Origin of the sequence: Kutzneria sp. NPDC051319, assembly GCF_040682195.1 — a bacterium.
GTDB lineage: Bacteria > Actinomycetota > Actinomycetes > Mycobacteriales > Pseudonocardiaceae > Kutzneria.
The window spans coordinates 226673-283268 of the sequence record NZ_JBFBAM010000003.1; the positions used below are offsets into that span (position 1 = coordinate 226673).

Sequence of the window (56596 nt, forward strand, 5' to 3'; positions counted from 1 at the left end):
CCAGCAGGGGCCGTTCGACACCCACAACGTCCTGGCCTTCCGCACCGACAACCCGGTCAACGGCATGGTCGCCGGCAAGACCACGATGGTCACGGACTCGTTCACCAACTACGCGGCGCCGTTCCTGGCCGCCACCTTCGCCGACATCACCCTCGCCCCGAGCGCCGTCGTGCAGCAGGACCCGAACGCCGAGGCGCAGCGCATGGTGGACAGCGACACCGTGGTGCTGGAGGTGGTCGAGCGAAACCTGGCGTCCGGCATCAGCCCGCTGACCCAGCCCTCGGTGCTCGACCCGATCCTCCAGCAGTTGGCCGCGCATCCCAAACGCTGAAAGGCCACTCGGTACAGTGCCCGACGTGCGTGCAGAGTCCCGACCGACCACCGTCGGCGCCATCGCCCTGTGGGGCAGCAGCGACCTACCGGGGCTCGGCGACCAGGTGGTGCCCCGGGTGCTGGAACGCGAGCTGCTGACGCGGCTGCCCGGCTGGCGCGTCACGCACTACGCCCCGCTCGGCTGGAGCCGGCCCTCGGTGTCGGACGGCGGCCTGATCGCGGAGCCGCTGGGCGAGCCCACGCCCGAGCGCCTGCGGCAGATCGACGACGCCGCGCACCTGAGCATCCTGTGCGCGACCTTCACCCGTGACACCAACCTGACCGCGCTGTACGGCACCGCGCGGGCCGAGGCGTTCTTCACCATGGACCGGCCCACCGTCACGACCAATCTCGCGGTGTTGGCCGACGGCCTGGTGCCGGCGGAAGTCCTCAACGCCCGGACGCTTCAGCTGCGCCAGCTCGGGGAGCTGCCCGAGGACGACTACGTCATCGGCCCGGACGGCATCGAGCTGCCGGCGGACGTGGTCTTCGAGGACAAGCTTGCGGCGATCGCCTCGGCGCGCAAGGTCGTCACCGAAGACCCGTACGTCGCCGCCGCGGCCGCCGCGCTGGGCACGGCCGTGACGGGCCCGATCATCGACGTCCGTGTGCTGGCCCGGGAAGCGCGGGCGCAGATCGACGCCTTCGCCGAGGCGGCCGAGCGGGCGCTGGTCGAGCGCGGCGGCGACCTCAAGCGGCGGATCGCCGACCTGGCCGCCGAAAACGCCGCACTGCGACACGCCCACGCCCGGCAGCGCCACCGCATGCTGCACGAGCGGCAGGTCCTCGTGGACAAGCTGATGGCGGCCGACGACTCCGAGGCCGTCGAGCGGCTGCGGGCCGAGCTGGAGCACGAGTGCCACCTGCACCGCGAGGCGCTGGCCCGCGCGGCCGAGGACCACCGCGAGCTGAACGCGTTGCGGCAGACCAAGTTGCTGCGCTGGTCGCAGCCGCTGCGTGAGACCTACGGGAAGATCAGGCGGGCATGAGGATCACGTTCGTCCTGGTCTCCTACGGGGGCCGCCAGCTGGTCGTGGACTGCCTGAAGAAGCTGGCCGAGCACACCCCGCAGCCGTACGAGGTGATCGTCGCGGACAGCGCGTCGCCCGACGGCACGGGCGAGTGGCTGGCCGCGAACCTCACCGGCGCGACCGTGCTGCGCATGGACCGCAACCTCGGCTTCGGCGCCGGCTGCAACCTGGCCGTGCGGCACGCCAAGACCGAACTGGTGTGCTTCCTCAACGCCGACGTCGAGGTCACCGAGGGCTGGCTGGAGCCGTTGCTGGAGGTGCTCGACGCGCGGCCGGAGATCGCCGCGGTCGCGCCCGTCATGCTCAACACCGACGGCACCGTGCAGGAAGCCGGCAGCGTCATCGGCGGCGACGGCTGGTGCCGGGCCTGGGACGGCCCCGAGCAGGAGATGTTCGCGCGCCAGGTGGACTACGCCTCGGCGGCCTGCCTGCTGATGCGCCGCAGCGCCTTCCACCAGGCCGGCGGCTTCAGCGCCGACTACGAGATCGCCTACTTCGAGGACGTCGACCTTCAGGTCCAGCTCAAGTCGCTGGGCTGGACGGTGTGGCTGGACCCGCGGTCGCGGGTGGTGCACGCCCGGCACGGCAGCAGCACCACCGACCGGGCCATGGAGCTGATGCGGCTCAACCACAAGGTGTTCACGCGCCGCTGGCCGCAGGAGCTGGCCGACCGGCCGGACGTCGTCGGCCTGGACGAGCCGGAGCGTGAGCACCACAAGTACTGGCTGCGTGACCGCAATGCCGGCTATCGGGTGCTGCTGATCGACGACCGCGTGCCGCAGGCCGACCGCGGCCGCGGCGACCCCCGCACGATGGCGGTCGTCGACGCGTGGCGGCTGGCCGACCCGAACGCCCGCGTCACCTTCTACGCGCACTCGCCCGAACGGGCCGAGGAGTACGCGCCGGCCTTGCAGGCCAAGGGGATCGAGGTCGTCTGGGGCGTCACCGACGCACGGCGCTGGTCGGCCGAGCGGGCCGGCCTGTACGACGTGGTCGTGGTGTTCCGGCCGCACAACTTCGCCCAGGCCGGCCTGACGATCTCCAAGTCGCAGCCGCAGGCGGTCAAGGTCTACGACTCCGAGGCGCTGTTCTACCGCCGCCCCGGCCAGTACTTCGAGACGGCGCTGACCTCGGCCGAGCGCCGACGCCTGGCGATCGAGGCGCGGCACCTGCGTGACCAGGAGGAACACGCCTTCAACTGGGCCGATGTGGCGGTCTGCGTGAGCGAGGAGGAGGCGCGCTGGGCCCGCGGCATCGCGCCCGACACCTCCGTGCACGTCGCCTGTTACCCGGCCAACCTGCCCGGCGACGTCCCCGGTCTCGACGGCCGGCAGGGGTTGGCGTTCTTCGGCGGCTTCGACAACACGCCGCGCACGCCCAACGAGTTCGCCGTGCTGGAGCTGGTCGACGACGTGCTGCCGGAGCTGTCGCGGCGGCATCCCGGCCTGCTGCTGCGGGTCATCGGCGCCGACCCGTCGCCGGCGGTGCGGGCGTTGGCGCGCAACGACATCGAGGTGCTGGGCAAGGTCCCGGACCCCGGTGTCTGGCTGTCCAAGGCCCGCCTGCACGTGGTGCCGATGCGTTACGGCGCCGGCGTGAAGATCAAGTTCGTCGACTCGATGGCCGCCGGCCTGCCGTTCGTCACCACGCCGGTCGGCGGCGAGGGCCTGCACCTGGGCTGGATGGCCCGGCACCTGGTCGGCGAGTCGCCGGCCGAGATCGTCGAGCTGTGCGACCGCATGCTCACCGACGACGTGCTGTGGACCGAGATCCAGCAGGCGCTGGTCGAGGTGTGCCGGACCAAGTTCTCCGCCGCGGCGTTCCGCGCCGAGATGGAGGGCGTGATCGTCGACTGCGGGGCGCTGCCGAGCGCGGTTGGTTAGTCGATGCTCGGCTGCGCCAGCGGCGGGATCTTCGCCCGTGACTTGCGCAGCGCGTGCCAGCGCAGCGCCGCGCTGAGCAGGAACCGTTCCGCGCCAGCCGTTTCCTCGCGGGAGCGGGCGGCCAGCTTCAGCAGCGGCGCGCGGCGGTGCTCGACCTCGCTCAGCTCGGTGAGCCGCTCGCGGTCCTCGGCCGTCATGCTGTCCACGCGCAGCAGCAGCGTCGAGGCGAACTGGGCGACCCGGCGCAGCTCGTACTCGGCCACGGCTTCCAGCTGATTTTCCTGCTCGGCGGTCAGCACCTCGTTGCGCCCCAACGCCAGCAGGGCCAGGCCGAGGCGACCGGGCAGGCCCTTGTCCAGCCGTTCCTGGCGATGGCCGGTCACGGCCTGCCCGTGCTGCCGGTACGAATACAGGGCACGGTCCACGAACGCCAGCTTGCTGTCGGCCAGCGCCGTCGCCGCGATCCACTGGTCATGGAACGCCGACGGCGTGCCCGGCGGGAACGGCAGCACCAGCTCGCGCAGCGTCCGGCCGTCCACCAGGCTCGACGCGCCGGTGACGGTGTTGAGCAGCAGCAACGCCTCCAGGTCCGTCCACTGGTTGCGGCGGTCCTGCCAGAACGAGCCGGCGACGACGGTGTCGTGCTCGTCCACCAGGCGCATGTCCGAGTAGGCGAGCCCGTGGTTCTCCAGCGCGGACAGCAGCGTGGCCAGCTTGTCCCGATCCCACACGTCGTCCTGGTCGGCCAGCGCGACCGCGTCGGCATCGGACGGCGCGGCGGCCAGCGCACGCTCGAAGTTGGCGTAGAAGCCGACGTTGTCCTCGTGCTCCACCAGCACGAACCGGTCGTCGCCGGTGATCAACCGGCGGATCACCGCCACCGACTCGGGGCCGGAGTTGTCGTCGCTGAGCACGCACACCCAGTTGTCATGGGTCTGGGCCCGGATCGAATCCAGTTGCGCGGCCAGAAAAGCCGGATCCGGCCGGTAGGTCGCCATGCACACCGCGACCTTCTGGCCCTTGCCGGGCCACGACACTGCCACCGGGTCCACAATGGACGGCACCAGCCGCAGCGGCGGAAGTTCGCGCCGCAGCAGGGTTCCGTCCACCAGCAGCACGCCGAGCACCAGCGGCTTGTCCACCGGCGCATCGATCCGCGTCAGCGACAGCCGGACCCGGAAGCCACAGCCCTCGGGCGTGCGGACGACCGAAGGCCCCAGCGCCGCAACAACATCCGGCCGCGCGTGGCCCAGGCTCGCCGCGTGCCAGGCGCCTTCGAACAGCACCCGGACGTCCTTCACCGCGATGCCGGCGTTGACCACCCAGCCGTCCAGGTCCACGACCTGTCCGCGGCCGACCGCGACCGGCTTCTCCGGCACGTTCACCAGGTAGTGCAGTTCCGCCTCGCGCTTCGGCCGCGCCGACTCACGCATGCGCGCCCCGAACACACCGGCCAGCGGACCCGACCGCCGCAGCACGGCATCGCCTTCGTCCCCGGCCCGCCCCAGCGCGATATCCCTTACGCCACGCGCAATCCGCGCCGACGGCCACAGATACCGGTGCGCCGCCCGCACGATCTTGGCGCCCTCCAGCGCATCCAGCCGCGCCCGCGTCTTCGCCAGCCGATCGGCCACGGCCGCCGCCTGCTGCTCCAGCTCCCCGGCCCGGGCCTGTGACCACTCGGCCTCCAGCGCCGCGTCCGCCAGCTCCGCGAACACCATGCCCAGCCGCCGGTCCAACCGCGCCGACTCGGCCCGCGCGACGGACAGCTCCTGCTGGGAGACACCGAGGCGGCCGGTCAGCTCCTCGGCGTGCGCCTGCTTGTCGTCCAGCGCCTGCCGGTGCCGGTCGAGATCGGCATTGACGTCGTCGAGGCCTTGCTCCAACGCCTTGATGTGGTTTTCGAGCGCCTGGCGGTGGTCGAGATCGGCGACGATCCGGTCGAGGCCGCCCTCGACCGCCCACAGCGGCGATCGCGGGGGTTGGCTCGCCCGCTCGTGCAGCGACCTGACCGTCGCCTCCGCCGGCGTGCCGGCCACCAGGCACTGGAGTTCGCCCTCGGCCTCGACCAGTTCCGTCCAGCGCTCGTCGGCGGCCGCCACGAGACCGACCAGATCGGCGAGGCCCCGCACGAGATCGCGGACGGTGGCCTCGTGGCCCCAGACGTGCGGCGAGCCGGTGTCGTAGAGATCGTTGGCCAGCTCCAGCAGCGACCGCAGCTGCGCGAGCTCCGCGTCCACGCCAGTGCCGGCCAGCCACTCGCGGTCGACGCGTCCGACGCTGCCGTCCGGCGCGAGGATCAAGTTGCCCGGGTGCACGTCCAGGTGATCCGGCGGCAGAACCGCCACATCGGCACGGCCCGGCAGATACGGATGCCGGTCGTCGTCCGCGGCCAGCGGTCGCGCCTCGGCCAGCACGGTTTGCTGCCACAGCAAGGCCAACCGGCGGAGTTCCGCCAGCTCGCCCGTGCGCATGGCATCGAGCATCACCGCGTCGAGCGGGCGGCCGGGCAGCCACGACTCGGTGGCGGCCTTCTGCTGCCGCAGCCAGTCACGCCGCACGCTGCCGGCGGTGTTCGACGTCAGCACAAGGTCGCGGCCGAGCGCCCGGGTGCGCCGCCACTCCGGCCGGCGGCCGGCGTTGACCAGCCAGGCCAGGCTCGGGTCCAGCAGTTCGTCCAGCGGTTCCTCGGACGCCGACGCCAGCACCAGGAACGACGGCGCGACCTCGATCCCGAAGCCCTCGGCCACCGCCGCACTGTGCAGCTCGCGGGCCGGCGAGACCATGAGGCCGCCGCCGAACGCGCCGCGCAGCGGGTCGCGAACCAGCTTCTCCACCAGCTCTTCGGCGTCCGGCCGATCGAACAACGCCGTGTTCAGCACGACACGCGGCAGCTTGTAGTCCGGGTACGGCAGCAGCCAGCGCTGAGCCGTCAGCCCCGCGTCGGCCAGCAGCGACGCCAGCTTCCGCCGGGTCCAGGTGCGAGCCTGCGGCTGACTGCCCGGGTAGTCGGCGATGCCCACCCAGGACTTGCTGTGGTGATCCTCCGGCCGGCCCAGCAGATAGCCGACACCGAGCCGGTTCTCGATGGCCAGCGCGACAACGCCCCGCTCGGACAGCGTCCGCCGGACGCCGTCGAGCAGCCGCTCCGGGCCGGCGCCGAAGCGGGTGCTGTACTCCAGCACGCCACACAACACGGCCAGATCCACGCCGCTGGTGGCCGCCAGCTGGCTCTCGATCTCGCCGCGCACGATCCGCACGTTCGGCAGGTCACGGCAGCGCTCCCGCGCCGCCGCCGCACGGTCCTCCGTGCCCTCGATGCCGAGCACGTCCAGGCCGGCTTCGCCGAGGGCACGGGTCAGCACGCCCGTGCCACAGCCCAGGTCCACCGCGCGCAGGTCCGGCCGCAGCCGCAGCGGCGCCAACAGGGCCAGCCGCTGCGGCGAGAAGTGGTAGGCCGTCTCCCAGGAGTCGACCTTGGCCGCCAGCTCCGTCGAACCCGCGCTGATGTCCTCGGCGGCCTTCAGCGCGAGCAGGACCTCGGACTCCGCGCCGTCGGCGTAGCCGACCTCGTCCGACATCACGGCGTCGGCGCGTACTTCTGCGTCTCGGTCTTGAGCAGGTCCCGGAACGCCTTCTCGGCGGCCGCCGCGTCGGGACCGTAGGCCTCGACCCGGACAATGTAGCCGTTGGTGATGTAGTGCGCGCGGAACGCCGTCTGGCCGTCCGGGCCGCTGGCCGGCAGGGTCCGGGCGGTGACGCCGGTCGGGATGCCGGTGGTCACCTGCTGGTACTTGGACTGGGCGTAGAAGTTGTCGATCGCGTTGAGGATCGCCTTCGGGTCGGCGCCGGTGCCGGCCTGGAACGCCCAGATGCCCTCGTGCATGGCGTCGTTCTGGGTCACCACGCCGGCCACCTGGATGGCGCCGTTCTGCTTGAGGATGGCGACTTCCTGCTCCGTCGGCGCGTGGTTGGTCACCGCGTCGGCGATGGAGTAGTTGACGTTGTAGACCTGCTTGCCCGGCACCTGGACGAACGGGCCCGTGGGCAGCGGCGGCGGGGCCGAGGTGGTGGTCGTCGGCTTCGCGCTGGTCGACGTCGTGGTGGTGGCGTCGGTCTTCGAGCCGGCCGTGAAGAAGTAGATGCCGGCCGCGAGGCCGAGCACCAGCACGATGGCCACCGAGATCGCGATGATCTTGCCGGTCTTGTTGCCGCGCTTGCCGCTGTCGAACACCTCGGGACCCTGCAGCGGCCAGCTGGCCTTGCCGAAGTCCGGCGGCAGCTCGTTGCTCCACGGCGCCGCGCCGTACTCCTGCGGCTGGCCGCCGCCCATGCTCGGCTGCTGGGGCATGGCCTGCCACGGCGGCGGGGTCTGCGGGCCCGGCACGAAGCCGCCGGCGTTGGGCACCACCTGGGTGCGCTCGGCGTGGTCACCGCCGGTGTTGCGCACCACCTGCGTGCGCTCCGCGTTGTCGCCGGCCGGCTGGTCGGTGATGGGCCGCAGCACCTGGGTGCTCTCCGACGGCGTCTCCGGCGGCGTCTGGCTCTGCTGCTGGTTGGACGGCGGCTGCCAGCGGAACGGCTGGCCGAACGGGCTGCTCTGCGGCTGCTGAGGCTCGGCCGGCTGCTGGGGCTGACCGCCCGGCGGCGTCTGCGGCGGCTGACCCTGGGCCACGCCGAGCAGCTGGTCGCGGCGTAGACGGTAATCCTCTGGAGTCACCCGGCCCTGGGCCAGCTCGCTGTCGAGCTGTTGCAGCTCCTCTTGCCAGGACATCCCCAAACCTCCGGATCACGTCTCGCGTCTGGGGGCCATTGTGCCGAAGGCCCCGCGGCCGCCGTACTCGACTGGGTCGTTGAGAGATCGGGTTGTGACCCGGCCTCCGTGCTCACTGCTTCGGGGCCACCGGCAGGCGGTACGCTTTGCCCCCGGCCATGGCCACGACCTGCGGGTTCGTCGCGTTCGCCGCGGCGACGGCGTGCCAGCCGGCGCCGGTGGCGGTGGTGTGCGTCGCCGCGGCGACGTCCGGCCGCGGCAGGCCGACGTAACCGCCGCCGACCACATTGTTCTGGTCGTCCACGACCAGCACACAGTCGGGACTCCTGCCGTCCACCACGGCCCACCCGGACAACATGGTGTCGCCGACCACCTTGCCCGACTCCACGTAGCCGCCGCTGGTCCCGTTGGGCGTGAGCAGCGGCGCGGCGGAGACGTCCAGCTTGGCACCGAGTTCGGGGCCGCCGCAGCCGAGGGTGAAGTCGCTGGTGAACGGGTACGCGCCGAGGCCCTTGGCCGCCGGCAGGATGCTGTCCTTCACGCGCAGCGACGCCATCGTGTTCTTGGCGTCCAGCCGCATCGCGACCGCCAGCACCGTCTGACCCGGGTACTGGTTGCGCACGTTGGTGGCCTGCGCGCTGCCCAGGGTGAAGGTGACCAGCCCGATCGTCACCGCGATGACAACGGCCGGCGCCACGGCGAGCTGGCGCCACAGGAGCACAGCCATCGCCAGCACGGCGCTGGCGGCGAGGCCGCTGATCATCGCGTACCGGCCGGACTCGCCGACGCTGTCGGCGACGCCGGCTCGGGACAGGCCGACCATGATCGCCACCAGCACGATGTGCACGGACAGGCCGGTCCAGCCGGCGTTGTCCGACGACTCGACGTCCGGGCCGGGCTCCGGCGACCGACGAACCCGGGACGACGCCACCAACACGACCGCTACCACCAGCGCGATCAGGCTGATCACGCCGAAGAGCACAGCCAGCTCGGGGGTCTGGGTGGACCAGAGCACGCCGAGCACGCCGGATGTCACCGCGAGTAGCCGGTCGAGGGCGAAGGTCGCCGTCGGGATGGAGGAGGTGTTCGGCAGTGTGGTGTAGGCGATCGCCGCGCCGACCACACCGAGGACCGCGATCACGATGGGCGCGATGACCTGCCACCGCCGGTCGCCGCGCAGCCAGGCGATCAGCGCCAGCGCCACCCACACCGGGAAGGCCGCGCCGTGACCGAAGCACGCGATGACGCCGAGGATCAGCGCCGGCACGGTCCGGCCGCGGTGGGCCAGCGCGATCGCCACAATGGCCGGGGCCAGGCCCGACAGCCAGTGCGTGCCGCTCATGCCCTCGCCGAAGTTCTCCAGGTTGCCCGGCGAGAAGACGAGGAAGGCGAAGCCCGCGACCAGGGCCGCGCGCACCGCCGCGCCCAGCCGGCGCGGCAGCATGGACGCCATGGCCGCGACCACGACCAGGCTGAGGACCACGACCAGCAGGCCGAGCGCCTGGTTGGAGCCGCCGAGGAACTTCGCGTCCAGCCAGAACAGCGTGCCGGCGATGACCACCGGGTGCCCGTTGTAGAGCACGAACAGGCCGGCCAGGTGGAACTGGCCGCTCGGATAGCTGGCCAGGCCGAGCACCGACCAGTAGTCGAGGAAGTTGAGCCCGGGCGAGCGCAGCACCTCGACGATCATCGAGACCACCGGCACGGCGGCCAGCACGGCCAGCAGCGCGACCGGCCAGTTCCAGCGCGAACGGGCAGGCTCGTCTGACAGGTCGCCCGACAACCGCGGGATTTCTGTGGTGGTCATCCGAGCTCCGGTTCCCCTCGCCGGCTCAGCTCACCGGCGCCTTCGTCAACAGTGCGGCCACGGCCTCGTTCAGCGCCTTGGCGACGGCGGCCTCGTCGACCGGCTGCGCCTGCGCGACGGCCACCATCACCGCGTTCAGCCCGGAAGCGTAGATGGCGCGGTACTGGACCTGGTCGCCGGTAACCAGCTTGACCACCTTCACCTGGCCGGGCAGGCCGCTGGCGTCGACCGGGTGCAGTCCGCCGAGGTCCTGGTACTCCAGCAGGTCGGAGCTGGTTTTCTTGGCCGCGGCGGTGCTGTCGGTGACGAAGGCGAACTCGACGTAGTTGAGCTTGCCGTCGGCCGATCCGGTAAAGGTGACCTGGCTCACCTTGTCGGCCTGGAGGAAGTCGCCCTCGCGGGCGTCGAACAGGCCGCGGTTCTGGCCCTCGAAGACGGACAGCTCAGCGCGGTCGAGGCGGGCGGAGCCGGGCAGCGGGGGCAGGTCCTCGAGGTGCAGGGCCTTGGGCACGGGCGGCGGGGAGGCGGCCTCGATCTGCGGGCGGACCCCGAACCACCAGCCGCCGGCCAGCAGCAGGACGAGCACCACGACGATCACGACGAGCAGCGCGGCCCGGGACTTCTTCTGGGTCGCACGGGTCGTGAAGACGTCCTCGTCCGTGGGCGGGCGGGGAGCGTACTGGGGCGCGGGGGCCTGCTGGTCGCCGAGCGGCTGGTACATCGGCAGCTCGGTCACGGCGGACCACGGCGGCACCACGGCGTTGCCGGGCGGCGGGGTCTGCGCGGACGGCATGGGCTGGATCGCCGGACCGCGGCCGAACTGGCCGGACGGCGGCGGGGACTGCGGCGTCATGGACTGATAGGGCTGGCCGGCCGGGAAGGGCTGAGCCGGTGTCATCGGCGGCGCCTGCTGCGGAATCGGTCGGCTGGGCGGCTGCTGCTGGGGAATCGGCTGGCTCGGGGGATCCTGCCGGGGGATCGGCTGGCTCGTCGGCTGCTGGACCTGCGGTTGGGCCTGCGGCTGCTGCTCAGGCTGCGGCGCCGGCGGCTGGACGGTCTGAGTCGGCGTTTCGGCCGGTGCGGGGCGCTGGGGCGCGACCTGTCCGGCCGGCGGGAAGCCGCCCGACGCCGCCGCCAGCAGGTTGTCGCGCCGACGCCGGTATTCGGCGGGCGTGATGCCCTTGTCCGCCAGCTCGGCATCGAGTGCGCGCAGTTCCTCCTGCCAGGTCACGATCATCCTCCGTGGTCCGCGGCATGTGTCCGGCCTTGCTACCAGGAGTGTCCGCTCGTCACAACATAGTGAACGGAACGACCCCGACCCGCCTTTCGGCCGTCACGCCTTGAACACAAATCCGGCGGGTCGGATCGTTAGCCGTGGATAGGGTCGTGTCATGACCACGCTGACCGTGCATCTGCCGGAGGAACTGGACGTCGAACTGCGCGCCGCGGCCAAGGCGGCCGGGTCGACGGAGGCGGAATTCGCGGCATCGGCGATCGCGGAAGCGCTGGACGCGAGGCGGCACGCGGAGGTCATGGCGCTGGCCGAGCGGGTGCTGGTCCGGGACGAGGCGATCGTGTATCGGCTGGGCACGGCATGACCAGGTACCTGACGACGGCGGATCTGACGGCGATCGCGCACGCCACGATGGGCGGCAAGGCGCTGATCCGGGACGCCGGCCTGATCGACTCGGCGGCGGCCCGGCCGATGACGACGATGTTCGGCGCCGAGGCGTATCCGGATCTGCACGAGAAGGCGGCCGCGCTGATGCATTCGGTGCTGCGCAATCATCCGCTCATCGACGGCAACAAACGACTCGCGTGGGTCGGGGCCCGGGTGTTCCTGGCGTTGAACGGGTTCGATTTCGAGCCGGACGAGGAGGCGGCGGTCGAATTCGTGCTGGCGGCCGCTTCCGGCGAATCGGACGATGTGGATACGGTGGCGGCGACGCTGCGGGAATGGTCGCGACGCGCCGCGTGACCGGGGGATCACCGGCTGCACCTAGGGGTGAGAACCCTTGCCCCGATTGCGGCCCCTTGTGCCCGAAACGGCAGGGGTGGAACGGGCCGGTCGGCGGCTAAGGTCCGTTCGTGCCTGGAATGGTTCCGTTCACCGACAACGTCCGCGATCTCTCGAATACCGAGGGATACCAGTTCGAGTTCCACTGTGAGCGCTGTGGCAACGGCTATCGCTCCGCGTTCCTGCGGGACAAGGTGGAAATGGGCCGCGGCCTGCTGCGCGTGGTCGGGTCGCTGTTCGGCGGGGCCGCTGAGGACATCAGCCGCTCCGCCGAGCAGTGGCGCTACGACCGGGCCACCAACTCGCCGGCCAAGGACCGGGCGATGACCGCCGCGGTCCAGGAGATCAGCCCGAGCTTCTCGCAGTGCCGCGGCTGTTCGGACTGGATGTGCAAGCAGCAGTGCTGGAACGACGAGGTCGGCCAGTGCCTGCGCTGCTCGCCGTCGGTGGCCGAGGAGGTGGCCCGCGCCCAGTCGGCGGCGCAGCGCGACCAGATCTGGGAGAAGGCCCGGGAGAAGGACTGGACCGCGGACGTCGACGTGGCCACCCGCGCCAAGCTGAACTGCCCGAGCTGCGGGACGAAGGTCGACGGCGGCAAGTTCTGCTCGGCCTGCGGCTCGTCGCTGGCCGTCCCAGTGAGGTGCGGCGGCTGCGGTTCGACGGCCAACAAGGTGGGCGCGGTGTTCTGCTCGGGCTGCGGCGGCAAGCTGTAGCGACGGTCCCTTTCGGGTCGAGCGGCGGCGCGAGCGGACCAGGCCGGTCGACGCGCGGGCCCTTGCCGGTCCGCTGATGGCAGACTGGATTTTGTGGCCATCCTTGGCCTGCAAGTTCTTCCGGCGTGAAGGGATCAGGACACTCGATGCCGCAACTGACCGCGAACGGGATCTCGTTGGAGTACGACACGTTCGGCGACCCCGCGAACCCCGCCCTGCTGCTGGTGATGGGCCTCGGCGCGCAGATGATCGCCTGGGACGTGCGACTGTGCCAGCTGTTGGTGGACAAGGGTTTCCACGTCATCCGGTTCGACAACCGGGACTGCGGCCTTTCGCAGTCCTTCGACGGCGCGCCGTTCGACGTGGCCGCGGCGATGGCGGGCGACCCGTCGACGGCGCCGTACCGCTTGTGGGACATGGCCGACGACGCCGCGGCGCTGCTGACCGAGCTGGGCATCGACCGGGCGCACGTGGTCGGCGCGTCGATGGGCGGCATGATCGTCCAGGAGCTGCTGATCAAGCACGGCGACCGGCTGCTGTCGGCCTGCTCGATCATGTCCACCACCGGTGACCCGGCGGTCGGCCACTCCACGCCGGAGGCGACGGCCGCGCTGCAGGCCCCTCCGCCGCAGACCGCCGCGGAGGCGGGCGAGGCCGCGGTCCGGGCCAGCAAGGTCATCGGCTCGACCGGTATCGCGGTCGACGTGGACACCATCCGCGCCGGCGGCGAGGCCGCGTTCGCGCGGGCCCGCAATCCGCTGGGCTTCGTGCGCCAGCTGGCCGCGATCATGGCGTCCGGCGACCGCACCGAGGGCCTGCGCTCGGTGAAGGTGCCGACGCTGGTCATCCACGGCGAGGTCGACACGCTGCTCAACGTCTCCGGTGGCAAGGCCACCGCGGCGGCGATCCCGGACTCGCGGCTGCTGCTCATCCCCGGCATGGGCCACGACCTGCCCAAGGCGATCTGGCCGCAGGTCGTGGACGCGATCGCCGACAACGCCGCTCGCGCCGTCTGATCTGACTCGGCCGGCGGCGCTGCGCCGCCGGCCGACCTCCACAACCAGCGTTTTCGCCCGGCATGCCACCGGTTTTGGTCTAGACCTTGACACGGAAAATGTGGTCTAGTCCACTTTCGGGCACCGCGGATCGCACCCTGTGGAGGCACGCATGACCCGCAGATCCCTGCTTCACGCTTTAGCCGGTCTCACCGCAACCGCCCTGGTCGCGCTGGCCATCGTGGCCCAGCCCGCGACCGGCGCCACCGCCAACCTGGCGGCCGATCCCGGCTTCGAGTCCGGGTTGTCCGGCTGGACCTGCTCGGCCGCCGCCGCGGTCGCCTCGCCCACCCACTCCGGCTCCGGGGCCGCCGCCGGCACACCCGCCGGCCAGAACTTCGCCCAGTGCAGCCAGCAGATCAGCGTGCAGCCGAACTCCCAGTACACGCTGACCGCCTGGGTCCAGGGCAGCTACGTCTACCTCGGCGCCACCGGCACCGGCACGACCGATCCGCAGACGTGGACCTCCAGCTCCGGCTGGCAGCAGCTGTCCACGTCGTTCACCACCGGCGCGTCCACCACCACCGTCACGATCTACGTGCACGGCTGGTACGGGCAGCCCACCTACTACCTGGACGACGTGGCGTTGACCGGCCCCGCCGGCAACCAGCCGCCGCCCACCACCACAACGACGACGACCACTACAACAACAACCACCACGACCGGGCCGACCACGCCCCCGCCGTCGGGCCTGCCGACCCACGCCCTCGTCGGCTACCTGCACTCCAGCTTCGCCAACGGCTCCGGCTACGAGCCGATCGCCAGCGTGCCGGCCGCGTGGACCGTGATCGACCTGGCCTTCGCCGACTCCGCCGGCAACGGCAACGTCGTGTTCAACCGCTGCTCGGCCAGCGAGTGCGCGGGCGTGGAGAGCGACGCCGACTTCCTGGCCGGCATCAAGGCCCAGCAGGCCAAGGGCAAGAAGGTGGTCATCTCCATCGGCGGCGCCGCCGGCGAGGTGAAGCTGACCTCGGCCGCCCAGGCGACCAACTTCGTCACCTCGGTCAGCGCCATCATCGACCGCTGGGGCCTGGACGGCGTCGACATCGACTTCGAGAACCAGTCCCTGTCCCTGCAGGCCGGCGACTCGGACTTCCGCAGCCCGACCACCCCGGTCGTGGTTTACCTGATCTCCGCGCTCAAGCAGCTGAAGGCCCGCTACGGCGCGAAGTTCGTGCTGACGATGGCCCCCGAGACCTTCTTCGTGCAGCTGGGCTACCAGTTCTACGGCCCCGGCCCCAACAACGCCCAGGACCCGCGGGCCGGCGCCTTCCTGCCCGTCATCTACGCGCTGCGGGACTCGCTGACGCTGCTCACCGTCCAGGACTACAACTCCGGGCCGATCATGGGCCTGGACAACCAGTACCACCAGATGGGCGGGGCCGATTTCCACATCGCCATGACCGACATGCTGCTGACCGGTTTCCCGGTGGCCGGCAACACCTCGCGGATGTTCCCGGCGCTGAGCCCCGGCCAGGTCGCCATCGGCGTGCCGGCCAACCAGAACGCCGGCAACGGCTGGATTCCCACCGGCACCCTCGACCAGGCCCTGGACTGCCTGACCAAGGGCTCCAACTGCGGCGGCTACGCCGTGCACGGCCGCCATCCCGATCTTCGCGGCCTGATGACCTGGTCCATCAACTGGGATAAGTTCAACAACTGGGAGTTCGCCACCAACTTCACCTCGTACTTCGGCGGCTGACGGCACCCTCCAGGGGTGGGCCGCGGCGCCGGCCCACCCCTGGAGGCCGTGATCAGCAGAATGAAGGGCGAGCTGCTCGCCGAGGGCTGGATCCTCGCCCAGAACGCCAAGGCCTTCGTGGAGGTGGCCAGCACGTTCGCCGGTCAGCAGCTGGAGGACGGCGACTGGCGCAACGTCGACCTGGGCCTGATGACGTCCGACTCGACCGCCAGGGACGGCTGGTTCGAGTTCCCCCTTGAGGGCGACTCCGACGTCACCATCGCCTTCGCCACCAGCCCCGGCACCGAGGTCCTCTCCGTCCGCGTCTGGGGCTCCGGCTTCAGCGACCTGGCCATCCGCTTCGAAACCGCCTTCATGATCTTCGGCATGTACCGAATAGAAGTCTGAAGACAGAAAAGAACTGAGTGCACGGGGCGAACGCCGAGACCTGAGCGGGAGAAGGCCAGGAGACGGAGGCCCTCCGCCAACACCCCGCCACCGTGTTCGCCCCCAGCACCACCTGAGTCAGTCCGTGGGGGGCTTGGGGGGCTCGGCCCCCCAAAACAACGGCGAGGGGCGTATATCCGCGCTTTCTGCGGATATACGCCCCTCAGACCCGAGCGGACGACGAGACTCGAACTCGCGACCCTCACCTTGGCAAGGTGATGCGCTACCAACTGCGCTACGTCCGCAACGCCGTGCTGCGCACAGCATATCCCATGGGTGGGAGGGGTTTTCAAGCGGGGTGGTCCGCTACCCCCAGCAGCCGGTCGACCTCGGCTAACTTGTCGGCGGGCAGGCGCCACTCCCAGAGCGGGCGGACCTGGGCCATGACCTCGGTGGGCAGCCGGCGGGCGACGTCGTGGCGGAGGTCCCAGTCGTCGAAGACGTGTTCGTAGAAGCTGACGACGGCGGCGTTGGACAGGAAGCGGCCGGGCTGTTCGAAGCACCAGCGGGCGAAGCCGTACGACCTCGCCAGCAGCTCCTCGTCGCCGGCGCGGTGGGCCTCGAGGGCGAGTTGCAGCACCTCGAACAGGAAGACGTGGCAGGACCAGGAGTCGCGTTCGAGGTAGGGACGCAGTTCGGGGAACCGCGCCGACGCTTCTCCACGCCATTCCACCACGGGTGAAGGCTACTGGAGTCCGGCGGCCGCGTGGACCGGGCCGTGACCAGCTGACGCCGAGCCGTGACCGGTCCGACACCAGGCGTTATTACGGCTGGCTGAGGCCAATCGGCGGTATCGACGGCGGTCGGCGACCTTGTAAGAACGACTCAGGTTGTCCTGATCCTGTTACGTTTGGTTACACCTGTTCGTGGGATTATCGTCACCCACTCGGTGGCGTCGGCTGGGGAGGGGGCGGGGATGGCAGAGTTCAGCCGCCCGATGTCGGCGGGCGCCGATGACGACCAAGCCCTGCTCGACAGACTTCGTGCCGGTGACGACAGCGCCTTCGGCCAGCTGTTCTCGCGGCACGCGGACGCCGTCCGCCGGTTCGCGATGCAGCAGGTGCGGGACGCGGCGGAGGCGGACGACCTCACCGCGGAGGCCTTCTTCCGGGTGTTGCAGGCGGTGCGCCGCGGCAATGGGCCGACCGACCACGTGCGGACCTACCTGCTGACGGTGGCCCGCCGGGTGTCGTGGGAGTGGAGCGCCCGCCGCCGTGACGTGCCGGTGGAGGACGCGGAGTTGGACCGCCGGGCGGAGCCGTACGCGGACAACTCGTCGCGGCTGGCCGAGAGCACGCTGATCACGCAGGCGTTCACCAGCCTGCCGGAGCGCTGGCGGACGGTCCTGTGGCAGGTCGAGGTGGAAGGCGAGCGGCCGGCGGTGGTCGCGCCGCATTTCGGCCTGAGCGCCAACGCCACCGCGGCACTGGCCCGACGCGCCCGTGACGGCCTGCGTGCGGCCTACCTCCAGGCCCACCTGACCCAGGATCTCGGCGCGACGGCCTGCCAGTCCGTGCGGGAGAAGCTCGGCGGCTACACCGCGGGCACCGTGAAGGGCCTCGAAGGCCGCCGGATCAAGGCGCACCTGCGCGGCTGTGCCCAGTGCAAGACGTTGCAGGGCGAGCTGCGCGAGGTGTGCTCCGCGCTGCGTGCGCACGCCGGCCTGCTGGTGCCGACGGTCGGCCTCGGCGCGACAGCGGCGCTCGCCGCCCACGCCGCTACGGGGAGCGGTTTCGGCGCGGCTCTGGCCGGCAAGGGCGCCTTGCTGGCGACCCGCGTCAAACTCGCGCTGACGGCCAGCTCCGTTGCCGCCGTCGGCGTCTTCGGCATCGCCATCGGCCCGTGGCTGTCGCACGTGCACGAGGCGCTGCCCAACCCCAGCGACCACCAGATCGTCTCGACCTACTGCGCGCCGTCGCCGGGCCAGCCGAGCGCCGCCAACGGCCAGAGCGGCACGGCGCCCATCCCGACCAGCACCTTCGCCAGCGGCCAGCCCGCAGGCGGCAAGTTCCAGGCGGCCGAGGGCGCGAAGACGGCGTTCTTCGGCAAGCGGCCCGACCACAACGGGGTCGGCCAGCTGGCGCCGCCGTCGCAGACCGGCGCCCCCGACCCGACCGAGGCCGGCGCCACGTCGACCGCGCCAGTCGACACCAGCGGCCGCGTGCTGGACGACCCGGTGGCCAGCAGCACCGAAGACGGGCCGACGATCGCGCTGCAGAGCTCGACCCCGTCCGACCCCAGCGCGCCGATCAAGACCTCGCCGTCCACCACCACGGCGCCGAAGAAGCCGCCGCAGTCCTCGGGTCCGGTCACGCCGACCACCACCACGACCAAACCCGCCGTGACCAGCGCCCCGGCCGACACCGCGACCGGTCCGACCACGTCGCGAAAGCCCCGCTGAGCGGGGACGGTTCCGAACCGTCACAATTGCCGGGTGCACAGGTTCACCCGCCGGGTCCAGTCCCGCCGCGATACCGTGAACAGACGCTTCGGTGACCGGTTCGCGATCGCGAGGAGGCGGTGATGACGCGGTTGGTGCGTGGCGCCGACGGCAGGATGTGGACCGTGCGGGGTCGCATGTCGTGGGCGAACATGGATGGCGCCGACGACTTCGAGCACGACGTGGCCGGCGGCCACGGGCCAGGCATCGGCATGATCTCGATCCTGGTCATCCTCACCATCGTGCTGCTGGTCTGGCGGCCGACGGGTGTGGTCGTGCCGGGGTGGCTGATCCTCGCGCTGGTGCTGCTGTTCCTGTTCTTCCCGGCCCGGTGGGCGCTGCGTCGCCCGTGGACGATCGTCGCCGAGACACCGGGTGACCTGGACGAACACCCGCCGGAGCGCTGGGTCGGCACCGTGCGCGGCGTGTTCAACGTGCGCCAGGAGACCAGCAAGGTCGCGCGTAACATCGAGGTGTACTCCCTGCCCAACGTGGACGGGCCGCTGCAACCAGTGGACTAGCACTTGCCTGAACTGCCGGAGGTCGAAGCGCTCGCGCACCACCTGCGCGAGCACGCTGTCGGCCGCACGGTGGCGCGGGTCGACGTGGCGTCTCTGTCGGTGCTCAAGACCGCCAGCCCGCCCTGGACCGACCTGCACGGCCGCGAGGTCACCGGCGCGGGTCGGCACGGCAAGCACCTGGACCTGGACTGTGACGGGCTGCACCTGATCGTGCACCTGGCCCGCGCCGGCTGGCTGCGCTGGGCCAACACGTTGTCCGCCGCCCCGCCCAAGCCCGGCAAGGGGCCGCTGGCCCTGCGTGTGCACCTCGGACCGCCGGGACAGGGGCCGGGCTTCGATCTCACGGAGGCCGGCACCAAGAAGGGCCTGGCCGTGTGGATCGTCAAGGATCCGGCCGAGGTGCCCAGCATCGCCCGCCTCGGCCCGGACGCGCTGTCGCTGGACCGCGACACGCTCGCCGCCCTGTTCAAGGGCCGCACCGAGCGGTTGAAGACGGCCCTGACCGACCAGACCCTGCTGGCCGGCGTGGGCAACGCCTACTCCGACGAGATCATGCACACCGCGCAGCTCTCGCCGTACGCCACCGCCGGCAAGCTCGACGCCAACGCCCTGGACCGCCTGCACGCCGCGTTGCACAGCGTGCTCACCGACGCCGTCACCCGCTCCGTCGGGCAGGGCTCGGCCACCCTGAAGGGCGAGAAGCGCTCCGGCCTGCGGGTCCACGCCCGCACCGGCCTGCCCTGCCCGGTCTGCGGCGACACCGTCCGCGAGGTCTCCTTCGCCGACAAGTCGTTCCAGTACTGCCCGACCTGCCAGACCGGCGGCAAGCCCCTGGCCGACCGCCGGTTGTCGAGGCTGATCAAGTAGCGGCGATGATCACGTGCAGGGTGCGCGGACCGTGCACGCCTTCCACCCGGTCCAGCTCGATGTCGCTGGTCGCGGAGGGTCCGCTGATGAAGGTCAGCGGCCGTGTCGGCTCCAGCCGGGCCAGCGCCTCGGGCACGATGCCGACGATCTGGTCGGTCCGCACCACGCACAGGTGATAGTCCGGCACGAGGGTCAGCGCCCGCCGGCCCTGGGCCTCGCCACCGTCCAGAACGAGGGTGCCGGTCTCGGCGATGGCCACCGCGCAGCCGGTCAGGACACCGTCGGCGCTGTCCAATTGATCGATCGACAGTGACGGTGAGTCGATGAGCCATTCCGCCCCGTCAACCCGCCAGCTCGACGGCAGGTCGACAGGTCCGACCATTCGCGCCGCGCCCCGGGCCGCCAGCAACGAAGCGATTTTCGCCGGCACGTCGGCCGACGCCACCCGGTGCACCTCGGCGCGGTAGTCGGCGATCCGCTCGGCCGCCAGTTCCACCAGGTCGCCGAGGGGCCGGCTCACGTCGTAGTCGCGGGGGATCGCCTCGACCGAGGGCCGGTCCGCCAGGGCGCGGCGGATGCGGCCGAGAACCACCGCACGAGTGTCAGCCACGGTTTTTCCTCCACCACGTCCGGAACGACTCGGCCGGCGGCGTCGGCACGTCACGGGCGGACGTCCACTTCGAGCCGGGCCACGGCAGGCTGGTGATCCGCCCGGACGGTGCCAGGTGCCGGGCCAGCGAACCGACCTTCTGGGCGTTCTCGTACCGGCGCGCGTCGTTGAAGATCCAGCCCAGGGCGGCCATGCCGACCGACTCCGGGGTGCGGCCCTTGGCCTCGACGGCCTCGGCCCGCAGGTGCACCAGCACCTCGGGGATGTTGATCCGCACCGGGCACACCTCGTAGCAGGCGCCGCACAGCGAGGACGCGTACGGCAGCGACGCCGCCTGCTTGTCGTGCATGTCGTTGACCAGCTGCGGCGACAGGATCGCGCCGATCGGCCCGGGATACACCGAGCCGTAGGCCTGCCCGCCGGTCCGCTCGTACACCGGGCAGACGTTGAGGCAGGCCGAGCACCGGATGCAGCGCAGCGCCTGCCGCCCGACCCGGTCGGCCAGCGCGTCGGTGCGGCCGTTGTCCAGCAGCACCAGGTGGAACTGCTGCGGGCCGTCGCCGGGCGTCACGCCGGTCCAGACCGAGGTGTACGGGTTCATCCGCTCCGCGGTCGAGGACCGGGGCAGCAGCTGCAGGAACACCTCGAGGTCCTGCCAGGTCGGCACCAGTTTCTCGATGCCCATCACGGTGATCAGCACTTCCGGCAGGGTCAGGCACATCCGCCCGTTGCCCTCGGACTCCACCACCACGATCGAGCCGGTGTCGGCGACGCCGAAGTTCGCCCCCGACACGGCCACGCGGGCCGACAGGAACTTGCGCCGCAGGTGCCGCCGGGCGGCCTCGGCCAGGTCGCGCGGCTCGTCGGAGACGGGCTTCTCGGCCATCTCCCGCTGGAAGATCTCCTTGATCTCCGAACGGTTCCGATGAATGGCCGGCACCAGGATGTGCGACGGCCGGTCCTTGCCCAGCTGGACGATCAGCTCGGCGAGGTCGGTCTCCACGGCCCGGATGCCGCCGGCCTCCAGTGCCTCGTTGAGCCCGATCTCGGCGGTGGCCATGGACTTGACCTTGACCACCTCGTCGGTGCCGGCCTCGCGGGCCAGCCGCAGCACGATTTCGTTGGCCTCACGGGCATCCCTCGCCCAGTGCACGATCCCGCCGCGGGCCGTGACGGCGGCCTCGATCCGTTCCAGATAAGTGTCCAAATTGGACAGAACGTCGTCCTTGATCGCCTCGCCGGCCCGCCGAAGCTGTTCCCAGTCGGGCAGTTCGGCCACGGCCTTGGCGCGCTTGTCCCGGATGGTGTGGGTGGCCTTGCGCAGGTTGCGGCGCAGCTGGGTGTCGGCCAGCGCGGCCTTCGCGGCCTTGGGGAAAACCGGGCTGCCCAGCCAGGTCACGGGGTTGCTGCCCACGGCTCCTCCTCGGTGCTGGCCAGGATTTCCGCCAGGTGGACGGTCCGCACGCCGGTGCGCAGCCGGGACAGGCCGCCGCCGATGTGCATCAGGCACGAGTTGTCGCCGGCGCACAGCACTTCGGCGCCGGTGTTGAGCACGCAGCGCATCTTGTCGCCGAGCATGGCCGTCGAGGTGTCGGCGTTCTTCACGGCGAAGGTGCCGCCGAAGCCGCAGCACGTTTCCGCCTCCGGCAGTTCCACCAGGTCCAGGCCCCGCACGGAGCGCAGCAGCTGCAGCGGCTTGTCCCCGACGCCCAGCATCCGCAGCGAGTGGCAGGTGGGGTGATAGGTCACTCGATGTGGGAAGTAGGCGCCGACATCCGTCACGCCGAGCACGTCGACGAGGAATTCCGACAACTCGTACGTGCGGGCGAAGGCATCGGATGACCCGTGCAGCTCGGGATGGATCTCCCGCACCATGCCGCCGCACGACCCGGACGGCGCCACGATCGCGTCGTAGCCGGCGAACACGCCGGCGTACTTCGACGCCAGCGAGCGCGCCTCTTCGCGGTAGCCGGTGTTGTAGTGCATCTGGCCGCAACAGGTTTGGTCCATCGGGAAGTCGACGTCGCAGCCGAGTCGCTCCAGCAGCCGGACCACCGCGCGGGCCGTCGACGGATAGAACGTGTCGGTCAGGCAGGTGGCGAACAGGCCTACACGTGGAGCTGGCACGCGACCACCCTGCCTGGTGATTCATCGGATGTCTACTCGTCGCTGCCGGTAGTGGACCGTTCACCGATACACCCGGCCGTCAGCCTGACGAGAGCTTGCCCATCGGCCCTGTTCGGCGGAGCATTGCGGGGTGGTCGAGCTCCTGACCGAGCAAACAGTGCTCGGCATCATCGCGACGCTCGCCGTGCTCGGGCTGTTCGTTCTGCTGTGCCGGGCGCGTCGGGTCAGCACGTCGGTCGACGAAGCCGTCGCCGACGCGCTGCACCGCATGTCCAAGGCCGCGCCGGACCTGCGGGACGGGCTGACCCCCGACGCCGCCGACAAGGCGTGCAAGAACCTGGTCGAGCTGCTCAAGTGTGTCGCGGTCGGCATGACCGACGAGCGGGGCGCGCTGCTGTCCTGGGACGGCGACGCCAACGAGCACTACGTCGACCTCCAGGACGCGATCGTCAAGGCGATCAGCGGCGAGCGCAAGGAGTTCGTCGAGCACGACGAGCTGGAGTGCGTCGACAAGGGCAACTGCAAGATGCGCCAGGCGGTGATCGTGCCGCTGATCGTGGAGTCCCGGACCCGCGGCGCGCTGATCATCGTGGGCGGCGTCGGCAGCAAGCGGCTCTACCGGATGTCCCAGGAGGTGGCCCGCTTCGTCTGCACCGAGCTTGAGCTGGGCGAGCTCCAGGAGTCCCGGCAGCGGCTGGCCCAGGCCGAGGTCAAGGCCCTGCGCGCGCAGATCTCCCCGCACTTCGTCTACAACGCCCTCAACGCCATCAGCTCGCTGGTGCGGACCGACCCGGAGCACGCCCGCGAGCTGCTCCAGGAGTTCGCCGAGTTCACCCGCTACTCCTTCCGGGCCAACGGGCTGTTCACCACGCTGGCCGAGGAGCTGCGCAACATCGACCGGTACCTGACCATCCAGCGGGCCCGCTACAACGAGCGGCTGTCCGTGCGGCTGCGCATCTCGCCCGAGGTGCTCAACGTGGTCGTGCCGTTCCTGGTGCTCCAGCCGCTGGTCGAGAACGCCGTGCAGCACGGCCTGGCCAACAAGCCCGGCGGCGGCACCGTCACCATCATCGCCCAGGACAACGGCAGCGAGGCGCTGATCAGCGTCGAGGACGACGGCGTCGGCATGGACGCCGACCTGCTGCTAGACGACCTCAAGGACGCCCACAAGTCCGGCGCCCACGTCGGCATCGGCAACATCAACAACCGCATGCGCACGGTGTTCGGCGAGGACTACGCGCTCATGGTCGAGACGGCCCCCGACGCCGGCATGAAGGTCACCATGCGGGTGCCCAAGTTCAGCCCCGGCGTGCGGCCGGTGCTGGCCGTGGTGCCGGACGACGGCGCCGACGACGGCCCCGGCCCGGACGACCGGCGGGTCCGACTGAGCCCGGTTCGCTGACGGCGCACAGCCGCCCGTTGAACACTGTTCACGCGTAGGGTCTCCGACCATGAACGTCCCGGAGAAGCTGGCCGACAAGCTGGCCGCCAGGTTGCCCATTCTCGGCGATCGGGTCGACCGGTCGCCGGTGGTCGCCGTGGTGCGGCTGCACGGCGTGATCACGCCGACCCCGCAGCCATTGGGCCGGGGCGCGATCAATCTCAACGCCATCGAGCCGGCGCTGGCCAAGGCGTTCGCCCACGACCGGCTGCAGGCGGTCGCACTGGCGATCAACTCCCCGGGCGGCTCGCCCACCCAGTCCGCGCTGGTCGGCGAGCGGATCCGGGAGCTGGCGGCCAAGAAGAAGGTGCCGGTGCTGGCCTTCTGCGAGGACGTGGCCGCCTCCGGTGGCTACTGGCTGGCCTGTGCCGCCGACGAGATCTACGCCCACCGCACCTCCATGGTCGGCTCCATCGGCGTCATCACCGCCGGCTTCGGCCTGACCGGCCTGCTGGAGCGCTTCGGCGTGGAGCGCCGGGTCTACACCGCCGGCGAGCACAAGCACCGGCTCGACCCGTTCAGCCCGGTCAAGGACGAGGACATCGCCTGGCTCAAGGGGCTGCAGGGCGAGCTGCACACCGAGTTCACCGATTGGGTGAAACAGCGCCGCGGCGACAAGCTGGCCGACAACCCGGAGCTGTTCACCGGCGAGGTCTGGACCGGGGCCAAGGCGCTGGAGCTGGGCCTGGTCGACGGGCTGGGCTCGCTGCGGGAGGTCGTGGCCAAGAAGTTCCCCGGCGCGGAGATCGCGGTGGCCGAGGCCCGCAAGCCGCTGCTGGCCCGGCTGGGCATCGCCGGCGGGAGCTCGGTGTTCGGCGGCGCCGGGGAGAAGGTGCTGGCCGCGATCGAGGCCGTTGAGCAGCGCGCCACCTGGTCCCGCTTCGGGCTCTGAACCGCTTCCGCGGCCCGCCACGTAGATCAGCCTGCGTGGTCAGGGCCGGCCTTGCGACGGGGCCGGCTTCACCCCGATCGAACGGTGGTCGAAGATGGACACAACCACCGGTCGATCGGCAAGATTGCGCGGCACAGTGAGCATTCAGGACACCACGCCAGGTCTCCTCGTGTTGGCCGTCGATGACGAGGCCCACGGGCTCGACGAGCTGACCTACCTGCTCGGCCAGAATTCGCAGGTCCGCAGGGTGATCGGGGCGTACGACGCGGCGGAGGCGCTGCGCGTCATCCGCGGCGCGGACCCCGAGACCAAGCAGCGGCTGGACCGCGGCCTGTGCCCCGTCGACGCCGTGTTCGCCGACATCTCCATGCCCGGCCTGTCCGGGCTGGAGCTGGCCCAGGTCATCAACGCGTTCCGGGACAAGCCGCAGCTGGTTTTTGTCACCGGGCTGTCCGAGGAGGCCGTCACCGCCTTCGAGCTCGGCGCGCTGGACTACATCGTGAAGCCGCCGCAGCAGGCCCGGGTGGACATGGCCATCGACCGGGTGGCCAAGTTCCGGCTGCTGACCGCGGCCCCGCCGACCCCGGTCGGCGGCGTGGTCGAGCAAGCCGGCGACGACGAGGTGATCCCGGTCGAGCTGGCCGGCACCACCAAACTGGTGCCCCGCTCCACCGTGCGGTACGTGGAGGCCCAGGGCGACTACGCCCGGCTGCACACCGCGGAGGGCAGCCACCTGGTCCGCATCCCGCTGGCCCAGCTGGAGGAGCGCTGGGCCGACGCCGGCTTCATCCGCATCCACCGGTCCTTCCTGGTGTCGCTGCCGCTGGTCACCGAGCTGCGCATGGGCTCGTCCGGCTACACCGTGGTGGTCGGCGCCGGCTCCGACGAGAAGGAGCTGCCGGTCAGCCGCCGGCACACCCGTGAGCTCAAGGACCGGCTGGTCCGCCAGCCCAAGCACGGCTGGGGCGCCGGCACATGACGGGCGACCGGGAGCCCGCCAAGCCCTCGACCGAGCTGGTGCCGGTCGAGCCGGCGCAGCCGCAACGCAAGCCGCCGCGACGCAAGAAGGTCGTGCTGGCCGAGGCCAAGGGCTCACGCACGGTCGCCCGCACCATCGTCGAGCTGGAGGAGCAGACCAGCGTCGGCGAGCACCTGGTGCGCAGCCTGGTGTGGGCCCAGTTCCGCACCTCGTTCTGGATGGCGATCCTGCTCATCTTCACCATCGCCAGCCTGCCGCTGCTGTTTTTCCTGTTCCCGTCCTTCGGCGACCTGACGATCTTCGGCATCCGGCTGCCGTGGGTGCTGCTCGGCGCGCTGCCGTATCCGCTGCTCTACGGCCTGGGTGTCTGGTACGTGCGGCGCGCGGAACGGCACGAGCGCGACTTCGTGAGCATGGTCGACCACTGACATGGGGATCAACGCGCTGGCGTGCGTGAGCATCGCGATCATCGTGATCGGCACGTTCTACCTGGGCTATCACGGCTCCCGCACGGCCAACACCACCCGCGACTTCCTGGTCGCCCGGCGGCGGGTCTCGGCCCACCAGAACGCGGCCGCCATCGCCGGCGAGTTCCTGTCCGCGGCGTCGTTCATCGGCATCGTCGGCCTCGTCCTCAAGAACGGGCCCGACGAGCTCTGGTATGCCATCGGCTTCACCGCCGGCTACCTCGCGCTGCTGCTGTTCGTGGCCGCCCCGCTGCGCCGCTCCGGGGCCTACACGCTGCCCGACTTCGTCGAGGCCCGGCTCGGCTCCCGCGGGCTGCGCGGCGTGGCCGCCGTGATCACCGTGGCCATCGGCTACATCTACCTGATCCCGCAGCTCCAGGGGGCCGGCCTCACGCTGAACAGCGTGCTGCCGTGGGCCCCGGACTGGCTGGGCATCGTGGTCGTGGCCGTCGTGGTCGTGATCAACGTGCTCAGCGGCGGCATGCGGGCCATCACCCTGGTCCAGGCGTTCCAGTACTGGGTGAAGCTGTTCGCGATCAGCGTGCCGGCCTTCGTGCTGTGCATCGTGTTCGCCGGCAGCGGGCCGCCGGACGGGCAGCAGAGCCTGGCCGCCGACGGGCCGCCGATGTTCACCAAGGACACCACCGTGACCCTGGAGCAGCCGGTCCGGCTGCGCGTGGAGCACCCGCTGCGGCTGCCCGAGGTGCACGGCTGGGTCAACGGGCAGCGGGTCGACGGCTCGGCCGTGTGGGGCGTGAGCCAGCAGAACATCGGGGCCAAGACGCAGCTGTCGTTCAGCGCCGGCAGCGCCGTGCCGATGGTCGACGGCGCCGTGCAGAGCAACGCCGACTGGCTGCGGCCGCAGTCCGGCGGGCTGCCCGAGCTGTTCGACAGCTACTCGCTGATCTTCGCCACGTTCCTCGGCATCCTCGGCCTGCCGCACGTGCTGGCCCGCTTCTACACCAACCCCGACGGCCGCTCGGCCCGCCGCACCACGCTGCACGTGCTGCTGCTGCTCGGCATGTTCTACCTGTTCCCGGCGTTACTGGGCGCGCTGTCCCGCATCTACGAGCCGCAGCTGCTGGTCACCGGCAAGACCGACGCGGCGGTGCTGCTGCTGCCGCAGGCGATGCTGCCCGGCATCCTCGGCCAGGTGCTGGGCGCGATCGTCGCCGCCGGCGCCTTCGCCGCGTTCATGTCCACCTCGTCCGGGCTGCTGGTCAGCCTGGCCGGCGTGGTCTCCACCGACGTCTCCCGCGGCCGCGTCCGGGACTTCCGCTGGTCGACCGTGCTGGTCGTGCTCGCGCCGCTGGTCGGGGCGCTGCTGCTGCACAACAACGACGTGTCGCTGGGCGTGGGCATGGCGTTGGCGATGGCCGCGTCCACCTTCTGCCCGGTGCTCATGCTCGGCATCTGGTGGCGGGGCCTGACCTGGGTCGGCGCCGGCGTCGGCATGGTGCTCGGCGGCAGCCTGGTCGCGCTGGCGCTGATCGGCAACATCGTCAGCGGCTACACCGGCAACTGGGCGCCGGCCGTGCTCCAGCAGCCCGCGCTGATCACCGTGCCGGTCGCCTTCATTACCATGATCATCGTCAGCAAGGCCACCCACCGGCGGCGGCCCGAGGACGTCAACCGGATCATGCTGCGGCTGCACGCCCCCGACCCGCTCGGCTTCACCCGCGACCGGGACGTGCTGCGGTTCGGCGAGGGGCAGACCGACGGCCGGCACCGTCGGCTGGCCATCCGACCGCGGCTGCGGTCACGGCGGTCGTCCTCCACGGCCTGACATCGGTGCGCAACCCATTCGGGGGACAAGACGTCCACCCAGATGTGGCACTGCGCGACGACGGCTTCGCCGACTTCTTCACCAGCCGCTTCGACGGCGCGCGGCGGATGGCGCACGCGCTGTGCGGCAACTGGCTGGAGGCCGAGGAGATCGCCCAGACCGCGTTCGTGAGCATGTACGGGCGCTGGAACAAGGTCCGCATCGAGAGCGCCGACGCCTACCTCCACACCGTGCTGACCAGGGCCTTCCTCGACACCAAGCGGCGCGGCCGCAAGCGTGAGCAGGTGATGGCCGACCCGCCGGAGGTTGTGGTCGAGCAGAACACCTCCAGCGTCGAGGACCGGCCGTCGCTGCTCAAAGCCCTCCAGGAGGTGCCGGCGCGGCAGCGGGCCGTGCTCGTGCTGCGGTTCGTCGAGGACCTGTCCGTGGAGGAGGTCGCCGACGCTCTCGGCTGCACCACCGGCACGGTCAAGAGCCAGACCTCCCGCGGTCTGACCACCCTGCGCAAGGCGTACGGTGCCGTGACCGGCTTGCTTCAGGCGGCGAGGTGATCAGCGTGGACACCGAAGACGAGGAGCTGCTGGCCCTGCTGCGCGCCGAGGTCTCCGAGCAGCTGCCGCCGCCCGTGCACACCGCCCTGGACGACGTCGTGCGGCGTGGCCGCCGTCGGCTGCGGGCCCGGCGCCTCGGGGCCACCCTCGGCGTTGTCGCCGTGGTCGCCGGCGTCGGCATCACGGCCTCCGTGCTGCGTTCCAGCCTGTCCGGTGGCATGCCGGCCAACCAGCTGGCCGCCGCGTCGACGTCGAGCGGTTCGCCGACGACCACGTTGTCGGGCTGGGTGTCCACCGCGCACTCGAACAGCAAGGACTGCTCCAACGTGCTCAGCGTGCCCGGCGAGCCCAAGGCCGACCCGGTCAGCGCGGACAAGCTCAGCGACACGCTGCTCAGGGCGTTGATGAAGATCGCGTCGCCCGGCACCAGGCTGAAGATCACCCGGAGCACCGCCGCCGAGAAGCCGTCCAGCGGCGACGGGCTGCTGGCCAGCACCTGGGCCGACGTCATCGACGCCGGTGGCGGCGGCAGCGTGTACGTCGAGGCGCGTGGCTACACCGGCACGGCGACGCAGGCCGCCGACAGCGAGCAGTTCGTCAACGGCGGCTGCACCGCGCCGCTGCGCCGGACCCTGTCCGACGGCACCGTCATGCAGCTCTATGCCGAGACGAAGTACGACCCCGGACACCCGTCGCAGGCGCTGCGGGTCTACACCCCGGCGCACCGGCTGTACGTGATCACCGCCGAGGGCTTCTCCAGCGCCGACTGGACCAAGGTCCCCGGCGAGCCCGGCACCCTGGCCGTGCCCGACGGCGCCGGCCGGCACTCCCTGCCGCTGAGCGAAACCCAGCTCACCGCCATCGGGGAAGCCATCGCCGGCACCGGCTGAGGTGGGGGTTCACGCCTGCCCCACCCCGCCGCGTGGCAGCATTCGGAGCATGATGCCGCAGGAGGTGCCGACCACATCGGTCGACCAGGTGCCCGTCGAAGCCGTGCTGCTCGATGTCCGTGAGGACGACGAGTGGGCCGCCGGGCACGCGCCGCAGGCCATCCACATCCCCCTCGGCGAGCTGGCCGAGCGCATCGGCGAGGTCCCCCAGGACAGCGGCGAGGTGTACGTGGTGTGCCGCATGGGCGGCCGCTCCGCCCGGGCCACCATGTACCTCAACCAGAGCGGCTGGGACGCCGTCAACGTCGCCGGCGGCATGCAGGTGTGGCACCAGCAGGGCTTCCCGCTGGTCGCCGCCGAGGGCGTCGTTCCCGAGGTGATCTGAGCATGGCCGGGCGGTGGCAGTGGGTGGCGACCCCGCCACCGCAGTCCGGCGCGTCGCGGTCCGTGCCCCGGCGGCCCCTGCCCTACACCGGGCCGCCCTCGTACCCCGTGCCGCCCCGGTGGGGGTTTCCCCAGCTCAGCTGGCGTTGGCCGGTGGCCTTCGGCCGCAAGGCCAGGCCCAAGCCCCTCGACCAGCTGCGGATGCTCTCGCGCAACCTCGTCGCCACGCTGTGGATCACCACCGCTGCCCTCGGTGTCGCCGTTGTCGGCGAGGGCTGGCGCTACGTGCTGCTGATCCTCAGCCGCAGCGGTGCGCTGTCCCGCACCGTCGTGGCCTTCTCCGACGCCCTCGTCGTCACTGCGGGGGTCGTCTCCGGCCTCGCCGCCCTGGCCTCGCTGACCCTCGGCGTCCTGTGGGTACTGCGCGCCCGTGACGTCGCCGCCGAGGTCTCCGGCCAGCGCCCCGCCCGCTCCCTGCGCGACGTCCTCATCGGCCTTCTCGTGCCGGTGCTCAACATGGCCGTCGCCGGCTCCATCCTCGCCGAGCTGGAGCACGCCGCCGCTCGCAAGCCCGCCGCCGAGCGCCCGCGTCCCTCCCGCCTCCTGCTCATGTGGTGGGCCGCCTGGGCCGTCGGCGAGCTCCTGTTCGTCCTCGTCTGGCTCGTCACCCTCTTCGGCTCCAGCGTCCAGTCCCTGGCCAACGGCGTCGAACTCCACCTCCTCGCCGACCTGGTCGCCGGCTTCGTCGCCGCCACCGGTGCGCTGTTCGTCAGCCGCGTCACCCAGCTCCTGGAGCCCATCGACCCGGCCACCGTGCACCGCCTGCGCCTGGTCAAGGTCACCGACGCCCCCGAGCCGCCGCTGCGCACCTTCCGCGCCGCCGGCACCCCGCGCTAGGCTTCGAGGTTGTGCCCGGCCCCAAAGCGGGTACCGGTGAACTCGGGTGTTGTAGCGAACGCAGCCCCACTGAAATCGACCTGCCCAACAAAAACTGCATCGTCAAATTTCGACTCGTCGTGAAATTTGGTTCCTTGAAAGCTGGTCCTTGCCAGTGCTCCCATCTTTGAAAAGACTGCCCAGCTATTGAATGTCGTGTCATGAAAGCTTGCATCCTTCTGGAACAGCATCCCGTCGAAGTTTGCCTGCATTTTGAATGTGCAATTGTAGATCGAACAGAGCTCGCTGTGCGTGCTGCCGATGAATGCGGCAAAAGAGTTGAATGTGCTATGGCCGAAGCTGACCGCCTCGTGGCAGTGGGCGTCTAGTATTGAGAAGGCTCCCTTTACAGTGTTCTCGTGAAACCAGAGTCTGTCGCCAAACTGCGCTCCGCTGGCGTCGAGTGAAGCGAAGGTTGAACCGTAGAAATGTGCTTGCCGGTAGAAGGTGGCCTTGGTGAGGTTCAAATCTCCGATCTTGGCGTAGATTAGTTCGAAGTTGATCAGGACTGCGCGTGAAAGATTCAGATCTACCGGGCCCCAATAGTCTGGCCCTGATGTACGAGTGTGATCTTGGATGAGTCGCTGGGCGGTCAGTCGCACCTCGCGTTCTTCGAACGACCGCCACTCGCGGTCGGGGTTTCTGCGCGGAGTCATCCGAGAGGGGTGAAGCTTGCCTTTTCGGATATCGAACTGCGGGCGAGCGTTGCGGAGGATCTCATCTCTGCCCATTGCAGAATCCTCGGTAGGGATAGTGAAGGGCATCCGAAGGTATGCGCACGCGACGTTCACCACGGTCTGGCGCAGCTCCTCGTTGTCTCGCGCCAAGCGCTCCAGCGCGTACAAGGCTCCGAGTCTTACCGGAGCCTTTTCCGAGCCCAACTGTTCAACAGCCTTGGTGTACTGCTCGGTGACTGCCCTGCGTTTGGCATCGGCTTCTGTTGCGGCGGCAACACGTTCCTGATGCTGTTGGGTCTTCTTTGCGACATCCTCGTTGTGGGCCAGCGTGCGGTCAGCGGTCTGCTGCCTCAGTACTGCGAGGTACAATGCAAACGCGCCGCCGCCGGCAACGGCCACGCTGGCAGCGATGTGCGCCAGGTCCAACTGCGCAGCTGACAGGTCCTTACCGATCAGGTTGTCGCCGCGGAGCCATAGCCACAAGACCAGCCCAACACTGACAGTGGTGGCGACCACCCCGACCAATACGTACAGCACCCTCCGAGCGGACAGTCGGACCGGAAGGCGCTCGGCATCGGGCGGCATGCTCGTCATGGGGAGGTTCTACCTCCGCCCGGCGGATCACACGGTCAGGCTCAGCGAACTGAGGCCGCGGATGACGAACTCCGCACGGCGCTCGGGTTGGGCAGCGAGCTGGAGGCCGGGCAGGCGGCGGGCGAGGGCCTCCAACGTCGCCGAGACCTCGATGCGGGCCAGAGGTGCGCCGACGCAGTAGTGGATGCCGGCCCCGAAGCCCAGGTGGGGGTTGGGCGAGCGGCCGATGTCGAGGACGTCGGGCTGGGCGAAGACGAGGGGATCCCGCGCGGCGGAGCCGAGCAGGGCGGCGATCTTGTCGCCGGGACGGAGGGTGAGACCGGCGACCTCGACCTCGGCGGTGGCGGTTCTCTCGAAGAGCTGGAGCGGCGAGTCGTAGCGGATGAGCTCCTCGACGGCCGTGGGGAGCAGGCCGGGATCAGCCACGAGCCGCTGCCACTGGTCGCGGTGCTGCATGAGGGCGAAGACGCCGTTGCCGATGACGTTGACGGTGGCCTCGTGCCCGGCCATGAGCAGCAGCACCGCGGTGGCGACGAGCTCGTCCTCGGTGAGCTTGGCCCCGTCGGCGTCGGTCTCGGCGACCAGGTCGCTGACCAGGTCGGTGCCGGGAGTCTTGCGGCGCAGGGCGATGAGCTCCCGCAGGTACGAGACGAACTCGCCGGCGGCGTCCTCGGCCTGCGCCCGCTGGGTGTCGGGCAGACCGAACTCGTACATCTTGACAATGGTGTTGGACCAGGGCTGCAGCAGCGCCCGGTCGGAGCCGGGCACGCCGAGAAGCTCGGCGATGACCTCGACCGGCAACGGGGCGGCGACGAGTTCGAGCAGGTCGGCGTGGCCGTCGGCGTCGATGCGCGCGGCGACGTCGTCGACCAGCCGGGTGGCCAGCTCGCCGACCCAGGGCCGCAGCCGCTCGATGTGGCCGCGGCCGAAGGCGGTGGAGATCAGCCGCCGCAGCCGGGTGTGGGTGGGCGGCTCGTTCTCCAACAGCGAGTTGCGATGCAGCAGGTTGAACGCGGCGAAGGCGTCCACCGGCTTGGCGTCCGACCAGATGCGGCCGAGGCCGCGGTGGCGGAGCACGGCGGCGGACGCGGCGTGCGAGAGGGTGACGGGCAGCCCGAAGTCGGCGTGCTGGTGCACCTCGCCCTCGGCGCGCATCCGCGCGAACACGGGGTACGGATCCGCGATGAACGCCGGGTCCTTCGGGTCGAACGTCGTCATGGTGACCGACGGTAATTCGCTCACCCATCCGTGGTCCAGCGTTGGCCCGGTCACCCGCAGTTCACCCGAATACCTCAGAATGCGCGCGTGAGACCCGAGATCGTGGCGCACCGGGGCGCCTCAGAGCACCGCGCCGAACACACGAGAGCGGCCTACGAGCTAGCCCTCCACCAGGGCGCGGACGGCCTCGAATGCGATATTCGCCTGACCAGGGACGGCCACCTGGTGTGCGTGCACGACCGCAAGGTCGACCGCACGTCCACGGGCCGGGGCGTGGTGAGCACGCTGACCCTGGACCGGCTCAATCAGCTGGATTTCGGCCAGTGGCACCACGAGCTGCCCGAGTCGGCCGACGACCTCATCCATGAGCCGCTCGCCCAACCCTCGGCCGAGCAGCACGAACGCGGCCTGCTCACGCTTGAGGACCTGCTCGGGCTGCTGAAGGACACGCCGCGGCCGGTGAAGCTGTTCGTCGAGACCAAGCACCCGGTCCGCTACACGGGGCTGGTCGAGGCGAAGCTGATCGCCCAGCTGCGCCGGCACGGCCTGAGCGCGCCGGCCAGCAAGGAGGAGTCACGCGTGGTCGTGATGTCCTTCTCGCGCCTGGCTGTCCGCCGCGTCCGCCAGCACGCGCCCCAGCTGCCGACCGTGCTGCTGCTCGACCGGCTCCCGACGACCATGCGCAGCGGGGAGATGCCCGACTGGGCCGATATCACCGGTCCGGGCATCCACCTGCTGCGTGAGCACCCGGACTACGTCGCCCGCTGCGCCGAGCAGGGCCGCGACACGTACTGCTGGACGGTCGACGAACCGGCCGACATCGACCTGTGCCGACGCGCCGGCGTGCGCTACCTCGCCACCAACGCCCCCGCGCACACCCGTCGCCATCTGGACTCCGGGCCGTCGGCTACGGTCGGCCAAGCCCTACCCGGGGAGTGACCCGGGCCCCACTCCGAGGAGGAAACCGTGTCCAGGCGGACGGCTGTCAAGCGCGCGGCGAAGACAACGGCCACGGCCGACGGGATCAACCCGCGGCAGTCCTGTCCGTGTGGCTCGGGCAAGCGGTACAAGGCCTGCCACGGCCTGGCCGGCGGCGCGGCCGACGTCATGGTGGCGCGCCCGTTCGAGGGCCTGGCCGCGGAGCCGGAGCTGATCGCCCTGCGCGAGTTCGTGCCGTCCGCGACCGCGCCGCTCACGTTGGCCGAGCCGCACGAGCGCAGCGTCACGCTGGCCACCGTGCTGCCGATGGCCGCCGCCGCGCTCGTCCGCTCCGACGGCACGGCGTTCGTCGGCCTCCAGGTGCAGACCCGCTCCGGCGACCTGTCCCGCGACCTGGCCCGGGCCATCCGCTGGGCGCTGACCGCCGCGCCGGGCGACGCGCTGCCGGTGGTCGGCGTGGACGACGGCGAGGAGCCGGGCCGTCTCCAGGACGTGCTCAAGGCCGACGAGCCGCTCCAGCCGACGCTGCACGAGGACTTCGCCTGGTGGCTGCCGGAGGACACGCAGCCGACCGGCGACGTCGCGCTCTCCCTTGAGCGGGCCAACGCCGCGATCATGCCCAGCGCCCGGCTGACCGGCGACGGCCTCAACGCCGCGTACTGGGTGGACGCCGGCGACAAGGCGCACCTGCGCTGGGTGCGGCCGGAGCCGGAGGAGCAGCTGCTCAAGGCCATGGCCCGGCTGGCCGCCCGCGACGAGCTGCACCTCGGCGAGAACTCCCGTTACGCCGGCTCGTTCCGTGCGCACGGCCTTCTGGTGCCGGTCTGGGACCTCGACGCCGAGCTGCACGTGCGCGAGTGGGAGCCGGGCGCGGAGGCCCTCGGCAGCCGCCTCAAGGAGGCGCTGGCTGTGGACAGCCCGCTGACCGACGCCGAGCGGCGGGCGCTCGACGGTCTGCGTGGACGCCAGGTCACGCTGCGCTGAAACCCTTTGCCCACAGCGGCGGCCGGTTGTCCACAGCGGATAACGGCTGTCCACAGGAGGATGTGGATAACTCGTGATCTTGCACATCTGCTCGCGCGACGAGTGGGACGCGGCCGAGCAGGAGGGCGCGCTGGCGCCCGCTTCGCTGGACGAGGTCGGCTTTGTGCACTGCTCCGACTTCGGCACCGCGCACCTGCCGGCCAACGCGCTGTTCGCCGGCCGTGACGACATGCTGCTGCTGGTCATCGACCCGGCGGCGCTGGACGCCCCGGTGCGCTGGGAGGCCGGCGTGCCGCCGCACCCGGCCGGAATCTGGTTCCCGCACGTCTACGGGCCGATCAACGTCGGCGCGGTGGTGGCGGCGGTGGCGTTCCTGCCAACGGCCGAAGGCTTCCGCCTGCCCAGGGAGTTGGCTGAATTGTAACCTTTCAACGCCGCAACCTCAGCCCGTCTCACACGACCTTCTAACAGTTGGTCACAGGGGAGGGGATCAGGAAGTGAGCGCACCACTGAGTGTCTTGGGGGCGGAGAGCAGCGGCACGTGGACGGTCGTCCCGGCGCAGCGAGAGGCTCGGTCCACCGCCACGGCGGTCGACACCGACTTCGCCGAGTTCGTCCGCACCGCGCTGCCCGGCCTGCTCAGATACGGGCACGCCCTGACCGGGAACCCGCACGACGCGGCCGACCTGGTGCAGACCGTGCTGGAGAAGGTCGGGTCGCGCTGGCTCGGCCGCCGGGCCTTCTGCGACGAGCCGCTGGCCTACGTGCGCAAGGCGATGGCCAACGCGCACGTCAGCATCTGGCGGCGGACCCGCCGCGAGAACCTGATGGCCGAACTGCCCGACAACGCGTTCGAGCAGTTCGACCGTCTCGACAACGAGCCGCTGTGGCAGGCTCTGCGAGGGTTGCCGCCGAGGCAACGCGCCGTCATCGTTCTGCGTTACTACGAGGGGCTGTCCGAGGCGGAGATCGCCGCGACGCTCAGCATCAGCAAGGGGACGGTGAAGAGCCAGGCGAGCAAGGCGTTGGTCACGCTGCGATCGAGCCTGGAGGGGGTGAGGTGACCGGTGGACATCGACGACGAGCTGCGCAAGCTCTTCGCCGACGATCGCCTGGACGTGCCCGCGCGGCCGGAGGCCGAACGCGTCGTCGTCACGGGGGCGCGGCGGATACGCCGTCGCCGGGCCGGGGTGGTCTTCGGCGGCGGGATGCTGTCGGTGGCGACGGTGCTGGTCGCCGGCACCGCCTTCGGCGTCAGCGGTGACGCGCCGCCGAGCACGCCGCTGGCGGCCGCCGAGAGCTCCGGGCTGACCACGACGACGCCGGCGCCCACCACGACCACGACCACCATCGAGCGCACCATCACCGTCGCGCCGCCGCCGGTCACCACCGAGGCGCAGAAGCCCGCGCCGACATCGTCGACGCCGACGACAACCACCACGACGCCGACCAAGGCCAAGCCGCCGGCCAGCCCGCTGGCCTTCGGTCCCACCACGGTCGGGCAGCTGCGACTGGGCATGACCGTCGACGAGGCGGAGGCCACCGGGCTGATCCAGCCCAACGCCCAGCCCGTGGACTCGGCCGGCTGCAAGGGCTACGACTGGTCCGGCCAGGCGGCCGCGCCCGCGTACTACTCGCTGCTGTTCTCGCCCAAGTTCGGCCTGGTCCGCATCGGCGGGCGGGCCGACGCCGAGACGCCCGAGGGCATCTACGATGGCTCCTCCGAGGAGGACGTCCGCGCGGTGTACCCGGACCAGGCCAAGCCGCACATGGGCCGCAACGAATGGGTCACCCCGGTGCCCGGCAACCCGAGCGCGAACTACTGGCTGGTGCTCAGCAAGCACGTCGTCACCGACGTGCGGCTGGAGCTGGCCACGCAGGACTGCTACCAGTAGCGCCGGATTCCCGGCGCGTCAGATCGCGCCGCCGGCCACCCTCGGGGCGGTCGGGTCGGCGCCCTCGACGCCCACGCTCTCCCGGCTGAGGAAGTCCTCGATGTGGAAGACGTTGGTGCCGGCGCGGTCCACCGTGTGCAGCAGGGTCGACATGGAGGAGATCTCCTCGACCTGCTCCTTGAGGAACCACTGCATGAACTGCTCGCCGATGTAGTCGCCCTCGTCGCGGGCGGCGCGGGCCAGCGTGGTGATCTCCTCGGTGACCGTGCGCTCCTGCTGCAGGGCCAGCTCGACCGGCTCGCGCACGTTCTCGAAGTCGTTGCGGACCTCGCCGATGCCGGGGATGGCCACGCGCACGTCGTTGTCCAGCAGGTACTGGACGATCATCATCGCGTGATTGCGCTCTTCGAGCGACTGGCGGTAGAAGTGCGCGGCCAGCCGGGGCAGGTCCTGGTCGTCGTACCAGACGGCGATCGCCACGTACTGCTGGGCGGCCGTGAACTCGTTGCGGATCTGCGCCTTGAGCAGCTCATGGAACTTGGTCGCGGTGTTCGGGGACATGTCAAGAACGGTACCTCGAACGGCGCAGCCCACATCCCTCGCCGAGCCAGTTGTCCCCCGCCCTGGTGAGCCCCTGTGGACAACCTGGGGATAGCTGTGGACAACCTGGTGACAGCCGGTGGACAGCCCGGGGAACACAAACGTGTCCAAATCGTGAAAACCCCGGTGAACAGCGCATTCAAGCGCTCATCCACCGGGGCCCTTGTGTACGGAGTTCGCCCCGGTGCCCTGTGGACAACTAGGCGTGGGCGGCCGCGTTCACCCGGTCGAACAGCGTCAGCGCGCCCAGCGGCCGCCCGGTCAGCCCGTTCAGCTCCGGGTGCAGCCGGTCCACCAGCGCCGCCGGCAGCGCCAGCACGTCCGGCCGCACCGTCACGATCCTCGGCAGGCCCAGCACCACGTCGTCCCACTCCACGTCCTGCGAGCCGCCCGACCGGTCCACCACGAAGCCCACCGTGTTGGCCGCGTCCTCGTTGAACAGCTCCACGATGCCCGTCACCAGTTGGTGCTGTTCCACCGTGGACAGGCCGTCCAGGTCGAACTCCTGCGCCACCACGTCCTCGCTCACCCGGCGGAACCGGCAGTACAGGGCCGTCTCCTCGTCCAGCCAGTACTCCACGTCCACCGCCGCACACTCGCTCAGCGCCAGCCGCTCCAGCAGCCCCGCCCGCTGCGCCGCCGGATCGGACAGCGTCAGCCCCAGTGACTCGATCCTGGCGACGGTCCGGTCGGCCCGAGCGGTCGACCAGCCGTTCTCGTACCAGTGGATGAAACCGCTCACCCGATGGCTCCTCGTTCTCTCGGCTGCCGTGCCGCCATGTCTACCCCGTCACCCCACCGAGGGTTCACCGTGGGGCGGCCCAGCCACTACGGTGGATCAAGAAGCCGGACGGTCCGCGGACGCGTCTGGAAGTGGACCCGGGTATCCCGTGTTGTCGTGGGCGCCCGGGTTTCGCGTCCCAGTCACCTGATCGAGGTGGCAATCGAGCTCGGTCCAGTTGATACACTGTCTGTGGAGCCAGCGGCCTTAGGGCACGTTTGGAAGTGAGCCCGGGAAGCCTGCCGGAGGTGGGATCCCGGGTTTCGCGTTATCCGGGGTCGGTGATCACGTCGATCGCGTGCGCGGCGTTGAGTGTCAACCAAGGCTCGGGCTGGTCGTGGAGCACAGCAGTGGTGTAGCTGCTGGCCACGAAATCGGCTAGCCACAGCAGTTCGTCATGATGCTTGAGGACGTGCGTGACTCGCATGTCCGATGTGACCTGTCTGGACTTGATCAGGTGGTCACGAGTGCGCCGGTCGTGTTTGTCGCCGCCGCTGCGCGATTCGACGACAGCGTGATTCACCGCCTCGGTGTGCTGGAGACGCGGTAGCAGCCACCCGAGCAGCCGCCTACGCATCCGCTCCTGCTCGGTGTTGGTGGTCTCGTCAGTGACCAGCAGGGCTCCGGTGAATGGCAGGTCGGCCAGTCTCTCCGAAATCTCCAAGCGCCGCTTGGGGCTCTCGTCATAGAAGTGCAGGTGATCCTCATTCGGCATGAGCAGCTCCCGGAGACGCTGCCGAAGTGCGGCGTGGTGCGACTGCTCGGTGAGGACTGCGGCGATGCCGTACAGGCGGCGGCCGCTGGGTAGTCGGCCGCCGCTCTCGTCGATGTGTGCGTAGATCTCCACCTGGGTCCCTTTGCTGGTCAACCAGCCAGCGTAGCGGGGAGGAATCGCCAGCACGTTCGAGTGAAAGTGCTCAAGGTGGGGGAAACTCTTACACGGATTAGCTCTTAATAGGAGGTATGTTGGCGGGGTGATGGCGGACGAGCTGATGGCCACGGTGATGGGGCTGAAGCGGGTGGTGCGGCGGCGGCTGCAGGCCGGGCAGCCGGGGCCGAGGCTGCGGGGGGCGCACACGGAGCTGCTGAGGGTGGTGCGCAGGACGCCGGGGATAGGGGTGGCGGCGGCGGCCAAGGAGCTGCACCTGGCCGGCAACACGGTGAGCACGCTGGTGAATCAGCTGATCGACAAGGAGCTGCTGCGCCGGGAGACGGATCCGGACGACCGGCGGGCGGCGAAGCTGCATCTGACGCCGGCGGCGGTGAAGCGGCAGGACGCGTGGCGTGAAGAGCGCACGAAGCTGGTGGAGGGGGCGCTCGCGGGGTTGACGGAGGACGAGGTGGCGACGATCGGGAATGCCCTGCCGGCGCTGCGAAAGCTACTGGCCGAGCTGGGCGGGGAAGGGACGGCGGTATGACGGAGCTGGCGGTCAGCTGCACGGATGTCCGGCACGCCTTCGGGAACACGGTGGCGGTGGACGGGGTGGACCTGGACGTCCGGGCGGGCGAGGTGTTCGGGCTGCTGGGGCCGAACGGCGCCGGCAAGACGACGACGATCCGGATGATCACCACCCTGCTGCCCTCGCCGGCCGGGCGGATCACGGTGTTCGGGCGGGACGTGGCCCACGGCACGATGGCGGTGCGCCGGCTGATCGGTTATGTGCCGCAACAGCTTTCGGCCGACGCCACGCTGACCGGCCGGGAGAACGTGGCGCTGTTCGCGCGGCTGTTCGACGTGCCACGAAGGGAACGACAGTCCACAGTGGATGATGCGCTGGATGCGGTCGGGCTGCTGGACGTGGCGCAGCGGCAGGCCGGCACGTACTCGGGTGGCATGATCCGACGGCTGGAGCTGGCCCAGGCGCTGGTCAGCGCGCCGAGGCTGCTGGTGCTGGACGAGCCGACGATCGGCCTGGACCCGATTGCCCGCGCCGGTGTGTGGGAGCGGATCCAGCAGGTGCGGGACGAGACCGGCATGACGGTGCTGGTGACCACCCACTACATGGCCGAAGCGGACGAGTTCTGCGACCGGATCGCCCTGATGCACAAGGGAAAGCTCACGGACATGGGCACGCCGGCCGAGCTGCGCGCGGCGCTGGGCCCGGACGCGACGCTGGACGACGTGTTCCGCGCCAGCACCGGCGGCGACCTGGATGGCGACGCGGCCAAGGGAATGCGGGAGATCAGGTCGACCAGGCGCACCGCCCGCCGACTCGGATAGCGAAGGGCGCCAGGTCCGGGCCGGCTGCGGCCCGGGCTGATCGGCCGGGCGCGGTGACCGGGATAGCGAAGGGCGCCAGGTCCGGGGCCGGGGCGGGGTGACTGGGATGGCGGATCGCGCGGCTGAAGGCGATGGGCCCGGGCCGATGCGCGGGTAGCCGCCAAGTTCGGAAGTGGCTTGGCTGAAGGAGGTCGGGATGGCAATGCCCACGGTGGCGGCGGGACCGGCGTTGCCGGTGGTGCTGGTTCGGCGTATCGGCACGATGTGCCTGGTGGAGCTGCAGAAGCTGCGGCACGATCGGACGGAGCTGATCACCAGGGCGATCCAGCCGGCGCTGTGGCTGCTGATCTTCGGCGAGACGTTCACGCGGCTGCGGGTGATCCCGACCGGGAACCTGCCCTACCTGGACTATCTGGCGCCGGGGATCCTGGCGCAGTCGGCGCTGTTCGTGTCGATCTTCTACGGCATCCAGATCATCTGGGAGCGGGACGCCGGGGTGCTGTCGAAGCTGATGGTGACCCCGACGCCGAGGGCGGCGCTGATCGCGGGCAAGGCGTTCGCGGCGGGGATCAGGGCGATCGCGCAGGCGGTGGTGGTCCTGGTGCTGTCGGCGGTCCTCGGCGTGACGCTGACGGTGAATCCCCTGAAGCTGCTGGGGGTTCTGGTCGTGGTGGTGCTGGGCTCGGCCTTCTTCTGCTGCCTGTCGATCACGATCGCGGGCATCGTGATGAGCCGGGAGAGGCTGATGGGCATCGGCCAGGCGATCACGATGCCGCTGTTCTTCGCCTCGAACGCCCTGTATCCGGTGGACCTGATGCCGGGCTGGCTCCAGGTGCTCAACCACGTGAACCCGCTGAGCTACGAGGTGGACGCGCTGAGAGGACTGCTGCTGGGGACGTCGGCGAACCTGGCGCTGGACTTCGGGGTGCTGGTGGCGACGGCCGTCCTGGGCATCACGGTGGCGTCGGCCCTGTTGCCCCGGCTCGCACGCTGAACACGCGCCGGGGCAACAACGTCAGGCCCGGCCGCCCTGAATGGGACGGGTGCGCTGGCCCAGCGCGCCGCCGCCGTACGGGTAGTCGATGGGGACCTCGCTGGCGGTGTTGAGCCGGTCCATCTCCTTCTCGGTGAGGACGAGGTCGGCGGCGGCGAGGTTGTCGGCGAACTGCTCGTGGGTGCGGGCGCCGATGATCACGGAGCTGACCTGGGGCCGGCCCTTGACCCAGGCCAGGGCGACCTGGGCGGCGGTGGCCTCGCGCTCGGCGGCGATGGCCTGCACGGTCTCGATCACGTCCCAGGTCCGCTGGTCGGCGGTCCGGGGCGTGAAGAAGTGGCCGATGCCGGTGTCGGCCAGCCGGGTGTCGGCCGGCGCCTCGACGCCCCGCTGGTACTTGCCGGTGAGCAGCCCGCCGGCCAACGGCGACCACGGCAGCAGACCGAGGTCGGTGGAGGCACAGGCCGGCACGATTTCCCACTCGATCTCGCGGCTGAGCAGGCTGTACTGCGGCTGCAACGTGATCGGCCGGACGAAGCCGCGGGCCACGGCGGTGTCGACGGCCTTCTGCACCTGCCAGCCGAGGAAGTTGGACAGGCCGTAGTAGCGGATCTTGCCGGCCCGTACGGCGCTGTCCAGGAACTCCAAGGTCTCGGCGATCGGCGTCTGCGGATCCCAGGCGTGCACCTGGTACAGGTCGATGGCGTCGACGCCGAGCCGGCGCAGCGACGCGGTCAGCGCGAGGTCGAGGTGCCGGCGGGACAGGCCGACGGCGTTGGGGTCGCCCTCCGCGGTCGGGAATCGGCCCTTGGTGGCGAGCACGATCGAATCGGTGACCTCGTTGGGCCGGGACGCCAGCCACTTGCCGACGATGGTCTCGGACAGACCGCCGACGTAGACGTCCGCGGTGTCGAGCAGTGTGCCGCCAGCGGCCGCGAACGCGTCCAGCTGCGCGTACGCGGCGTCCTCGTCGGTGGCGGCGCCGAAGGTCATGGTGCCGAGCGCGAGCGCGGACACCGCGCAGCCGCTACCGCCGAGCTTTCGATACTCCACAATGGACTCCCAGGGCGTTGAATGGCTTGCTGTTCCATTCTCTCCCTGGAGTTACTCCATTTGCTTGGTTATTACAGCGCGTCCCGCAGCACGGGACAGGACATGCAGCGCGGGCCGCCGCGGCCGGAGCCCAGCTCGGAGCCGCTGATCCGCAGCACCTCGATGCCGGCGTCCTCAAGCCGCGCATTGGTTTCCACATTCCGCTCGTACGCGACGACAACGCCCGGCGCGACGGCCAGCGTGTTGTTGCCGTCGTCCCACTGCTCACGCTCGGCGGTCACGGCGTCGAGGCCGGTGTCGATCACGCGCAGGCGGTCGATGCCCATCGCGGCGGCGGCCGCGGTCAGGAACGGCGACGGACCGTCGACGCTGACGCCGCCGGCGCCGTCGGGCCGCAGCGTGAAGGCGGACAGCGAGTCGCGGATCGCCGGGTACATCACCACGGCGTCCCGGTCGACCATGGTGCACACGGTGTCCAGGTGCATGGTGGCGCGCTCCTGGGCGATCGGCACGGCCAGCACGGTGTGTGCGAGGCCGTCCAGGAACACAGAGCGGGCGAACGACTCGGCCCCGGCCGGCGTGGTGCGCTCGCCGACGCCGATGGCCAGCACGCCCTCGGCCAGCAGCAGCACGTCGCCGCCTTCCAACGGCGCCGAGTGCGCGCCGTAGGCACGGGAGGTCTTGGCGAACCGTGGGTGGTACGCGTAGATGAGGTCGGTGATCGACGACTCGCGGCGGCGGGCCGGCATCACCAGCGAGGACACGGCGACCCGGTCGGCGACCCAGGCCGAGGAGTCGCGCGTGAACAGCAGGTTGGGCAGCGGCGCGATGGCGAAGTCGTGCGGCAGGTGCATGTGCCGGACCAGCGACCCGCCCTCGGACGCCGGCAGCTCCTCGAACGTCATGCCGGCCATGAGCACGGTGGCCAGGTCGGACGGCGCCAGTGTGGACAGGTGCGATCGCAGCACGTCGGCCAGGTCGATGCCGAGCTGGCGCTCGTCGACGGCGGCGTAGATGCCGGCGGCGCGGGCCCGCTGGTCCTCCAGCGAGGTCCGCAGCAAGTCGGCCAGCAGCAGCACCTCGACGCCGCGGCCGCGCAGCGTGCCGGCGAAGGCGTCGTGCTCCTCCTGGGCCCGGCCGACCCAGGGGATGCCGTCGAACAGCAACTGGTCGTTGTTGCGCGGGGTCAGCCGCTTCAGTTCCAGGCCGGGCCGGTGCAGCAGCACCGTGCGCAGCGGCCCGACCTCGCTGTCGACCCTGGGCGAGAGCTCCGTGGCAGAACTGCTGTCTGAGGTCACGGCCACGAGGGTAACCACGCCACAGTGGATTTGTCGCCCCTCAAGCGGATATTTCGGCGATTTCAGAAACAGAATGACCATCAGAGCAACTGTTCGTTAAACAAAAGCGCCGTTCGAGCATAGATCTGTTGTTGTCACAATCCGGGGATGACGCCCTTCAGCAGCGCGTAGCCGACGAAGGAGAAGACGTCGAGGATGGTGTGGGCGATCACCAGTGCCCACAGGCGGTTGAACCGCTGCCACACCCGGCCGAACACCAGCCCGAGCACGATGTTGCCGAGGAAGCCGCCGAAGCCCTGGTACAGGTGGTATGACCCGCGCAGCACGGCCGCGGTGACCAGCGAGGTGTTCTCGCCCCAGCCGAACCGCCGCAGCCGGGTGATCAGGTAGCCGACGACCAGCGACTCCTCGGCCCACGCGTTGCCGAAGGCCGACAGGATCAGCACCGGCACCCGCCACCAGGTGTCGCTGAGCGCCGACGGCACCACGTTCAGGTTGATGCCGATCGCCCTGGTCAGGAAGTAGAAGCCGAGCCCGGGGATGCCGATCAGGGCGGCCAGTCCGCAGCCGGCCAGCAGATCCCGGCCCGGCCGCGTGCGGTCCAGGCCGACCAGCCTCGGCCCGATGCCGGCCCGCCACAGCAGGTACGCGCCGAGCGCTCCCCAGGCCAGCAGCTGCAGGATCCCGGCCAGCTGCGCCAGCAGGTCGAGCAGGTCGATGTTGGCCTGCTTCACGTTCAGCGCCACGCTCTGCTTGTTCAGCGGCGTGGTCTGGAGCAGGGAGTTGAGCAGCGAGATCAGGCTGCGCAGCCCGGACAGCCCCAGCGTCGCGCTGAAGACGATCAGCAGCTCCCAGGTGTAGCCGCGCCGCTGCACCGGATCGGTGATCGCGTCCGTCACCCGCGCCGGGTCCAACCAGCTGCGCACAGTGCTCGCCATGGAGGCGGACGCTACCTGTTACCCCCGCTGGCCTGCGTCAAGAACGGGCAGCCCATCAACCTGCGCAGCTCACCGGACAGCTCCTTGGCCGTGGTGACCGGGTGGGCGAAGGCGATCCGGACGTCGTGGTCGGCCTCGACGGCCTCGACCCGCAGCCGCAGGCCGAGCCGGTCCAGCCCGAGCGGGCGGACGTGGCCGCCGCGCAGGTGCTCCGGCAGGTGCCGGCTGAGCAGCTCGACGACATCCCGGTGGGACAACTCCAGGTGCCGCAGCCACTGGTCCTCTTGCAGGCAGAACGGGTCGGGCTCGGCCTCGCCGAACTCGCTCGGCCGCACGGAGCTGGTGCCTTCGGCGTCGGCTACGACCATGGAGGCCGGCGTCAGCCGCAGCACGGTGGCGCCGTGACCGGCGTCGAGCAGGCGCGGGTCGGGCTTGGCCTCGGAGACCTCCAGCACCGCCGACCGGGCCTGCTCGCCCTCCAGCGCCCGTAGCCAGCCGGTGATCCAGAGCAGCCCACGCACCGGCTCCCGCAGCGGCACCGGGGCGGTGTCGGCCAGTTCGAGCATGCCGGTCAGCTCGCCGCGCGGGGCCTGCATGGCCAGCGCGACCAGCGGATCGTTGTCAGGGAACAGGAGCGTGGCGACCCCGTTCGCATGCACATGGTGCAGCAGCGGCACCGTCCGGGACGCCGAGGCCGACGCCTCGTCGGCACCGGGCAGCACGGCGGCCCGACCCCCGCGCGCGGCGATCGTCCTCGCCCGTTCCGCCGCGGTGGGCGCCGGCGGCCGATACGTGGCCTGGCTCATCGCTCACCTCCAAGTTAGGTCACCCTAACCTCTGGCGGCCGGTCTTGGGAAGCGCACGTTCGTGTGCTCCTGACCAGGTCATCTGCCGACCGCCATGCCCGCGTCCTCTGCCCAGGCTGCCACGTCGTCCCGCCGCAGCGCAGCCGCCAGCAGGTCAGGGAACCGGTCCGGCGTACACGCGAAGGCCGGCGCGCCCAGCTCGGACAACCGCGCCGCCAGCTCATGGTCGTAGGCCGGGGCGCCGCTGTCGGACAGCGCCAGCAGCACCACGACGGTCACCCCGCTGGCCACCAGCTCCCGTACCCGGCGCAGCAGCTCGCCGGCCACGCCGCCCTCGAACAGGTCGCTGATCAGCACCATCACCGAGTCGGCCGGCCGCTTGATCAGCGACTGGCCGTAGGCCACCGCCCGGTTGATGTCGGTGCCGCCGCCCAGCTGCGTGGAGAACAGCACGTCGACCGGGTCGTCCAGGGTCTCGGTCAGGTCCACGACCTCGGTGTCGAACACGACGAGCTTGGTGTCGACGGCCCGGATCGAGGCCAGGACGGCGCCGAACACGGCGGAGTAGACGACCGACTCGGCCATCGAGCCCGACTGGTCGACCAGGAGCACCACGTCTCGCAGCGACGCCGTGCGCGACCGCCGCTGCCGGCCGATCAGGTCGCCGACGACCACCGTCTTCTGCGCCGGCTGGTAGTTCTTCAGGTTGGCCCGGATGGTGGTGGCCCAGTCCACATCGGACAGACGGGGCCGACGGGTCCGCCTGGACCGGTCGATCGCGCCGTGCACGGCGGCCAGCAGGCGATCGGCCAGCTGGCGCTCGACGTCCTCGACGACCTTGCGCACCACCGCCCGCGCGGTTTCTCGGGTACGGGCCGGAATGGCCTTGGACAGCGAGACCAGGGTGCCCACGAGCCGCACGTCCGGCTCCACTGTGGACAGTAGTTCCGGTTCGAGCAGCAGCTTGTTCAGGCCCAGCCGCTCCACGGCGTCACGCTGCATCACCTGCACGACCGAGGTCGGGAAGTAGGTCCGGACGTCGCCGAGCCAGCGGTGCAGCACGGGATTGCTGTTGCCCAGGCCGGCGGACCGCTTGCCGTCGGCACCCTCGCCGCCGCCACCGTAGAGCGCGGTCAGCGCACCGTCGCGACGGCCGTCGTCCTCGCCCAGGCCGCCCATCTCGCCGGCCGCGGCGCCCAACAGCAGCCGCCAGCGCCGTTGCCGTTCCTCGGTCATGCCGACGCTCCGATCAGATCGCGGACGTGGGCGGCCAGGCGCACGGCCCGGTCCTCGTCCCAGTCCCCGGTGGGCATGGTCACGGCCTTGCTGCCACCGGCCATCACCCGGTCGCCAAGGGTGCGGCGCTCGGCCGAGCTGAACTCGCCGACCGCGCGGCGCAACAGCGGCACCGCGTCGGCGAAGGCCTCTGAGGACAAGGCCGTGAGCCAGGTGTCGATGAGCGCGAACAGTCGGTCGTCCGCGGCCAGCAGGGCGGCCGAGCCGCGGAGGAAGCCCGCCACGAAAGCGGTCGCGCCCGCTGTGGCTGTCACCGCCCGATGCAGCCGCGCGGCCACGGAGTCGGTGTCCAGGTCGCCAGATTCCCACAGTAGGCGGGTGGCTCGCCCGGCCGGCAGGCCATGCGCGTCGGGCAGTCCGACCAGCCGGATCAGCGCGTCCCGCCACGCCGCCCGGTGATCGTCGTCGGCGGCCAGGCCGGCGGCGTCCTGGGCGGCGTCGAGCGCGGCCACCAACTGGTCGGCGGTGTCGTCGTCCACGTTGCGACAGGCCAACGGCAGGCCGACCGCGCCACGGGCGAGCAGGCCGTGCAGCGCCGACCGCAGCAACTCGGGATCGGTGCCACGGACGGAGCCATACCGAACCGTGCTGGCCAGCGACGGCAGCGCCGACAACAGCTCGGCGGCGTCGGTCGCGGCGGCGGCGCAGCGGTCGAGCGCCCGGCGGGCGGCGACCAAGGCGGCCGGCGACTCGCAGAACACGGACTGCTCCAGCACCGCGGCGGCCTTGGCCACACGGTCCGCGTCCTCGGCCCGCTGCCGCAGCACCTGCTCGGAGGCGGCCTCGACGGTGGTGCCGTGCCGGGCGGCGGCCGCGATGGCCACCGCCATGCTCGGATCCCACCGCACCCGCCACGCCTCGGCGAACGAGCCCGTGCTGTTGGTGTGGTCGTGCTCGCCCCACGGCACGTCCAGCACGGCCAGCCGCCGCAACAGCTTGGAGCGCTCGCGGTCCATGTCCTTGCGGAGGTCGAGCCGGTACTGCTTCTCGGTCGCCGCGGCCGGCAACCGCAGCCGTCGTTGCAGGCGTTCGAGGTCCGCGGCCAGCGGCGAGCGCGGCACGCCCTCGCCGACCATGCCCAGTTCCTCGCCGACCACCAGCTTCTCGTGCACGAGCCGCAGCGGCGTGTCGTCTCCGCCGCACAGCACGGCCAGCGTCGCCTCGCTGACCTCGGCCAGCCCCGGCGACGGCCGTCCCCGCATGGCCGCCAGCGCATCGGCCAGCCGCACCGCCTCCACCGCGCTGGCCGTGGAGGCCGGCAGGTCCTCCGCGCGGAGAACCTGGCAGGCGCGGGCGAACCAGCGCGGAACGGCGTCACCGGCGGCCGCGGTCTCCCACAGGTGCGCGTACCAACCGGGCGAGGCGATGCCGGCGCCGTAACCGGCGGCGTTGGCCAGCCGGCCGTGGCTCCACGGCACCCACGTGCCGCTGATCTTCTTGCGCGGCAAGCCCTTGAGCAGCGCGGCATCGGCGTTCGCCGCGGGAAGGTCAAGGAGGGCCGGCACATGCCAGGCGCCGCAGACGACCACGATCGGGCCCTCGACGTCCTTCAAGCCCTTGCGCAGCGCCTGCCGCATCGCCGCCTCGCGCCGCAAGGTGCGCTGACCGACGTGGTCGGCGAACTCGTCGCGCAGCGCGGTCATCGCCTCGGTGACGGCCTGGGCCAGGCCGATCGGATCGGCCGCCGCGTGGTGCTCGACGACGTCCTCCCACCAGCGCTCCGGGTCGTCGAAGCCGGCCGCCTCGGCCAGCAGCCCCAACGGGTCGATGGCCACCCGGTCCGGCTCGTCGTCCTCACCCAGCGTCGCCGAGGCGGCCAGGTCGAAGAACCGCAGCGGCACCGAGTTCTCGTCGGCCCAGCGCAGCGCCTGCCACTCCGGCGAGAAGCCGGCGAACGGCCAGAACGCGGCCGTCGCCGGATCGGCCTCGTCGTGCAGCAGCAACGCCACCGGCGGCGTCAACCCGCTCACGTGCGCGACCAGGCCGTCGGCCTCCGGAGGCCCCTCCACCAGCACCAGCGCCGGCTCGACGGCCGCCAGCGCGGCGGCCACCATCCGCGCCGATCCCGGCCCGTGGTGGCGGATGCCGAGCAGCGTGACGCGATCCGGGAGCTTGGGCATCAGGCGTAACCGGCGAGGTCGTGGTCCTGGCAGGCGCGGTACAGGTCGCGCCACTCCGGCCGCTCCTTCACCACTGCCTCCAGGTACTCCTGCCAGGCGGCGGTGTCCGACACCCGGTCCTTCACCACGGCCCCGAGCAGTCCCGCCGCCAGCTCGTCGGCGCCGAGGCGGCCGTCGCCGAAGTGCGCGGCCAGCGCCATGCCGCTGGTGATCACCGAGATCGCCTCGGCCGTGGACAGGCTGCCGCTGGGCTTCTTCAGCTGGGTGCGTCCGTCCACAGTGGACCCGGTGCGCAGCTCGCGGAACACGCGGACCACCCGGCGCACCTCCTCCAGCGCCGGCGGCTCGGCCGGCAGCTGAAGGGCCCGCCCGAGCTGGGCAGCCCGGCTGGAGACGATCTCCACCTCGGCGTCCTCGGAGGCCGGCGGCGGCAGCACCACGGTGTTGAACCGGCGGGCCAGCGCCGAGGACATCTGGTTCACGCCGCGGTCCCGGTCGTTGGCCGTGGCGATGATCGAGAACCCGGCCACGGCCTGCACCTGGAAGTTCAGCTCCGGCACCGGCAGCGCCTTCTCGGACAGCACGGTGATCAGCGAGTCCTGCACCTCGGCCGGCATCCGGGTCAGCTCCTCGACCCGGGCGATCGCCCCGGTCCGCATGGCCCGCAGCACCGGGCTGGGCACCAGCGCCTTCTCACTCGGCCCCTCAGCGATCAGCCGCGCGTAGTTCCAGCCGTAGCGGACGGACTCTTCGCTGGTTCCGGCCGTGCCCTGCACGACGAGCGTGGAGTCGCCGCTGATCGCCGCGGCCAGGTGCTCGGACAGCCACGACTTCGCGGTGCCGGGCACGCCCACCAGCAGCAGCGCCCGGTCGGTGGCCAGCGTGGCCACGGCGACCTCGACGATCCGCCGGTCGCCGACGTACTTCGGGGTGATCTTGGTGCCGTCCGGCAGCTCGCCGCCCAGCACATAGCGGACCACGGCCTGCGGAGACAGCTTCCACATCGGCGGCCTCGGGCGGTCGTCAACCGCTGCCAGAGCGGTCAGCTCGGCGGCGTACTGCTGCTCGGCAGACGGCCGCAGCACGGTTTCAGAACTCACTGATCGCCCCTTCGATCGAACGCGTCCCGCAGTTGGACGCGCAGGTGCAGCACGGCTTGTTCGTTGGTGTGTTCCGGCCAGCGCTCGGCGATCCGCGGCCACTGCTCGGTCAGCACGCCGACATCGCCCCTGGTCAGCAGGACGGGCGGCGGCCGCCCGGTGCGCCACCCGGGCGTGACGGCGACGACGAAGCGCTCCAGCAGCGCCTCGGTGGTCCCGGCCGACCAAGGGCCCGGCAGCTGCGAGCAGCCATGGTCGAGCAGGTCGTACTTCCAGTCGTGGGAGACGGCGACGAGCACCTCCGAGGCCGTGCGCGCCGGCAGCGAGTCGATCGCATCCAGCAGCGCCATGCCGGTCAGCACCTCGGACGCCGCCAGTGCCCACGGCACCGGGTCGGCGGCGAGCGGCAGCGCGTCGGCGATGCCCTGCAGCAGCGGCTTCGCCCACGGGCTGGCCACCACCTGGTCCAGGTCCCAGAACTCCGGCGGCACCGACGCGGCCGCCGCCCGCAGCCGGCCGGCGATGCCGGTCTCGGTGTTGCCGTCGTGCAGCAGGTCCCGCCGCTCGGCGGCGTCCGGCTCCAGCTCGAAACGCCCGTCCGGGATCACGTCGGCGTCGCGCAGGCCGTCCCACAGCCGGCGCTCGGCCCGCTGGGCCAGCGCGGTGCCGGGAATCCTGCGCAGCATGCGCAGTGCGAAGTCGTGCACGGCGGCGACCCGGTCGTCCAGCGCCAGCTCCAGCAGCGGCTCATCCTCGATGGCCAGGTTGACCTCAAGGGCGTGGATCCACAGCTGACGATCGGTCGTGCGGCGCTCCTCCGGGTACCGCTCGGCGGCCAGTTCCCGCACCGCCGCCGGATCGGTCCGCCGCCACTGCCGCAATGCCGTCAGCCGCTTGCCGGCCGTCGCCGTCGGGTCGTACTCCTCCTGGTCTTTGGCGCCGACCGCCCAGCCCCAGTCCTTGCTCAGCTGGGCCAGCCACTGGCCGCGCATACCCAGCACGAGCCGAATTGCCGGCCGCAGTGTCGGGCGTGCGCCGCCGAGGGCCAGCAGCTGCGGCAACTGCGCGTGCGCCGCGACGACACGGGACCGGCTGGCCGCCGCGCACCACTCGGTCAGCAACGCCTCGTCGTCCCAGCCCAGCACCTGGGCCAGCACGGTGCGCACGGACTCGCCGGCCAGCTGCGCGTTTTCCGGCGGGGCAAGGGGAACCGGCGTCAAGTTGTCGGGCGTCATCGGCAGCCGCGCACCGAAACGGGCCACACCCAGCGCCGCGCAGTCGGCCAGCAGCGTGTCCCGGTCGACGTTGCCCCGGCGCGTGCCGACCAGCAGCTGCTGCACGGTGTCCTGCCACCGCTGCTCCATGCTCACGACACCACCTCCGGGAACGCGCCCGGCTCGGCGATCGCGCACAGTTGAAGGGAATTCCCGTCCCACAGCCCCGTCGCGTCGAACGGCTCGCCGCCCGTGCGGGCCAACGCCTGAGCCAGCGAGGCCACCGCTCGCACCGGCAGCGCGCGACCTGCCGTGTCGACCAGGTACACCGACCGATCGTCACGGGCTGGGCGTACAGCCTTGGCACACAACGGAACCAGCCGCAGCCACGGGTCGCTGACCAGCAGCGGCTCGGCCGCCGCCAGCGCCTGCTCCCACGTGTCCGCCAATGGAATCGGCCCGGCCGGCCCGGTCCTGGACACCTCGCCGACCGCCACCCGCCGGGGCAGCCCGCCCGGATAGGGATGCATCACCGCCGTCAACTCCGCCCCCGGAGTCATTGCCGGCACGGGAATCGCACCGCCGGCCGCGTGCCTCGCCGTGTACACCCACTGCTTGCGGGACCGCCCCCAGGCCCACTGCCGCACCGTGCGGACCTTGCCGTCGTCGCTGTCCGTGCGGAGCAGGACCACCCAGTCGTCCGACCAGCTCTCGCCGGCCCGGACCTCCTGCTCGGTGGTGGTGAAGCCGAGGCGAACCCTTGCCGCGTCCGAGAAATCCGTCCGGCTGAGCAGGTACAGCCGTCCGATGTGGTCGGTCGCCTCCTCGTACCAGCGGGGGCGGTTGGCCCCCACCACGGACCGCAGCTCGCCGATCGCCGAGGCGATGCCGGGCGCCTGCGCGTCCACCATCCGGACCATGATTCCCTGCCACCACAAGGGCTCTCGCGACGGCAGCGTGTGCAGCCCGCCGGCCGACAGGTCGGTCAACCAGTCGGTGAGACCGGCGATGCCGGCCCGCACCGACTCCTCGCGGCGCTTGCTCGGCTGCGCCGGCTTCCGCTCGGCGGTCGACCGGCTGTGCCGGGCCCGCAGCCAGCTGCCCACCCACTCCGGCTGGCCACCCTCTTGCGTGGAACCGCTGGCGTGCAACAGCTGTAGCGCCAACGCGTGCTTGCACGGAGACTTCCGCGACGGGCATGAGCACTTCGTCGCCCGGTCCGTGAGGTCGACGCAGACCTGGTACGGGCTCTTCCCGCTGCCCTGGCACAGCCCCCACAGCGCGGCGTCGTCGCGGCCCAGCTCCGGCCACTTCGCGGGCGCCGCCAGCTTGCTGGCCCCGGTCGCCACCTGGCGGTCCGGCGCCTGCGCCAGCACTGCTTCCACGTCCATGACACGACCATATGGGCACCCCCCGACAGTTTTGTCGACCAGCACAGGCCCTACTCCGTTCGCGCAGGTCACAGTCGGATGAACCAGTTAGGCGCGGCGAGTTGCGCCCTGGTAGGAATCACCGCATCAGCCGAGGGGGGATTGGTGGACAAGGCGACGACTGCCGTCTGGCAGCCGCCGACGGACGGCCCGGTCGGCCGGGATTTCGACGTCCGGGTCAACCTCGCCGCGCAGGCCGGTATCAGTGAACGGCTCCCGCGGGCCTGGTCGGTGTGCGTCTTCGTGGCGCTGCTGTGCCTGGCCGACCGGCTGTGGGTGAGCGCCGCGCTCGCGTTGGCGGCGGCGTTGGTGCTGAGCGGGAACATGCTGCGCTACTGGGCGTTGGTCGGCCGCTGGCGGCCGGCGACCCTGGCGCTGCTGGAGTCGGAGCCGGCCCGGTCGGTCAACTACGAGCCGGTGACGCGGCGACTGGTCCGGATCGATGGGACGGTGCTGCGGACCCATCCCAACTACCAGAACGCACGGTTGTGGCTGGTGGGCCCGAACGCCGACGGGTTCGCGGTGTTGTTCTACGGCAGCCGGCCGTTCCCACGAGCCGCACGAGTGGTGGCCCGGCCGCCACGGCGCTCGGGCCCGCCGCCGAGGAGCAAGGTGCGCGACCCGCTCTGGCGGGCCCGGTTGATCCGCACCCTGACCGCGGCGGCGTTGGCCTTGCGCTGGACGGTCATCGTGGGGCTCACCGTCTCCGTCGGACTGGAACTGGCACCGCAGCCGCACGTCCTGGCGTGGATGCTCGGCGTCGCCGGTGTGCTGATTCTGATCCTGCTGATCCGGAACCTGCGCCGGAGCTGGCCGTCGCTGCGTCTGCCCGCCCTGATCTCCGTGCCGCTCGTCGAGCACCGAGCGCGGCTGATGCCGAAACGGACGGTCGCGGTGACGCTGGCCGACGGCTCCGAGCTGGTCGGCAGGCTCATCCGGAACCAGGACGTGACGTCCAGTGTTCGCGCGTCCGGGCGACTGTGGATCGCGGGCACGCCGGCGGCCGGGGCGACGCTGGGCGTCGGTGTGCCGGACTTCCCCATCGTGGGGGCTGTCCGGTTCGACAAGTAGGGGGGAAACGAAGGTGGACAACACTCAGATATCGGCCGCGGTGTGGCGGCCGGCGGAGCAGTGGCAGGCCGATGACACGGCGGTCGAGCTGCGGCTGAAAGTGATGAGGCGGTATCCACGCAACGCGATCATCGGCATCGCGGTGTCGCTGGTGCTGGCGTTGCTGGTCTCGGCGTTTCGGCCGCACGTGACCGCGCTCAGCGTGGTGTTCGTGCTGAACGCGGTCCGACTCGTGGTGGTCGGCGTCCGCCACCAGGTCCGCTTCGGACGGTGGCTGACGGCGTCGAAGGACCTGCTGGTCGGCAACCCCAGCCAGCGGGTCGGCGCGCGGATCGTCACGCACAAGGGCGACCGCACCGTGCTGTCCGTGGGGCCGATGCACCTGCGGGTGTTGCCGGTCAGCTGGGGCATGCGCCAGGTCATCGCCCGCACCGGCGAGATCACGATGATCGGCCCGGATGCCGAGGGCAACGCCGTGGTGTTCGTGGACAGCCAGCCGAGGCCGCTGACGGCGAAGGTGGTCGAGGCGCCGGAGCCGACCGAGCCGGAGCCGATCGCCCGCACCTCGGCCAACGGCGCCGAGGATGACGTGCCGCAGTGGTACGCCAGGCGGCACGCGCGCATCCAGCTGATCCCGTTCGTGGGCCTGTTCCTCGTGTACGGCGCGCTGATCTACGACGCGCAGCAGCGCACCTTCCTCCCGGGATTCGCCGGGTTCTACGTCTTCCTGCTGGTGGTGAGCACGATCCTGGGCATCACCCGGGTTCTCGGCCAGATGCGGCTGTCGACGCTGCTCGCCGTCGGGCGGTGGCAGGCCCACCCGGTGACCGTCGAGGCGTGGAAGGGCGACGAGCGGCGGCCGTTCGCCGACCTCACGCTGGCGATGGGCCCTCCCGGCGGCCAGCACCGGATTCTGGTCAAGCACGCCTCCGTGGAGCTGGTGGCCAACATCAGCGCCACCGGCACGCTGTGGATGATCGGCCTGCCCAAGGACCGCAAGGCCGCCGCCGTCGGCGTGCCGGGGCACCCCGTCGTCGCCGCTGCGAGATTCGCGTGAACGCCGTCTGGCGGCCGCCGGACCAGCATCAGACCGGCGACGAAGCGGTCGAGTTGCGGCTGAAGAAGCTGCTCGCCGGCAGCCCGAGTCGACGGGTCACCGCCCGGGTGGTGGCGTATCGGCTCGGCCGCACGGCGGTCGCCGCCGGGGACGTCCACCTGCGGGTGCTGTTCGCCGACCGGGGACTGCGGCAGGTCATCGCCAACACCGGTGAGATCACGCTGGTCGGCCCGGATGCCCATGGCCGTGCGGTGGTTTTCGTCGACGGCCAGCCGACGCCGCTGCCGGCGAAGGTCGTCGCGGTGGCGGAGCAGTCCGAGCCGGAGTCGACCGTGGACGTGCCGAAGTGGTTCGTGGCGCGGCAAGCCGGTCTGTACTGGCTCACGCTCGCCGGAGCGCTGCTTGCGGTCGCGGGGTTCGCCTATGACGCCCAGCAGCCGATCCTCCCGGATGGACAGTCGCGCCGGTTGGTGGTCCGGCCCGCGTCCCCGGAGCTGATGGCCAACGTCTACGTCACGGCCACGCTGTGGGTGGTTGGGCCGCCCACAGCGGGGAAACTGCACGCGGTCGGCGTTCCCGACCATCCCATCGTTGCCCCTGCGAGGTTTGTGTGAACGACATGTGGCGGCCGCCGGCGGCCGCGCTCGGCAGCGATCCGGCCGTGCAGCTGCACCTGAAGCACTGGCACCGGCGGAAGTCGGTGCAGTCGCTCGTCGTCTGTGTGGTGCTGGCGGCGCTGATGTTCCTGTTGCACAGGGGTTTCAGCATGCTCGGGGTGCTGTTCCTGGTGTTCGCGGCGGCGACGGCGGTCGGCCCGATCCAGTTCCGGTCCCGAATCGGCTGGTGGCTGGCGGCGGCGCCGTCGCTGCTGGACGGTGCGCCGGTGGTGCGGGTTCGTGGCGAGGTTGTCGGCGGCGACAAGGCGTGGATGCTGCTGTCCGTCGACGGTGGACGGCTGCATCTGCGGGTGACGAACGTGCAGCGGTCGCTGCGGCAGCTCGCGGCCCGGCAGCGTGAGGTGTCGCTGATCGGCCCGAACGCGGACGGCGTCGCGGCTGTGGTGCTCGACGGTGTGCCGATCCCGCTGGTGGCGAAGGTCGTGCCCGCGCCGGCCGACCCGCGGCCGGAGCCGGTCACGGACGAGGACCTGCCGCGCTGGGCGGCGACCCAGGCGGCCCGCCTGGTGTGGCTCGGGGTCGCTGCCGTCACGCTGATGGGCGCGAGCGTGGTCTTCGATCTGCTGCTGTTCATGGATGGCTGGCTGGCCGCGACGCTCGGCTTCGTCGTCGTGCTGCTCGCGGGTTTCATCGCCAGCTTCTTCCGGCGGGGCGACCAGCACCGCATGGTGAAGCTGCTCGGCAACGGCCCGTGGCAGGCCTACCCGGTGCAACTGCTGTCGTGGACCGGCAATCCCGCGCTCGTCGGCCGGCTGCGGCTGGTTCTGACGATGCCGGACGGCGGTCAGCTGCCGGTCAGCGCGAGGCTGGCGCCGGCATGGCTGATCGCCAACATCAGCGCCACGGGAATGCTGTGGGTGGCCGGCAGTCCGCACTACGGCCAGGCGGCCGTGGTGGGGCTGCCCGGCCATCCGTTCGCCGCGGCGGTCCGTTTCCAGGAGCTTCAGGCGCGCTGACGGCGG

56 protein-coding genes and 1 tRNA gene (2 of these 57 cut by a window edge) are annotated in these 56596 nt (G+C 71.0%); 33 read left to right on the plus strand and 24 right to left on the minus strand.

Annotated elements, in window-relative coordinates; all coding sequences use genetic code 11:
• The 3 genes in view from AB0M73_RS04590 to AB0M73_RS04600 are tightly spaced (at most 25 nt apart) and all read left to right on the plus strand, a layout consistent with a single transcriptional unit that may run on beyond the window.
• Nucleotides 1–331: the end of a hypothetical protein gene (locus tag AB0M73_RS04590; RefSeq protein WP_363886742.1), read on the plus strand. It extends 989 nt beyond the left edge of the window; the window shows 331 of its 1320 coding nt (coding positions 990–1320); the start codon falls outside the window, past its left edge; its stop codon occupies nt 329–331.
• A 25-nt stretch (nt 332–356) separates the two neighbouring features.
• Nucleotides 357–1361: a hypothetical protein gene (locus AB0M73_RS04595; RefSeq protein ID WP_363886744.1), complete on the plus strand. Its 1005-nt coding sequence runs from the start codon at nt 357–359 to the stop codon at nt 1359–1361.
• Complete coding sequence (locus AB0M73_RS04600; protein ID WP_363886746.1) at nt 1358–3286, plus strand: glycosyltransferase; 1929 nt, start codon at nt 1358–1360, stop codon at nt 3284–3286. Before AB0M73_RS04595 ends, AB0M73_RS04600 begins: the two co-directional genes overlap by 4 nt.
• On the opposite strand, the gene AB0M73_RS04605 is transcribed toward AB0M73_RS04600, so the two are convergent.
• From AB0M73_RS04605 to AB0M73_RS04620, 4 genes are all read right to left on the minus strand, one after another.
• Complete coding sequence (locus AB0M73_RS04605; protein ID WP_363886899.1) at nt 3283–6867, minus strand: glycosyltransferase; 3585 nt, start codon at nt 6865–6867, stop codon at nt 3283–3285. The genes AB0M73_RS04600 and AB0M73_RS04605 overlap by 4 nt on opposite strands.
• A complete protein-coding gene (locus AB0M73_RS04610; protein WP_363886748.1) occupies nt 6867–8060 on the minus strand; it encodes a hypothetical protein in 1194 nt (397 codons plus the stop codon). Before AB0M73_RS04610 ends, AB0M73_RS04605 begins: the two co-directional genes overlap by 1 nt.
• A gap of 112 nt (nt 8061–8172) precedes the next feature.
• Nucleotides 8173–9867 carry a hypothetical protein gene (locus AB0M73_RS04615; protein ID WP_363886749.1) on the minus strand — a complete coding sequence of 565 codons (1695 nt, stop codon included), beginning with the start codon at nt 9865–9867 and terminating at the stop codon, nt 8173–8175.
• A 25-nt stretch (nt 9868–9892) separates the two neighbouring features.
• Nucleotides 9893–11098: a hypothetical protein gene (locus AB0M73_RS04620; protein WP_363886751.1), complete on the minus strand. Its 1206-nt coding sequence runs from the start codon at nt 11096–11098 to the stop codon at nt 9893–9895.
• Nucleotides 11099–11258: 160 nt separating this feature from the next.
• On the opposite strand from AB0M73_RS04620, the gene AB0M73_RS04625 reads away from it, so the two are divergent.
• The 6 genes from AB0M73_RS04625 (at nt 11259) to AB0M73_RS04650 (ending at nt 15741) form a co-directional block, all read left to right on the plus strand.
• On the plus strand, nt 11259–11465 hold the full coding sequence (locus tag AB0M73_RS04625) for a hypothetical protein (RefSeq protein WP_363886752.1): 207 nt from the start codon (nt 11259–11261) through the stop codon (nt 11463–11465).
• On the plus strand, nt 11462–11845 hold the full coding sequence (locus AB0M73_RS04630) for a type II toxin-antitoxin system death-on-curing family toxin (RefSeq protein ID WP_363886755.1): 384 nt from the start codon (nt 11462–11464) through the stop codon (nt 11843–11845). The genes AB0M73_RS04625 and AB0M73_RS04630 overlap by 4 nt, the downstream gene beginning before the upstream one ends.
• 119 nt (nt 11846–11964) lie before the next feature.
• Entirely contained in the window at nt 11965–12597 is a 633-nt protein-coding gene (locus AB0M73_RS04635; RefSeq protein WP_363886900.1) for a zinc ribbon domain-containing protein, read from the plus strand.
• A 146-nt stretch (nt 12598–12743) separates the two neighbouring features.
• On the plus strand, nt 12744–13613 hold the full coding sequence (locus AB0M73_RS04640; protein ID WP_363886757.1) for an alpha/beta hydrolase: 870 nt from the start codon (nt 12744–12746) through the stop codon (nt 13611–13613).
• Nucleotides 13614–13764: 151 nt separating this feature from the next.
• A complete protein-coding gene (locus tag AB0M73_RS04645; protein ID WP_363886760.1) occupies nt 13765–15354 on the plus strand; it encodes a glycosyl hydrolase family 18 protein in 1590 nt (529 codons plus the stop codon).
• A 48-nt stretch (nt 15355–15402) separates the two neighbouring features.
• Nucleotides 15403–15741: a hypothetical protein gene (locus tag AB0M73_RS04650; protein WP_363886762.1), complete on the plus strand. Its 339-nt coding sequence runs from the start codon at nt 15403–15405 to the stop codon at nt 15739–15741.
• Nucleotides 15742–15952: 211 nt separating this feature from the next.
• Here the strand turns inward: AB0M73_RS04650 and AB0M73_RS04655 are convergent.
• Nucleotides 15953–16025: transfer RNA gene (locus tag AB0M73_RS04655), tRNA-Gly, on the minus strand.
• 44 nt (nt 16026–16069) lie between these two features.
• Nucleotides 16070–16456, minus strand: coding sequence for a hypothetical protein (locus AB0M73_RS04660; RefSeq protein WP_363886765.1), 387 nt, complete (start codon nt 16454–16456; stop codon nt 16070–16072).
• Nucleotides 16457–16696: 240 nt separating this feature from the next.
• Here AB0M73_RS04660 and AB0M73_RS04665 point away from each other — a divergent pair, with 240 nt between their 5' ends.
• The 3 genes from AB0M73_RS04665 to AB0M73_RS04675 all read left to right on the plus strand — a co-directional run bounded on the left by AB0M73_RS04665 (nt 16697) and on the right by AB0M73_RS04675 (nt 19608).
• A complete protein-coding gene (locus tag AB0M73_RS04665; RefSeq protein WP_363886767.1) occupies nt 16697–18181 on the plus strand; it encodes a sigma-70 family RNA polymerase sigma factor in 1485 nt (494 codons plus the stop codon).
• Between the two features lie 122 nt (nt 18182–18303).
• The gene (locus AB0M73_RS04670; protein WP_043720376.1) at nt 18304–18741 is read left to right on the plus strand and encodes a hypothetical protein; all 438 of its coding nucleotides are present in this window, start codon (nt 18304–18306) and stop codon (nt 18739–18741) included.
• A gap of 3 nt (nt 18742–18744) precedes the next feature.
• Entirely contained in the window at nt 18745–19608 is an 864-nt protein-coding gene (locus AB0M73_RS04675; protein ID WP_363886772.1) for a DNA-formamidopyrimidine glycosylase family protein, read from the plus strand.
• Here AB0M73_RS04675 and AB0M73_RS04680 read toward each other — a convergent pair.
• From AB0M73_RS04680 to AB0M73_RS04690, 3 genes are read right to left on the minus strand one after another with little or no spacing between them, the layout of a single operon-like run.
• Nucleotides 19601–20218, minus strand: a complete 618-nt coding sequence (locus AB0M73_RS04680; protein ID WP_363886775.1) for a lactate utilization protein C — start codon at nt 20216–20218, stop codon at nt 19601–19603. The genes AB0M73_RS04675 and AB0M73_RS04680 overlap by 8 nt on opposite strands.
• Nucleotides 20211–21632, minus strand: coding sequence for a LutB/LldF family L-lactate oxidation iron-sulfur protein (locus tag AB0M73_RS04685; RefSeq protein ID WP_363886778.1), 1422 nt, complete (start codon nt 21630–21632; stop codon nt 20211–20213). Before AB0M73_RS04685 ends, AB0M73_RS04680 begins: the two co-directional genes overlap by 8 nt.
• Nucleotides 21614–22345, minus strand: coding sequence for a (Fe-S)-binding protein (locus AB0M73_RS04690; protein ID WP_363886780.1), 732 nt, complete (start codon nt 22343–22345; stop codon nt 21614–21616). Before AB0M73_RS04690 ends, AB0M73_RS04685 begins: the two co-directional genes overlap by 19 nt.
• Before the next feature lie 130 nt (nt 22346–22475).
• Between AB0M73_RS04690 and AB0M73_RS04695 the strand changes: the two genes are divergently transcribed.
• From AB0M73_RS04695 to AB0M73_RS04735, 9 genes are all read left to right on the plus strand, one after another.
• Nucleotides 22476–23747: a histidine kinase gene (locus tag AB0M73_RS04695; protein ID WP_363886782.1), complete on the plus strand. Its 1272-nt coding sequence runs from the start codon at nt 22476–22478 to the stop codon at nt 23745–23747.
• A 49-nt stretch (nt 23748–23796) separates the two neighbouring features.
• Entirely contained in the window at nt 23797–24678 is an 882-nt protein-coding gene (locus tag AB0M73_RS04700; protein ID WP_363886785.1) for a S49 family peptidase, read from the plus strand.
• Nucleotides 24679–24802: 124 nt separating this feature from the next.
• Nucleotides 24803–25657 (plus strand): LytTR family DNA-binding domain-containing protein, encoded by an 855-nt coding sequence (locus tag AB0M73_RS04705; RefSeq protein WP_363886903.1) that lies wholly within the window; start codon nt 24803–24805, stop codon nt 25655–25657.
• Nucleotides 25654–26085: a hypothetical protein gene (locus tag AB0M73_RS04710; protein ID WP_232240943.1), complete on the plus strand. Its 432-nt coding sequence runs from the start codon at nt 25654–25656 to the stop codon at nt 26083–26085. Before AB0M73_RS04705 ends, AB0M73_RS04710 begins: the two co-directional genes overlap by 4 nt.
• A gap of 1 nt (nt 26086) precedes the next feature.
• Nucleotides 26087–27910: a cation acetate symporter gene (locus tag AB0M73_RS04715; protein WP_363886788.1), complete on the plus strand. Its 1824-nt coding sequence runs from the start codon at nt 26087–26089 to the stop codon at nt 27908–27910.
• Nucleotides 27911–27954: 44 nt separating this feature from the next.
• Nucleotides 27955–28461, plus strand: a complete 507-nt coding sequence (locus AB0M73_RS04720) for a SigE family RNA polymerase sigma factor (RefSeq protein ID WP_363886790.1) — start codon at nt 27955–27957, stop codon at nt 28459–28461.
• Nucleotides 28462–28466: 5 nt separating this feature from the next.
• Complete coding sequence (locus tag AB0M73_RS04725) at nt 28467–29351, plus strand: hypothetical protein (protein ID WP_363886793.1); 885 nt, start codon at nt 28467–28469, stop codon at nt 29349–29351.
• Between the two features lie 49 nt (nt 29352–29400).
• Nucleotides 29401–29736, plus strand: a complete 336-nt coding sequence (locus AB0M73_RS04730; RefSeq protein WP_043720356.1) for a rhodanese-like domain-containing protein — start codon at nt 29401–29403, stop codon at nt 29734–29736.
• A gap of 2 nt (nt 29737–29738) precedes the next feature.
• Entirely contained in the window at nt 29739–30632 is an 894-nt protein-coding gene (locus tag AB0M73_RS04735; protein WP_363886796.1) for a DUF4328 domain-containing protein, read from the plus strand.
• On the opposite strand, the gene AB0M73_RS04740 is transcribed toward AB0M73_RS04735, so the two are convergent.
• Together AB0M73_RS04740 and AB0M73_RS04745 are read right to left on the minus strand one after the other, a co-directional pair.
• Nucleotides 30629–31942, minus strand: a complete 1314-nt coding sequence (locus AB0M73_RS04740) for a pentapeptide repeat-containing protein (RefSeq protein ID WP_363886799.1) — start codon at nt 31940–31942, stop codon at nt 30629–30631. The two genes, AB0M73_RS04735 and AB0M73_RS04740, sit on opposite strands and share 4 nt — an antisense overlap.
• A 27-nt stretch (nt 31943–31969) precedes the next feature.
• A complete protein-coding gene (locus AB0M73_RS04745; RefSeq protein WP_363886801.1) occupies nt 31970–33160 on the minus strand; it encodes a cytochrome P450 in 1191 nt (396 codons plus the stop codon).
• Between the two features lie 87 nt (nt 33161–33247).
• Between AB0M73_RS04745 and AB0M73_RS04750 the strand changes: the two genes are divergently transcribed.
• The 5 genes from AB0M73_RS04750 to AB0M73_RS04770 all read left to right on the plus strand — a co-directional run bounded on the left by AB0M73_RS04750 (nt 33248) and on the right by AB0M73_RS04770 (nt 36978).
• Nucleotides 33248–34099 (plus strand): glycerophosphodiester phosphodiesterase family protein, encoded by an 852-nt coding sequence (locus tag AB0M73_RS04750; RefSeq protein WP_363886804.1) that lies wholly within the window; start codon nt 33248–33250, stop codon nt 34097–34099.
• Between the two features lie 27 nt (nt 34100–34126).
• The gene (locus AB0M73_RS04755) at nt 34127–35083 is read left to right on the plus strand and encodes a DUF5926 family protein (protein ID WP_363886807.1); all 957 of its coding nucleotides are present in this window, start codon (nt 34127–34129) and stop codon (nt 35081–35083) included.
• Between the two features lie 73 nt (nt 35084–35156).
• On the plus strand, nt 35157–35507 hold the full coding sequence (locus AB0M73_RS04760; RefSeq protein ID WP_363886810.1) for a DUF952 domain-containing protein: 351 nt from the start codon (nt 35157–35159) through the stop codon (nt 35505–35507).
• Between the two features lie 73 nt (nt 35508–35580).
• A complete protein-coding gene (locus AB0M73_RS04765) occupies nt 35581–36147 on the plus strand; it encodes a SigE family RNA polymerase sigma factor (RefSeq protein WP_363886813.1) in 567 nt (188 codons plus the stop codon).
• A 3-nt stretch (nt 36148–36150) separates the two neighbouring features.
• A complete protein-coding gene (locus AB0M73_RS04770; protein WP_363886815.1) occupies nt 36151–36978 on the plus strand; it encodes a hypothetical protein in 828 nt (275 codons plus the stop codon).
• An 18-nt stretch (nt 36979–36996) separates the two neighbouring features.
• Here AB0M73_RS04770 and AB0M73_RS04775 read toward each other — a convergent pair whose 3' ends face one another.
• From AB0M73_RS04775 to AB0M73_RS04785, 3 genes are all read right to left on the minus strand, one after another.
• Entirely contained in the window at nt 36997–37539 is a 543-nt protein-coding gene (locus tag AB0M73_RS04775) for a ferritin (protein WP_363886818.1), read from the minus strand.
• Between the two features lie 238 nt (nt 37540–37777).
• Nucleotides 37778–38320, minus strand: coding sequence for a hypothetical protein (locus AB0M73_RS04780; RefSeq protein ID WP_363886820.1), 543 nt, complete (start codon nt 38318–38320; stop codon nt 37778–37780).
• Between the two features lie 307 nt (nt 38321–38627).
• Nucleotides 38628–39260 (minus strand): hypothetical protein, encoded by a 633-nt coding sequence (locus AB0M73_RS04785; RefSeq protein ID WP_363886822.1) that lies wholly within the window; start codon nt 39258–39260, stop codon nt 38628–38630.
• A 76-nt stretch (nt 39261–39336) separates the two neighbouring features.
• On the opposite strand from AB0M73_RS04785, the gene AB0M73_RS04790 reads away from it, so the two are divergent.
• The 3 genes from AB0M73_RS04790 (at nt 39337) to AB0M73_RS04800 (ending at nt 41574) form a co-directional block, all read left to right on the plus strand.
• The gene (locus AB0M73_RS04790; protein ID WP_363886906.1) at nt 39337–39777 is read left to right on the plus strand and encodes a MarR family transcriptional regulator; all 441 of its coding nucleotides are present in this window, start codon (nt 39337–39339) and stop codon (nt 39775–39777) included.
• Nucleotides 39774–40580 (plus strand): ATP-binding cassette domain-containing protein, encoded by an 807-nt coding sequence (locus AB0M73_RS04795; protein ID WP_363886825.1) that lies wholly within the window; start codon nt 39774–39776, stop codon nt 40578–40580. The genes AB0M73_RS04790 and AB0M73_RS04795 overlap by 4 nt, the downstream gene beginning before the upstream one ends.
• A 196-nt stretch (nt 40581–40776) precedes the next feature.
• Entirely contained in the window at nt 40777–41574 is a 798-nt protein-coding gene (locus AB0M73_RS04800; RefSeq protein WP_363886828.1) for an ABC transporter permease, read from the plus strand.
• A 21-nt stretch (nt 41575–41595) separates the two neighbouring features.
• On the opposite strand, the gene AB0M73_RS04805 is transcribed toward AB0M73_RS04800, so the two are convergent.
• From AB0M73_RS04805 to AB0M73_RS04845, 9 genes are all read right to left on the minus strand, one after another.
• The gene (locus tag AB0M73_RS04805) at nt 41596–42627 is read right to left on the minus strand and encodes an aldo/keto reductase (protein WP_363886829.1); all 1032 of its coding nucleotides are present in this window, start codon (nt 42625–42627) and stop codon (nt 41596–41598) included.
• A gap of 71 nt (nt 42628–42698) precedes the next feature.
• Nucleotides 42699–43925, minus strand: a complete 1227-nt coding sequence (locus AB0M73_RS04810; protein WP_363886831.1) for an arginine deiminase — start codon at nt 43923–43925, stop codon at nt 42699–42701.
• Nucleotides 43926–44059: 134 nt separating this feature from the next.
• A complete protein-coding gene (locus AB0M73_RS04815; RefSeq protein ID WP_363886833.1) occupies nt 44060–44863 on the minus strand; it encodes a CPBP family intramembrane glutamic endopeptidase in 804 nt (267 codons plus the stop codon).
• Nucleotides 44864–44874: 11 nt separating this feature from the next.
• Complete coding sequence (locus tag AB0M73_RS04820) at nt 44875–45669, minus strand: DUF2470 domain-containing protein (protein WP_363886836.1); 795 nt, start codon at nt 45667–45669, stop codon at nt 44875–44877.
• Nucleotides 45670–45747: 78 nt separating this feature from the next.
• On the minus strand, nt 45748–46905 hold the full coding sequence (locus tag AB0M73_RS04825; protein ID WP_363886839.1) for a VWA domain-containing protein: 1158 nt from the start codon (nt 46903–46905) through the stop codon (nt 45748–45750).
• Nucleotides 46902–49085, minus strand: a complete 2184-nt coding sequence (locus AB0M73_RS04830) for a DUF5682 family protein (protein WP_363886842.1) — start codon at nt 49083–49085, stop codon at nt 46902–46904. The genes AB0M73_RS04825 and AB0M73_RS04830 overlap by 4 nt, the downstream gene beginning before the upstream one ends.
• Nucleotides 49085–50185 (minus strand): AAA family ATPase, encoded by a 1101-nt coding sequence (locus tag AB0M73_RS04835; RefSeq protein ID WP_363886845.1) that lies wholly within the window; start codon nt 50183–50185, stop codon nt 49085–49087. The genes AB0M73_RS04830 and AB0M73_RS04835 overlap by 1 nt, the downstream gene beginning before the upstream one ends.
• Nucleotides 50182–51549, minus strand: coding sequence for a DUF5691 domain-containing protein (locus AB0M73_RS04840; RefSeq protein WP_363886909.1), 1368 nt, complete (start codon nt 51547–51549; stop codon nt 50182–50184). The genes AB0M73_RS04835 and AB0M73_RS04840 overlap by 4 nt, the downstream gene beginning before the upstream one ends.
• A gap of 2 nt (nt 51550–51551) precedes the next feature.
• A complete protein-coding gene (locus tag AB0M73_RS04845) occupies nt 51552–52790 on the minus strand; it encodes an SWIM zinc finger family protein (RefSeq protein WP_363886848.1) in 1239 nt (412 codons plus the stop codon).
• Nucleotides 52791–52934: 144 nt separating this feature from the next.
• Here AB0M73_RS04845 and AB0M73_RS04850 point away from each other — a divergent pair, with 144 nt between their 5' ends.
• Genes AB0M73_RS04850 through AB0M73_RS04865 form a run of 4 tightly spaced genes read left to right on the plus strand, consistent with a single transcriptional unit; the run spans nt 52935 to nt 56590 of the window.
• Nucleotides 52935–53900 (plus strand): hypothetical protein, encoded by a 966-nt coding sequence (locus tag AB0M73_RS04850; protein WP_363886851.1) that lies wholly within the window; start codon nt 52935–52937, stop codon nt 53898–53900.
• Nucleotides 53901–53913: 13 nt separating this feature from the next.
• Nucleotides 53914–54957: a hypothetical protein gene (locus AB0M73_RS04855; protein ID WP_363886854.1), complete on the plus strand. Its 1044-nt coding sequence runs from the start codon at nt 53914–53916 to the stop codon at nt 54955–54957.
• Nucleotides 54954–55571 carry a hypothetical protein gene (locus AB0M73_RS04860; RefSeq protein ID WP_363886857.1) on the plus strand — a complete coding sequence of 206 codons (618 nt, stop codon included), beginning with the start codon at nt 54954–54956 and terminating at the stop codon, nt 55569–55571. The genes AB0M73_RS04855 and AB0M73_RS04860 overlap by 4 nt, the downstream gene beginning before the upstream one ends.
• Nucleotides 55568–56590 (plus strand): hypothetical protein, encoded by a 1023-nt coding sequence (locus AB0M73_RS04865; protein WP_363886859.1) that lies wholly within the window; start codon nt 55568–55570, stop codon nt 56588–56590. The genes AB0M73_RS04860 and AB0M73_RS04865 overlap by 4 nt, the downstream gene beginning before the upstream one ends.
• Here the strand turns inward: AB0M73_RS04865 and AB0M73_RS04870 are convergent.
• Nucleotides 56578–56596 carry the end of a homogentisate 1,2-dioxygenase gene (locus tag AB0M73_RS04870; RefSeq protein WP_363886862.1) on the minus strand. The gene runs 1154 nt beyond the window's last position, so only the last 19 of its 1173 coding nucleotides appear in the window; its start codon lies beyond the right edge, outside the window — the gene reads right to left on this strand; the stop codon is at nt 56578–56580. The two genes, AB0M73_RS04865 and AB0M73_RS04870, sit on opposite strands and share 13 nt — an antisense overlap.

Bases quoted from the DNA above. Each gene is read 5' to 3' on its own strand.
- AB0M73_RS04600 (WP_363886746.1), top strand. From the start codon at position 1,358: ATGAGGATCACGTTCGTCCTGGTCTCCTACGGGGGCCGCCAGCTGGTC.
- AB0M73_RS04605 (WP_363886899.1), bottom strand. From the start codon at position 6,867: ATGTCGGACGAGGTCGGCTACGCCGACGGCGCGGAGTCCGAGGTCCTG.
- AB0M73_RS04610 (WP_363886748.1), bottom strand. From the start codon at position 8,060: ATGTCCTGGCAAGAGGAGCTGCAACAGCTCGACAGCGAGCTGGCCCAG.
- AB0M73_RS04615 (WP_363886749.1), bottom strand. From the start codon at position 9,867: ATGACCACCACAGAAATCCCGCGGTTGTCGGGCGACCTGTCAGACGAG.
- AB0M73_RS04625 (WP_363886752.1), top strand. From the start codon at position 11,259: ATGACCACGCTGACCGTGCATCTGCCGGAGGAACTGGACGTCGAACTG.
- AB0M73_RS04630 (WP_363886755.1), top strand. From the start codon at position 11,462: ATGACCAGGTACCTGACGACGGCGGATCTGACGGCGATCGCGCACGCC.
- AB0M73_RS04635 (WP_363886900.1), top strand. From the start codon at position 11,965: ATGGTTCCGTTCACCGACAACGTCCGCGATCTCTCGAATACCGAGGGA.
- AB0M73_RS04640 (WP_363886757.1), top strand. From the start codon at position 12,744: ATGCCGCAACTGACCGCGAACGGGATCTCGTTGGAGTACGACACGTTC.
- AB0M73_RS04645 (WP_363886760.1), top strand. From the start codon at position 13,765: ATGACCCGCAGATCCCTGCTTCACGCTTTAGCCGGTCTCACCGCAACC.
- AB0M73_RS04665 (WP_363886767.1), top strand. From the start codon at position 16,697: ATGGCAGAGTTCAGCCGCCCGATGTCGGCGGGCGCCGATGACGACCAA.
- AB0M73_RS04670 (WP_043720376.1), top strand. From the start codon at position 18,304: ATGACGCGGTTGGTGCGTGGCGCCGACGGCAGGATGTGGACCGTGCGG.
- AB0M73_RS04700 (WP_363886785.1), top strand. From the start codon at position 23,797: ATGAACGTCCCGGAGAAGCTGGCCGACAAGCTGGCCGCCAGGTTGCCC.
- AB0M73_RS04710 (WP_232240943.1), top strand. From the start codon at position 25,654: ATGACGGGCGACCGGGAGCCCGCCAAGCCCTCGACCGAGCTGGTGCCG.
- AB0M73_RS04715 (WP_363886788.1), top strand. From the start codon at position 26,087: ATGGGGATCAACGCGCTGGCGTGCGTGAGCATCGCGATCATCGTGATC.
- AB0M73_RS04730 (WP_043720356.1), top strand. From the start codon at position 29,401: ATGATGCCGCAGGAGGTGCCGACCACATCGGTCGACCAGGTGCCCGTC.
- AB0M73_RS04735 (WP_363886796.1), top strand. From the start codon at position 29,739: ATGGCCGGGCGGTGGCAGTGGGTGGCGACCCCGCCACCGCAGTCCGGC.
- AB0M73_RS04740 (WP_363886799.1), bottom strand. From the start codon at position 31,942: ATGACGAGCATGCCGCCCGATGCCGAGCGCCTTCCGGTCCGACTGTCC.
- AB0M73_RS04745 (WP_363886801.1), bottom strand. From the start codon at position 33,160: ATGACGACGTTCGACCCGAAGGACCCGGCGTTCATCGCGGATCCGTAC.
- AB0M73_RS04775 (WP_363886818.1), bottom strand. From the start codon at position 37,539: ATGTCCCCGAACACCGCGACCAAGTTCCATGAGCTGCTCAAGGCGCAG.
- AB0M73_RS04790 (WP_363886906.1), top strand. From the start codon at position 39,337: ATGGCGGACGAGCTGATGGCCACGGTGATGGGGCTGAAGCGGGTGGTG.
- AB0M73_RS04795 (WP_363886825.1), top strand. From the start codon at position 39,774: ATGACGGAGCTGGCGGTCAGCTGCACGGATGTCCGGCACGCCTTCGGG.
- AB0M73_RS04800 (WP_363886828.1), top strand. From the start codon at position 40,777: ATGGCAATGCCCACGGTGGCGGCGGGACCGGCGTTGCCGGTGGTGCTG.
- AB0M73_RS04815 (WP_363886833.1), bottom strand. From the start codon at position 44,863: ATGGCGAGCACTGTGCGCAGCTGGTTGGACCCGGCGCGGGTGACGGAC.
- AB0M73_RS04820 (WP_363886836.1), bottom strand. From the start codon at position 45,669: ATGAGCCAGGCCACGTATCGGCCGCCGGCGCCCACCGCGGCGGAACGG.
- AB0M73_RS04825 (WP_363886839.1), bottom strand. From the start codon at position 46,905: ATGACCGAGGAACGGCAACGGCGCTGGCGGCTGCTGTTGGGCGCCGCG.
- AB0M73_RS04830 (WP_363886842.1), bottom strand. From the start codon at position 49,085: ATGCCCAAGCTCCCGGATCGCGTCACGCTGCTCGGCATCCGCCACCAC.
- AB0M73_RS04840 (WP_363886909.1), bottom strand. From the start codon at position 51,549: ATGGAGCAGCGGTGGCAGGACACCGTGCAGCAGCTGCTGGTCGGCACG.
- AB0M73_RS04845 (WP_363886848.1), bottom strand. From the start codon at position 52,790: ATGGACGTGGAAGCAGTGCTGGCGCAGGCGCCGGACCGCCAGGTGGCG.